This window comes from Micromonospora sp. A200, assembly GCF_029893845.1.
Taxonomy (GTDB): Bacteria; Actinomycetota; Actinomycetes; order Mycobacteriales; family Micromonosporaceae; genus Micromonospora; species Micromonospora purpureochromogenes.
Window position 1 is genome coordinate 111,914 of the sequence record NZ_JARXXY010000009.1, and the last position, 56,612, is coordinate 168,525.

55 protein-coding genes (2 of these 55 running past the window's edge) are annotated in these 56,612 nt (G+C 72.6%); 36 read left to right on the plus strand and 19 right to left on the minus strand.

What is annotated here, in order from left to right:
- A protein-coding gene (locus M2302_RS11290; RefSeq protein WP_280837868.1) for an acetoacetate--CoA ligase crosses the window boundary here: on the plus strand, positions 1–1,189 show its 3' portion. Its footprint begins 803 nt before the window's first position; the window shows 1,189 of its 1,992 coding nt (coding positions 804–1,992); the start codon falls outside the window, past its left edge; the stop codon is at positions 1,187–1,189.
- A gap of 39 nt (positions 1,190–1,228) precedes the next feature.
- On the opposite strand, the gene M2302_RS11295 is transcribed toward M2302_RS11290, so the two are convergent.
- Positions 1,229–1,918 (minus strand): TIGR03089 family protein, encoded by a 690-nt coding sequence (locus M2302_RS11295; RefSeq protein WP_280837869.1) that lies wholly within the window; start codon positions 1,916–1,918, stop codon positions 1,229–1,231.
- 151 nt (positions 1,919–2,069) lie between these two features.
- Here M2302_RS11295 and M2302_RS11300 point away from each other — a divergent pair, with 151 nt between their 5' ends.
- Both M2302_RS11300 and M2302_RS11305 read left to right on the plus strand, forming a co-directional pair.
- The gene (locus tag M2302_RS11300; RefSeq protein ID WP_280837870.1) at positions 2,070–3,215 is read left to right on the plus strand and encodes a glycosyltransferase family 1 protein; all 1,146 of its coding nucleotides are present in this window, start codon (positions 2,070–2,072) and stop codon (positions 3,213–3,215) included.
- 63 nt (positions 3,216–3,278) lie between these two features.
- Positions 3,279–4,370, plus strand: coding sequence for a sugar phosphate nucleotidyltransferase (locus M2302_RS11305; RefSeq protein ID WP_280837871.1), 1,092 nt, complete (start codon positions 3,279–3,281; stop codon positions 4,368–4,370).
- A gap of 24 nt (positions 4,371–4,394) precedes the next feature.
- Here the strand turns inward: M2302_RS11305 and M2302_RS11310 are convergent, their stop codons facing one another.
- Positions 4,395–5,000 (minus strand): NUDIX domain-containing protein, encoded by a 606-nt coding sequence (locus M2302_RS11310; protein WP_280837872.1) that lies wholly within the window; start codon positions 4,998–5,000, stop codon positions 4,395–4,397.
- 39 nt (positions 5,001–5,039) lie between these two features.
- Here M2302_RS11310 and M2302_RS11315 point away from each other — a divergent pair, with 39 nt between their 5' ends.
- A complete protein-coding gene (locus M2302_RS11315) occupies positions 5,040–6,080 on the plus strand; it encodes a hypothetical protein (protein ID WP_280837873.1) in 1,041 nt (346 codons plus the stop codon).
- Positions 6,081–6,357: 277 nt separating this feature from the next.
- On the plus strand, positions 6,358–7,362 hold the full coding sequence (locus M2302_RS11320) for a winged helix-turn-helix domain-containing protein (protein ID WP_280837874.1): 1,005 nt from the start codon (positions 6,358–6,360) through the stop codon (positions 7,360–7,362).
- Between the two features lie 76 nt (positions 7,363–7,438).
- On the opposite strand, the gene M2302_RS11325 is transcribed toward M2302_RS11320, so the two are convergent.
- Positions 7,439–8,527: a coenzyme F420-0:L-glutamate ligase gene (locus M2302_RS11325; protein ID WP_280837875.1), complete on the minus strand. Its 1,089-nt coding sequence runs from the start codon at positions 8,525–8,527 to the stop codon at positions 7,439–7,441.
- The gene (gene cofD, locus M2302_RS11330; protein ID WP_280837876.1) at positions 8,524–9,471 is read right to left on the minus strand and encodes a 2-phospho-L-lactate transferase; all 948 of its coding nucleotides are present in this window, start codon (positions 9,469–9,471) and stop codon (positions 8,524–8,526) included. The genes M2302_RS11325 and cofD overlap by 4 nt, the downstream gene beginning before the upstream one ends.
- Positions 9,472–9,568: 97 nt before the next feature.
- On the opposite strand from cofD, the gene M2302_RS11335 reads away from it, so the two are divergent.
- The 6 genes from M2302_RS11335 to M2302_RS11360 all read left to right on the plus strand — a co-directional run bounded on the left by M2302_RS11335 (position 9,569) and on the right by M2302_RS11360 (position 16,230).
- Positions 9,569–10,510, plus strand: coding sequence for a hypothetical protein (locus M2302_RS11335; protein ID WP_280837877.1), 942 nt, complete (start codon positions 9,569–9,571; stop codon positions 10,508–10,510).
- 212 nt (positions 10,511–10,722) lie between these two features.
- Positions 10,723–13,230: a bifunctional FO biosynthesis protein CofGH gene (locus M2302_RS11340; RefSeq protein ID WP_280837878.1), complete on the plus strand. Its 2,508-nt coding sequence runs from the start codon at positions 10,723–10,725 to the stop codon at positions 13,228–13,230.
- Positions 13,231–13,356: 126 nt separating this feature from the next.
- Positions 13,357–13,638, plus strand: coding sequence for a hypothetical protein (locus tag M2302_RS11345; protein WP_088963882.1), 282 nt, complete (start codon positions 13,357–13,359; stop codon positions 13,636–13,638).
- A gap of 105 nt (positions 13,639–13,743) precedes the next feature.
- Positions 13,744–15,141, plus strand: coding sequence for a DUF4331 domain-containing protein (locus tag M2302_RS11350; RefSeq protein ID WP_280837879.1), 1,398 nt, complete (start codon positions 13,744–13,746; stop codon positions 15,139–15,141).
- A 16-nt stretch (positions 15,142–15,157) separates the two neighbouring features.
- The gene (locus M2302_RS11355) at positions 15,158–15,502 is read left to right on the plus strand and encodes a phospholipase (protein ID WP_280837880.1); all 345 of its coding nucleotides are present in this window, start codon (positions 15,158–15,160) and stop codon (positions 15,500–15,502) included.
- A 470-nt stretch (positions 15,503–15,972) separates the two neighbouring features.
- Positions 15,973–16,230: a WhiB family transcriptional regulator gene (locus M2302_RS11360; protein ID WP_088980572.1), complete on the plus strand. Its 258-nt coding sequence runs from the start codon at positions 15,973–15,975 to the stop codon at positions 16,228–16,230.
- A gap of 85 nt (positions 16,231–16,315) precedes the next feature.
- Here the strand turns inward: M2302_RS11360 and M2302_RS11365 are convergent, their stop codons facing one another.
- Positions 16,316–16,765, minus strand: coding sequence for a metallopeptidase family protein (locus M2302_RS11365; RefSeq protein WP_088963879.1), 450 nt, complete (start codon positions 16,763–16,765; stop codon positions 16,316–16,318).
- A gap of 154 nt (positions 16,766–16,919) precedes the next feature.
- Here M2302_RS11365 and M2302_RS11370 point away from each other — a divergent pair, with 154 nt between their 5' ends.
- Entirely contained in the window at positions 16,920–17,288 is a 369-nt protein-coding gene (locus M2302_RS11370; protein WP_280837881.1) for a DUF3499 domain-containing protein, read from the plus strand.
- A 133-nt stretch (positions 17,289–17,421) separates the two neighbouring features.
- Here M2302_RS11370 and M2302_RS11375 read toward each other — a convergent pair whose 3' ends face one another.
- The 4 genes from M2302_RS11375 to M2302_RS11390 form a co-directional block, all read right to left on the minus strand.
- Positions 17,422–18,798, minus strand: coding sequence for an FAD-dependent oxidoreductase (locus M2302_RS11375; RefSeq protein ID WP_280837882.1), 1,377 nt, complete (start codon positions 18,796–18,798; stop codon positions 17,422–17,424).
- The gene (locus tag M2302_RS11380; RefSeq protein ID WP_280837954.1) at positions 18,798–19,352 is read right to left on the minus strand and encodes a pyridoxamine 5'-phosphate oxidase family protein; all 555 of its coding nucleotides are present in this window, start codon (positions 19,350–19,352) and stop codon (positions 18,798–18,800) included. Before M2302_RS11380 ends, M2302_RS11375 begins: the two co-directional genes overlap by 1 nt.
- Before the next feature lie 201 nt (positions 19,353–19,553).
- Positions 19,554–20,900, minus strand: coding sequence for an aspartate aminotransferase family protein (locus tag M2302_RS11385; RefSeq protein ID WP_280837883.1), 1,347 nt, complete (start codon positions 20,898–20,900; stop codon positions 19,554–19,556).
- Between the two features lie 186 nt (positions 20,901–21,086).
- A complete protein-coding gene (locus M2302_RS11390) occupies positions 21,087–21,530 on the minus strand; it encodes a MarR family winged helix-turn-helix transcriptional regulator (protein ID WP_280837884.1) in 444 nt (147 codons plus the stop codon).
- A gap of 186 nt (positions 21,531–21,716) precedes the next feature.
- On the opposite strand from M2302_RS11390, the gene M2302_RS11395 reads away from it, so the two are divergent.
- Positions 21,717–21,893 (plus strand): hypothetical protein, encoded by a 177-nt coding sequence (locus tag M2302_RS11395; protein WP_280837885.1) that lies wholly within the window; start codon positions 21,717–21,719, stop codon positions 21,891–21,893.
- Positions 21,894–22,137: 244 nt separating this feature from the next.
- Here the strand turns inward: M2302_RS11395 and M2302_RS11400 are convergent, their stop codons facing one another.
- Entirely contained in the window at positions 22,138–22,650 is a 513-nt protein-coding gene (locus M2302_RS11400) for an Lrp/AsnC family transcriptional regulator (protein WP_280837886.1), read from the minus strand.
- A gap of 209 nt (positions 22,651–22,859) precedes the next feature.
- Here M2302_RS11400 and M2302_RS11405 point away from each other — a divergent pair, with 209 nt between their 5' ends.
- From M2302_RS11405 to M2302_RS11440, 8 genes are all read left to right on the plus strand, one after another.
- Complete coding sequence (locus M2302_RS11405) at positions 22,860–24,044, plus strand: spermidine/putrescine ABC transporter substrate-binding protein (protein ID WP_280837887.1); 1,185 nt, start codon at positions 22,860–22,862, stop codon at positions 24,042–24,044.
- A gap of 5 nt (positions 24,045–24,049) precedes the next feature.
- Positions 24,050–25,201 (plus strand): ABC transporter ATP-binding protein, encoded by a 1,152-nt coding sequence (locus M2302_RS11410; protein WP_280837955.1) that lies wholly within the window; start codon positions 24,050–24,052, stop codon positions 25,199–25,201.
- A complete protein-coding gene (locus M2302_RS11415; protein WP_280837888.1) occupies positions 25,198–26,112 on the plus strand; it encodes an ABC transporter permease in 915 nt (304 codons plus the stop codon). Before M2302_RS11410 ends, M2302_RS11415 begins: the two co-directional genes overlap by 4 nt.
- The gene (locus tag M2302_RS11420; protein ID WP_280837889.1) at positions 26,113–26,955 is read left to right on the plus strand and encodes an ABC transporter permease; all 843 of its coding nucleotides are present in this window, start codon (positions 26,113–26,115) and stop codon (positions 26,953–26,955) included. It begins immediately after the preceding gene.
- The gene (locus M2302_RS11425) at positions 26,952–28,373 is read left to right on the plus strand and encodes an FAD-dependent oxidoreductase (protein WP_280837890.1); all 1,422 of its coding nucleotides are present in this window, start codon (positions 26,952–26,954) and stop codon (positions 28,371–28,373) included. Before M2302_RS11420 ends, M2302_RS11425 begins: the two co-directional genes overlap by 4 nt.
- Positions 28,373–29,575, plus strand: a complete 1,203-nt coding sequence (locus M2302_RS11430) for a saccharopine dehydrogenase C-terminal domain-containing protein (protein WP_280837891.1) — start codon at positions 28,373–28,375, stop codon at positions 29,573–29,575. Before M2302_RS11425 ends, M2302_RS11430 begins: the two co-directional genes overlap by 1 nt.
- Positions 29,572–30,585 carry an agmatinase gene (gene speB, locus M2302_RS11435; protein WP_280837892.1) on the plus strand — a complete coding sequence of 338 codons (1,014 nt, stop codon included), beginning with the start codon at positions 29,572–29,574 and terminating at the stop codon, positions 30,583–30,585. The genes M2302_RS11430 and speB overlap by 4 nt, the downstream gene beginning before the upstream one ends.
- A 242-nt stretch (positions 30,586–30,827) precedes the next feature.
- Positions 30,828–31,673: a DUF559 domain-containing protein gene (locus M2302_RS11440; RefSeq protein WP_280837893.1), complete on the plus strand. Its 846-nt coding sequence runs from the start codon at positions 30,828–30,830 to the stop codon at positions 31,671–31,673.
- A gap of 92 nt (positions 31,674–31,765) precedes the next feature.
- Here the strand turns inward: M2302_RS11440 and M2302_RS11445 are convergent, their stop codons facing one another.
- The 3 genes from M2302_RS11445 to M2302_RS11455 are packed head-to-tail and all read right to left on the minus strand — an operon-like array spanning position 31,766 to position 34,989.
- A complete protein-coding gene (locus tag M2302_RS11445) occupies positions 31,766–32,134 on the minus strand; it encodes a DUF779 domain-containing protein (protein ID WP_280837894.1) in 369 nt (122 codons plus the stop codon).
- A 23-nt stretch (positions 32,135–32,157) separates the two neighbouring features.
- Positions 32,158–33,663, minus strand: a complete 1,506-nt coding sequence (gene adh, locus M2302_RS11450) for an aldehyde dehydrogenase (protein WP_280837895.1) — start codon at positions 33,661–33,663, stop codon at positions 32,158–32,160.
- Positions 33,664–33,702: 39 nt separating this feature from the next.
- Complete coding sequence (locus M2302_RS11455) at positions 33,703–34,989, minus strand: GAF domain-containing protein (protein WP_280837896.1); 1,287 nt, start codon at positions 34,987–34,989, stop codon at positions 33,703–33,705.
- A gap of 231 nt (positions 34,990–35,220) precedes the next feature.
- Here M2302_RS11455 and M2302_RS11460 point away from each other — a divergent pair, with 231 nt between their 5' ends.
- Positions 35,221–35,901: a hypothetical protein gene (locus M2302_RS11460; RefSeq protein ID WP_280837897.1), complete on the plus strand. Its 681-nt coding sequence runs from the start codon at positions 35,221–35,223 to the stop codon at positions 35,899–35,901.
- Positions 35,902–36,005: 104 nt separating this feature from the next.
- On the opposite strand, the gene M2302_RS11465 is transcribed toward M2302_RS11460, so the two are convergent.
- The 5 genes from M2302_RS11465 to M2302_RS11485 all read right to left on the minus strand — a co-directional run bounded on the left by M2302_RS11465 (position 36,006) and on the right by M2302_RS11485 (position 41,146).
- Positions 36,006–36,995, minus strand: a complete 990-nt coding sequence (locus M2302_RS11465; protein WP_280837898.1) for a transporter — start codon at positions 36,993–36,995, stop codon at positions 36,006–36,008.
- Positions 36,992–37,882, minus strand: coding sequence for an ABC transporter ATP-binding protein (locus M2302_RS11470; protein ID WP_280837899.1), 891 nt, complete (start codon positions 37,880–37,882; stop codon positions 36,992–36,994). The genes M2302_RS11465 and M2302_RS11470 overlap by 4 nt, the downstream gene beginning before the upstream one ends.
- Before the next feature lie 11 nt (positions 37,883–37,893).
- Positions 37,894–38,310, minus strand: a complete 417-nt coding sequence (locus M2302_RS11475; protein ID WP_280837900.1) for a GntR family transcriptional regulator — start codon at positions 38,308–38,310, stop codon at positions 37,894–37,896.
- Positions 38,311–38,437: 127 nt separating this feature from the next.
- The gene (gene gabT / locus M2302_RS11480) at positions 38,438–39,706 is read right to left on the minus strand and encodes a 4-aminobutyrate--2-oxoglutarate transaminase (RefSeq protein ID WP_280837901.1); all 1,269 of its coding nucleotides are present in this window, start codon (positions 39,704–39,706) and stop codon (positions 38,438–38,440) included.
- Between the two features lie 3 nt (positions 39,707–39,709).
- Positions 39,710–41,146: a gamma-aminobutyraldehyde dehydrogenase gene (locus tag M2302_RS11485; RefSeq protein WP_280837902.1), complete on the minus strand. Its 1,437-nt coding sequence runs from the start codon at positions 41,144–41,146 to the stop codon at positions 39,710–39,712.
- A gap of 140 nt (positions 41,147–41,286) precedes the next feature.
- Between M2302_RS11485 and M2302_RS11490 the strand changes: the two genes are divergently transcribed.
- Entirely contained in the window at positions 41,287–42,726 is a 1,440-nt protein-coding gene (locus M2302_RS11490; protein WP_280837903.1) for an aldehyde dehydrogenase family protein, read from the plus strand.
- Positions 42,727–42,863: 137 nt separating this feature from the next.
- Here the strand turns inward: M2302_RS11490 and M2302_RS11495 are convergent, their stop codons facing one another.
- Complete coding sequence (locus M2302_RS11495; protein WP_280837904.1) at positions 42,864–44,087, minus strand: SUKH-3 domain-containing protein; 1,224 nt, start codon at positions 44,085–44,087, stop codon at positions 42,864–42,866.
- Positions 44,088–44,163: 76 nt separating this feature from the next.
- Between M2302_RS11495 and M2302_RS11500 the strand changes: the two genes are divergently transcribed.
- The 13 genes from M2302_RS11500 to M2302_RS11560 all read left to right on the plus strand — a co-directional run.
- Complete coding sequence (locus tag M2302_RS11500) at positions 44,164–44,595, plus strand: YbaB/EbfC family nucleoid-associated protein (RefSeq protein ID WP_280837905.1); 432 nt, start codon at positions 44,164–44,166, stop codon at positions 44,593–44,595.
- Complete coding sequence (locus M2302_RS11505) at positions 44,588–44,932, plus strand: hypothetical protein (RefSeq protein WP_280837906.1); 345 nt, start codon at positions 44,588–44,590, stop codon at positions 44,930–44,932. Before M2302_RS11500 ends, M2302_RS11505 begins: the two co-directional genes overlap by 8 nt.
- 18 nt (positions 44,933–44,950) lie before the next feature.
- Positions 44,951–48,088, plus strand: a complete 3,138-nt coding sequence (locus tag M2302_RS11510; RefSeq protein ID WP_280837907.1) for a toxin glutamine deamidase domain-containing protein — start codon at positions 44,951–44,953, stop codon at positions 48,086–48,088.
- A gap of 197 nt (positions 48,089–48,285) precedes the next feature.
- Positions 48,286–49,401 carry a hypothetical protein gene (locus M2302_RS11515; RefSeq protein ID WP_280837908.1) on the plus strand — a complete coding sequence of 372 codons (1,116 nt, stop codon included), beginning with the start codon at positions 48,286–48,288 and terminating at the stop codon, positions 49,399–49,401.
- The gene (locus M2302_RS11520) at positions 49,394–49,831 is read left to right on the plus strand and encodes a hypothetical protein (RefSeq protein WP_280837909.1); all 438 of its coding nucleotides are present in this window, start codon (positions 49,394–49,396) and stop codon (positions 49,829–49,831) included. The genes M2302_RS11515 and M2302_RS11520 overlap by 8 nt, the downstream gene beginning before the upstream one ends.
- Positions 49,832–49,909: 78 nt before the next feature.
- A complete protein-coding gene (locus M2302_RS11525; RefSeq protein WP_280837910.1) occupies positions 49,910–50,494 on the plus strand; it encodes a DinB family protein in 585 nt (194 codons plus the stop codon).
- Positions 50,495–50,567: 73 nt separating this feature from the next.
- Complete coding sequence (locus M2302_RS11530; RefSeq protein WP_280837911.1) at positions 50,568–50,759, plus strand: hypothetical protein; 192 nt, start codon at positions 50,568–50,570, stop codon at positions 50,757–50,759.
- 393 nt (positions 50,760–51,152) lie between these two features.
- Positions 51,153–51,788 (plus strand): deoxyribonuclease V, encoded by a 636-nt coding sequence (nfi, locus tag M2302_RS11535; RefSeq protein ID WP_280837956.1) that lies wholly within the window; start codon positions 51,153–51,155, stop codon positions 51,786–51,788.
- A 387-nt stretch (positions 51,789–52,175) separates the two neighbouring features.
- Positions 52,176–53,243: a hypothetical protein gene (locus M2302_RS11540; RefSeq protein ID WP_280837912.1), complete on the plus strand. Its 1,068-nt coding sequence runs from the start codon at positions 52,176–52,178 to the stop codon at positions 53,241–53,243.
- A 69-nt stretch (positions 53,244–53,312) separates the two neighbouring features.
- Positions 53,313–54,695 carry a phosphomannomutase/phosphoglucomutase gene (locus M2302_RS11545; protein ID WP_280837913.1) on the plus strand — a complete coding sequence of 461 codons (1,383 nt, stop codon included), beginning with the start codon at positions 53,313–53,315 and terminating at the stop codon, positions 54,693–54,695.
- A 62-nt stretch (positions 54,696–54,757) separates the two neighbouring features.
- Positions 54,758–54,943, plus strand: a complete 186-nt coding sequence (locus M2302_RS11550; RefSeq protein WP_088963849.1) for a Trm112 family protein — start codon at positions 54,758–54,760, stop codon at positions 54,941–54,943.
- Positions 54,940–56,136 carry an SIS domain-containing protein gene (locus M2302_RS11555; protein WP_280837914.1) on the plus strand — a complete coding sequence of 399 codons (1,197 nt, stop codon included), beginning with the start codon at positions 54,940–54,942 and terminating at the stop codon, positions 56,134–56,136. Before M2302_RS11550 ends, M2302_RS11555 begins: the two co-directional genes overlap by 4 nt.
- A gap of 73 nt (positions 56,137–56,209) precedes the next feature.
- Positions 56,210–56,612 carry the 5' portion of a cation diffusion facilitator family transporter gene (locus M2302_RS11560; protein ID WP_280837915.1) on the plus strand. It continues 605 nt past the right edge of the window, so the window shows 403 of its 1,008 coding nt (coding positions 1–403); it begins with the start codon at positions 56,210–56,212; its stop codon lies beyond the right edge, outside the window.

Below are 56,612 nucleotides of genomic sequence, written 5' to 3' on the forward strand. Positions count from 1 at the left end.
CTACTCCTCCGGCACCACGGGCCTGCCCAAGCCGATCGTGCACGGGCACGGGGGCATCCTGCTGGAGCACCTGAAGATGCTCGCCCTGCACCACGACCTGGGCCCGGCCGACCGGTTCTTCTGGTTCACCACCACCGGCTGGATGATGTGGAACTTCCTGGTCTCCGCCCCGGCGGTGGGCGCGACGATCGTGCTCTTCGACGGCAACCCGGGCCACCCCGACCTGGGTGCGCTCTGGCGGCTGGCCGAGGAGACCCGGACGACGTACTTCGGCACGTCGGCGCCGTTCCTGCTGGCCTGCCGCAAGGCCGGCCTGGTGCCCCGGGAGATCGCCGACCTCGCCGCGCTGCGCGGGGTCGGCTCGACCGGCGCGCCGCTGCCCGCCGAGGGCTTCACCTGGGTGTACGAGACGGTCGGCGAGCGCCTTCAGCTCCAGTCCCTCTCCGGCGGCACGGACGTCTGCACCGGGTTCGTCGGCGGGGTGCCGCTGCTGCCGGTGTACGCCGGTGAGATCACCTGCCGGGCCCTCGGCGCGCGGGTGGAGGCTCGCTCCGCCGACGGCACCCCGGTCATCGGCGAGCTGGGCGAGCTGGTGATCACCGCGCCGATGCCGAGCATGCCGGTGGGCTTCTGGAACGACCCGGACGGCCGCCGCTACCGGGAGGCGTACTTCGAGGTCTACCCCGGGGTGTGGCGGCACGGCGACTGGATCACGATCAACGACCGGGGCGGCTGCGTCATCACCGGTCGCTCGGACGCCACCCTGAACCGGGGCGGCGTGCGGCTCGGCACCGCCGAGTTCTACTCGGTGGTCGAGGGGCTGGACGAGGTCGTCGACTCGGTGGTCGTGCACCTGGAGGACGACGAGGGCGGCGCGGGCGAGCTGCTGCTCTTCGTGGTCCTCGCCGAGGGTCTGGAGCTGGACGACGCGCTGCGCCGGAAGATCTGCCGCGAGCTGCGCACCGCCCTGTCACCCCGGCACGTTCCGGACGAGATCCACCAGGTCCGCGCCGTGCCGCGCACGCTGTCGGCCAAGAAGCTGGAGGTGCCGGTCAAGAAGATCCTCACCGGCACCCCGGTGGACTCGGCCGCCGCCAAGGGCGCCCTGGTCAACCCCGAGTCGCTGACCGCCTTCGCCACCTTCGCCCAGCGCCGGGCCAGCGACCACGACACCCCCACCCCCGCCTGACCCGCTCCGTACCCGTCGGCGCGGGTCGCGGGGCCCGGCTCAGGCGAGGATCCGGGTCACCTTCTCGGACGCCACCCGGCCGTCGAGCCGGGTGGCGTCGAGGTTGCCGCAGAGGACGATGCTGGCGCCCCGCACCAGCGGGGCGAGCAGCCAGTCGACCGGGTCGGGGTGCTGGGCGGCGTCGACCAGGAGGCGGTCGCCGGGGGCGATGCACAGCTCCGTCGCGCGGTCGGCCGCCGGGCCCAGCAGCGCCGCGTCGCCCGGGCCACCCTGCGAGTACGGCGTGAAGTGGTCGCCGTGGGTGCGTACCTCGACCACGTAGTCGGCGAAACCGGCCGGCACCTCGCGCAGCGGGGCGGCGAACGGGGCGAGCGCCAGGGCGTACCGGTCCCCGGCCGACCAGGCGGCCGCCTCGGCGACCCGGTCGGCGGCGGCGAAGAGCACGTCCACGTCGCCCGGCGTGTCGGCCACCGTCACCCCCGCCGACCAGCAGCCCAGCAGCACCGCGGCGGTCTGCCAGTGCGGCGGGAGCAGCACCGCGGCGGCATCGCCGGGGGAGAGGGCGAGCTCGTCGACGAGCAGGTTGGCGGTCTTGGCCACCCAGTTCGCCAGGGTCGCGCCGGACAGTTCGGTGCGTTCGCCGGTGGCGTCGTCGTACCAGGTCAGCAGGGGGCGGGCGGGGTCGGTCGCGATCGCGTCGGCGAAGACCCGGGCAATGTTCTCGGCCATCGGCGCGAACGATACGCCGCCGAGACCCGTACTCGATGACGATGACAAGTCGGCGTACCGTCGGGTCGCAGTCAGCGTCCGGACCGGGCTCCGGCGTAGGCTTGCCCGGAGTGTTGTTCCCCACAGACCCGCCAGTTCAAGGAGTCGCCCCGTGACCGCCGGTCGCCCGCCCCGCGTGCTCATCGACGCCACGAGTGTCCCCGCCGACCGTGGCGGCGTCGGTAGATACGTCGACGGCCTCCTCGGCGCCCTCGGCACCGTGTGCGGTTCGGGGGTGGACCTGGTCGTGGTCAGCCTCCGCACCGACCTGGAGCGCTACACCCGGATGCTGCCGGGCGCGGAGGTCATCCCCGCCCCGGCGGCCGTCGCGCACCGGCCGGCCCGCCTCGCCTGGGAGCAGACCGGCCTGCCGCTGCTCGCCCAGCAGGTCGGCGCGGAGGTGCTGCACTCGCCCTTCTACACCTGCCCGCTGCGGGCCGGCTGCCCGGTCACCGTGACCGTGCACGACGCGACCTTCTTCACCGAGCCGGAGCACTACGACAAGTCCCGGCGGACGTTCTTCCGCAGCGCGATCAAGACCTCGCTGCGCCGGGCCAACCGGGTGATCGTGCCGAGCAAGGCCACCCGGGACGAGCTGATCCGGCTGCTCGACGCCGACCCCACCCGGATCGACGTCGCCTACCACGGCGTCGACCACGCGGCCTTCCACGCGCCCAGCGAGGAGGAGAAGGCCCGGGTCCGGGCCCGGCTGGGGCTGGGCAACAGCAGCTACGTCGCCTTCCTCGGCGCCAAGGAGCCGCGCAAGAACGTCCCCAACCTGATCCGCGGCTGGGCCCGCGCGGTGGGCGACCGGGACAACCCGCCGGCCCTGGTGGTGGCCGGCGGCCAGGGGCACGACGACGACATCGACCGCGCGGTGGCCGAGGTGCCGTCGCACCTGCGCCTGCTGCGCCCGGGCTACCTGCGCTACGCCGACCTGCCCGGCTTCCTCGGCGGCGCGCTGGTGGCCGCCTACCCGTCGTACGGCGAGGGGTTCGGGCTGCCGATCCTGGAGGCGATGGCGTGCGCGGCCCCGGTGCTCACCACCCCGCGCCTCTCGCTGCCCGAGGTGGGGGGCGACGCGGTCGCCTACACCAGCGAGGACCCGGACCAGATCGCCACCGACCTGGCCGCCCTCCTCGACGACGAGCAGCGCCGGCTCTCCCTGGCCAAGGCCGGTTTCGACCGGGCCAAGGAGTTCACCTGGGGCTCCAGCGCCGAGGTGCACATCGCGGCGTGGAGCCGGGCCCGGGCCTGAGCGTGCGACGACCCGGCGAACGACCCCTCGTCCGCCCCGAAACGGTTCGGGCATGATGTGCTGATGCTCTACGCCGTCATCCCGGCGGGAGGCAGCGGCACGAGACTGTGGCCGCTGTCCCGCGCGGGGCACCCCAAGTTCCTCCACCCCCTCACCGGCACCAGCGCCTCGCTGCTCCAGGCGACCGTCAACCGGCTGGCGCCGCTGACCACACCGGAGCACATCCTGGTCGTCACCGGCGCGGCGCACGCGGCGGCGGTGGCCCGGCAGCTCGCCGGAGTGCCCGAGGAGAACATCCTGGTGGAGCCCTCGCCGCGGGACTCCTGCGCGGCGATCGCGCTGGCCGCCGCGGTGATCGCGCAGCGGGACCCGGAGGCGGTGATGGGCTCCTTCGCGGCCGACCACCTGATCCGGGACGCCGACGCCTGGGTGGAGACGGTGCGCGCGGCGGTACGCGGCGCGGAGCGGGGTCTGCTGATGACGGTGGGCATCACCCCGACCCGTGCCGAGACCGGGTACGGCTACCTGGAGACCGGCGAGCCGACCGGCGACGGTCCACTGCGCCCGGTCACCGAGTTCAAGGAGAAGCCGGCCGCGCCGGTCGCCGAGGCGTACCTGCGCTCGGGGCGGCACCTCTGGAACGCCAGCATGTTCGTCTGGCGGGTGGACGTCTTCCTCGCCGAACTGGCCCGCCAGCAGCCGGCCCTGCACGCCGGGGTGAGCGCCATCGCCGCCGCCTGGGGCACCCCCGAGCAGGACGACATCCTGGGCACGGTCTGGCCGACGCTGCCGAAGATCTCCGTCGACTACGCGGTGATGGAGGGCGCGGCGACCGCCGGTCGGGTCGCGACGGTGCCCGGCGACTTCGGCTGGAACGACGTCGGCGACTTCCACACCCTCGGTGACGTGCTCCCCGCCGACCCGGCCGGCAACGTGGTGCTGGGCACCGACGCCAAGCCGGGAGTGCTGCTGCACGACTGCGCCGACCTGGTGGTGGTGCCGCAGTCCGGCCGGCTGGTCGCCGCGCTCGGGGTACGGGACCTGATCGTGGTGGACACCCCGGACGCGGTGCTGGTCTGCCCGCGCGACCGCGCCCAGGACGTCAAGGTGCTGGTCGACGCGCTCAAGGAGCGGGGCGAGGAGGGCCTGATCTGACCCGCCTCGCCGCCGGTCGCCTCCTCAGGCGCGGCGGCGCAGCGCGGCCAGGGCCGGCGCGACGAGCTGGACCGTCCCGCCGGCCAGCGGCTCGGGCAGCCGGTCCGGCGGGAACCAGCCCAGCGCCTCGGACTCGTCGCTGACCCGTTCCACCGCGCCGGGCGGCGCGAAGACCGCGAAGCGTACGTCGTGGTGCAGGGAGCCGCCCTGGCAGGCGACCGGGTGGATGTCCACGTCGATCGGCACCGGGTCGACGACCAGCCCGGCGATACCCGACTCCTCGGTCGCCTCGCGCAGCGCGGCCGCGGCGAGGGTACGGTCGGCCGGCTCGCAGTGCCCGCCGAGCTGCACCCACCGGCGGAACTTGCCGTGCAGGCAGAGCAGCACCCGGTCGCCGGTGGCGTCCAGCACCAGGGCGCTGGTGGTGACGTGCCCGGGTCGGTGACTGCGGCCCATCGCCACCGGCCCGGCGGTCAGCAGCTCCAGGGTGCGGTCCCGCGCCTCGGCGGCGGCGGGACTGGTCGCCGTCCACCCGCTCAGCAGCGCCACCGCGTCGGCGTGCAGCGCCGCCTCGCCGGCGGACGGGGACGGGGGGCGGGCGGGGTCGGTCGGGGTGGAGACGTCGGGCATCCCGACACTCTACGAGCGTCGGCTCCGTACCCTGGCCCGGTGACCCTGCGACTCGTCGAGTTCGTCGTGGCCGGCAACGAGGCCAGTGACCTGCTGCCGGTCCGTTCCCCGGCGCTGCTGCGCGCGCACGGCGCCCGGCGCGGGTTCTGGACGGTGCTGGACGAGGGCCCGGTGGAGCGCTGCCTGGCCCTGCTGCTGGAACGCTCCGACGGCGAGTGGGTCGCCCGGCACGTGCCCGCCGACGCCGGCGTCGAGAACGGGCGCACCGAGGACGGCGAGGCGCTGGCCCACCACGACGGCTGGGTGTACGTCTTCGGCTCGCACTTCGGCTCGAAGGCCGGCCCGCTGCGCCCGCGCCGGGCGTTCGTGGCCCGGTTCCGCGAGGACGACGCGGCGGCGGGGACCCTGCCGGTGCGGGTGGTGCGCAACCGGTTCCGGGTGCACCGGGTGGTCAACGACGCGTTGGCGAAGGCGCCCTTCACCCCGCTGCCGCCCGGCGAGCGGGTCCGCCGCCGGTTCATCGTCGAGACGCTGGCCCGGGGCACCGCCCGGGCGAAGAGCTGGGTGAGCCGGCTCGCCGAGGACGACCTGCCGCTGAACGTGGAGGCCGCGACATTCACTCCGGACGGCACCGTGCTGCTCGGCCTCCGGTTCCCGGTGACCGCCGCCGGTGAGCCGATCCTGGTCGAGCTGGCCGGGGTGCCGGAGATGTTCGCCGGGGACGGCGACTGGCCGGTGGCCGGCCGGGCGTACGCGCTGACCGGGGTGACGCCGCCGGGCGCGCTGGTCGGCTTCCGTGCGATCGCCCCGACCGCCGACGGCGGCTACGCGGCGGTGGTCGGCTCGATCGACGCGCTGGGCAAGGGCTCGGTGCTGCTGGACGACCATCCGATGGGGGGTGGGGTGACCTCCCGGCACGTCCGCTTCCGGTGGCGGCCGGGGGCCGAGGAGCATCTGGTCGCCGGGGAGCTGGTGGCCGACCTGGCGCCGTTCCACCACGTGGAGGGTCTGGCCGAGCTGGACGGGAGCTGCTTCTACGTCACCGACGAGGACCACCGGGTCGCGCTCTGGATCGGCTGACCGGCCCCTTCGGCGCGGAGCGCCCGGGGGACACCTCTGCGGACCAGGGCCGCAGACCCTCGTGGTGTCTCCCGGACGCGCCCACCGCCCCCAGGCGTCCCGGTCGGGTGGCTGGTGGACCCCTTCGCACGCCGGACCGGGCAGTAGGAGCATGCCAACCGGCGGTCGGGGGCGTCGAGGTTTTTCAGCTCACGCTTAAAAGTGGAGGTAAGTGCCGGGCGGGTAGAGTGCAGAGGGTCGGTGGGCAATCCCCCTGTCCGCCCTCAGGAGCGCTTCCATGCTGACGATCCACTTCTCTCAGGAGGACATTCTCCGGACCAGGGTGGCCCCCGCGGCCGACCCGATCTGGGAGCTGGTGCTGAGTCTGCACCTGCTGCAGGGCCGTACCCGGGACCCGCTGATGGCGCACTGGCGCCGGGGCGTCGCCCGCGAGCTGCGCCGCGACGTCACCTCCCACCAGCTCCGGTTGCTCTTCGCGCTGAACCCGCCGCGCGGCTACTTCCCCGACTTCCTCACCCCGTACCAGAGCGTGGCGGGGTTCGAGGCGGGGCTGGACGCGGTCCGGGCCACCCCGATCGACCTGCTGAACCGGGACCTGACCGTGCTGGCGGGGGCGAACTCGCTGCCCTCCTCCGCCGCCGCGCTGGCCCGCGGCGAGCCGGAGGTGCTGCAACTGCTCACCGACTCGATGACGCAGTACCGGTCGGTGGCGCTCGAGCCGTACTGGGGGCGGATCCAGGCGGCGGTGGAGGCCGACCGTAACCGGCGCGCCCGTGCCCTGCTCGACGGCGGGGCGGAGGGGCTGCTGGCCAGCCTGCGCCCCACCATGCGCTGGGACTCCGGGCGGTTGGAGGTGCTGGACTACCCGGACCGCCGGGAGCTGCACCTGGACGGGCGCGGGCTGCTGCTGGTGCCCTCGTTCTTCTGCGCGCGTACCCCGGTGGCCCTGCTCGACCCGGCGCTGCCCCCGGTGCTGGTCTATCCGGTGGACCGGCTGGGCGGTCTGGTCCCGGCGCCCGGCGAGGGCGCCGGCCCGAACCGCGAGGGGGCCGGGCGGGAGGCGCTCGCCGCGCTGCTCGGCCGGACCCGGGCCGCGGTGCTGGAGGTCAGCGACGACGGCTGCACCACCGGCGAGGTGGCCCGGCGGCTGCACATCTCGCCGGCCGCCGCCAGCCAGCACACCGCCGTGCTGCGCAACGCCGGGCTGCTGGTCAGCCAGCGGGACCGCAACACGGTGCTGCACACCCTGACCCCGCTGGGCCGGGCCATGCTGGACGCCTGACCCGGCGTCAGCGGGCCATGCTGGAGGCCTGACCCGGCGTCAGCGGGCCATGCTGGAGGCCTGACCCGGCCCGACGTCAGATCGCCAGGCAGGCGCTGGCCGTGCTGCCCGCCGGTGGCGGCAGCAGCGCCGAGGGCACCCCCTCGGCGGCCAGCGCGGCGCGCAGCCGGTGCAGGTCCGCGCCGAAGCGCACCAGGTCCGGCCGGTCGACCGGGGTGGGTGCCGCGCCGAGGATCAGCCCGGTGGCCCCCGCCGGCCAGCCCGGGACGGTGGCGACCAGGCCGGCGCGTACCTCCTGGTCGGTGACGTGGGTGAAGGCGGTGCCGGGCGCGACCACGTCGGCGACCGCGGCGACGGCCCGCCGGACCGCCTCCGGGTCGGCCGGCGTCGGACCGGTGCCGTCGGCGAGGGTCGCGGCGGACCGGAGGCCGGCCGCCCGCGCCTCGGCGGTGCCGAGGGAGAAGAGGTCCATCGTCGCGTCCCGGACCAGGACGCTCGCGCCCGCGCCGTCGTCGGTGCGGCCGGCACCCAGGTACCCGCGCACCACCGCGACCGGGACCTGGTCGCACTTACCCTTGATCAACTCGCCGGCGCCGGCCAGCTCGTCCACCACGGCCATCTGGGTCAGCTGCAGCTCGTTGCCGTACGGGTCGACCTCGCCCCGGTGGTCGCGGATGGCGGACATGCCGGCCACCCCGAGCGCCACGTCGGTGAGCCCGTTGCGCCAGGGCCGACCCATGGTGTCGCTGACGATCACCGCCACGTCGAGGCCGTACCGCTCGGCCAGGGCGGCGCGCAGCGCCCGGGCCGAGGCGTCCGGGTCCTTGGGCAGCAGCACCAGCCGGGTCTTGTCGACGTTGGAGGCGTCGATCCCGGCGGAGGCCAGCACGAAGCCGTGGTGGGTCTGGACGATCCGGGTCGCGCCACGGGTCGCCACCACCCGGGCGGTCTCGGCGGCCAGCACCTCGTCGCGCGCGGCGAGCCGTTCCGGCCCGTCCGCCGGCACGTCGACCAGCCGACCCTCCGCCTTCGAGACGATCTTGCTGGTGACCACCAGCACGTCCCCGTCGCGCAGCCACGGCGCGGCGGTCGCGATCAGCGCGGCCAGGTCGTCGCCCTCGGTCACGTCGCCGATGCCCAGCACCGGCAGGATCTCCAGTCTCACACCAGCTCCAACGCGGCCCGCACCAGCTGCGCGGTCGCCGCCTCGTCGGTCATCCACAGCGGCGCGGACCGGACCGCCACCCCCGGCACCGAGGTGCCCTCGTCCTCCGGCGCGACCAGCCAGCCGTCGAGCAGGCCGCCCTCGCTCCGCCCGCCGTAGAGCCGGCCCACCCCGGCGGCGCTGCACTCCACACCCAGCACCGACAGGCACCGGTCGGCCATGCCGCGCACCGGAGCGCCGCCGATGATCGGGGAGACCCCGACCACCCGGGCCGGACCCTGGGCGACCGCGTCGCGCAGCCCCGGCACGGCGAGCACCGGGGCGACGCTCACCACCGGGTTGCTCGGCGCGACCAGCACGGCGTCCGCGCCGGCGATCGCCTCCAGCACCCCCGGCGCCGGCTTGGCGCTCTCCGCGCCGACGAAGACGAACCGGTGGGTGGGGATGTCCGCCCGGTAGCGCACCCACCACTCCTGGAAGTGGATCGCCCGCTGCCCCTCCTCGCCGTCGACCACCACGTGGGTCTCCAGCCGGTCGTCGGTCGCCGGCAGCAGGCGTACGCCGGGCTGCCAGCGGCTGGCCAGCGCCTCGGTCACCGCGGAGAGCGGGTACCCGGCGTTGAGCATGGTGGTCCGCACCAGGTGGGTGGCGATGTCCTTGTCGCCGAGCCCGAACCAGGTCGGCTCCGCGCCGTACGCGGCCAGCTCCGCCTTGACCGTCCAGGTCTCGCCGACCCGTCCCCAGCCGCGTTCCGGGTCGGCCCCGCCGCCCAGGGTGTACATGACGCTGTCCAGGTCCGGGCAGACCTTGAGCCCGTGCAGGAGCAGGTCGTCGCCGACGTTGACCACGGCGGTCACCTCGGCGCCCACCTCGCGGGCGTACGCCCGGACGCCGAGCAGGAACCGAGCGCCCCCGATCCCGCCGGTCAGAACCACAATGCGCATGACGTCCATCCTGGCGTACGCGACGCCTGCGGTCCGTCGGTGACCCGGGAGACTAGGCTCACGTCGGCATCTGTCCGTTTCGCCCGAGGGAGAACTCGTGACCAGCCCCGCCGAGCCGGCGCCGAAAGACGCGACGCAGGCCCGCCAGCTCACCGGTCCACTGCGCGAACTCGCCGCGTTCGTGCTGCTCGGCGCGAACGCCGTGCTGCTCTTCGTCGGACTGATCCGGCTGCTCGCGCCGGCCTCGGAGTACAGCACCTTCTCGAGCCGGGCCGGCAGCACCTTCTTCTCGTTCGTCGGCATCGAGGCGACCGTCCTGCCGCTGCTGGCCGTGCTGCTCGCCACGCACGTCTCGCCGGTCCTGCCGCGGGCGAAGCAGATCACCCAGGTCGCGGTCGGCGAGTACGCCTTCGGCGTGCTCTTCGGCACGCTGACCTTCCTGATCTGGCTGGTCAACCGGCTCGCCGACGCGGAGGTGCTGGACGCCCTGCTCGGCCTGCTGACCCGGGCCGCCTGGTTCGCGCTCTTCGCCCTCGCCGCGTTCGTCGTCTACCGGGTCTGGCGGGCGTTCTACCACGTCCCCCGCCCCAAGCCGCAGCCCGGCGTGTACGGCCAGCCGCAGCCCGGTTGGCCGCAGCAGTCCGGCCAGGGCGGCTACCCCTCCGCGGGTTACCCGCCCCCGGGCCAGCCCGGCGGCCACCCCGGCACCGCCTACCCGCCCACCGGTCAGCCGCCCGCCGGTTACCCATCCGCCGGCCAGTACGGCCAGTACGGCCAGTACGGCCAGCCGGGCCCGTCCTCGGCCCCGCCGTTCGGCGCCGCTCCGCAGTCGGCGCCGCCGTTCGGCACGCCGCAGTCCGCGCCGCCGTTCGCCGGCCCGAACACCGCTCCGCCGTTCGGCCAGCCGCCGTCGGCCGACCCCACCCAGACCATCCCGCGCCAGCCCGGCGAGGTGGGCGGGCCGGCCGGGCCGCCCGGTGCCGAGGACGTCGACCGGACCCAGCGCTTCCACCGGGACGACCCGAACTCCCCACGCTGAGCCGAGCGGCCCTTCCGCTGTCGTCGGGGCGGGTCGGCTCAGCGAAGCACCACCGCGGTGAGCGTGATCCTCAGAGGTGACTCTGAGGTATCACGCTCGACGTGCTGCGCCCGGGACGCATCCGCCGGCAACCGACCGGCGCGGCACGGGGTTGATCTCACACCGTGTTCCGTGCCCGTCCGGCCGTCCGAGCCAGCGCATAGGCTGAGCGGATGGCTGACCGCACCGATCCCGCCCCGACCGAGGCGAGCGTGCAGCGCGCGCTGCGCCGGGCGGCCACCGGCCGCGCCCTGGACGTCGCGGAGGCGACCGCGCTGCTGGCGGCCCGGGGCGCCGAGCTCGACGAACTGCTCCGCATCGCCGGGGAGATCCGCGACGCCGGGCTGCGCGACGCCGGCCGGCCGGGCGTGGTGACGTACTCGAAGAAGGTCTTCATCCCGCTGACCCGGCTCTGCCGGGACCGCTGCCACTACTGCACCTTCGCCACGGTGCCGCACCGGCTGCCGGCCGCCTTCCTGGAGCAGGACGAGGTGCTGGCGATCGCCCGGCAGGGCGCGGCGCTGGGCTGCAAGGAGGCCCTGTTCACCCTCGGTGACCGGCCGGAGGAGCGCTGGCCGGCGGCCCGCGAGTGGTTGGACGAGCGCGGCTACGACTCCACCCTGGACTACCTGCGGGCCTGCGCGGTGGCGGTGCTGGAGGAGACCGGCCTGCTGCCCCACCTCAACCCGGGCGTGCTGTCCTGGTCGGAGCTGCAACGGCTCAAGCCGGTGGCGCCGAGCATGGGGATGATGCTGGAGACCACCGCGACCCGGCTCTGGTCCGAGCCGGGTGGCCCGCACTTCGGCTCGCCCGACAAGGAACCCGCGGTGCGGCTCCGGGTGCTCGACGACGCCGGCCGGGTCGGGGTGCCGTTCACCACCGGCATCCTGATCGGCATCGGCGAGACCCCGGCCGAGCGGGTCGACGCGATCTTCGCGATCCGCCGGGCGCACCGGGAGTACGGCCACCTCCAGGAGGTGATCGTGCAGAACTTCCGCGCCAAGCCGGACACCGCGATGCGCGGCATGCCCGACGCCGAGCTGCACGACCTGGCCGCCACGGTGGCGGTGGCCCGGCTGCTGCTCGGCCCCAAGGCCCGGATCCAGGCCCCGCCCAACCTGATCGAGGGCGAGTACGACCTGCTGCTGCGCGCCGGCATCGACGACTGGGGCGGGGTGTCGCCGCTGACCCCGGACCACGTCAACCCGGAGCGGCCCTGGCCGCAGCTCGACGAGCTGGCCCGGCACACCGAGAAGTCCGGCTTCACCCTGCGTGAGCGGCTGACCGTCTACCCCGAGTACGTCCGGGCCGGTGACCCCTGGCTCGACCACCGGCTGCTGCCGCACGTCAACGCGCTGGCCGACCCGGAGACGGGGCTCGCCGTCGAGTCCGCCCGGCCGGTGGGTCGGCCGTGGCAGGAGCCCGACGAGACGTACGGCGGGCGGACCGACCTGCACGTCACCATCGACACCGCCGGGCGTACCGGGGACCGGCGGGGCGACTTCGACAGCGTCTACGGCGACTGGTCGGAGGTCGCCGGCAAGGTGACCGCGGGGGCCGCCCCCGGCGGCGACGCCGACGTACGGGCCGGGCTGCGGCTGGCCGCCGACGACCCGGCGGCGCTGCTGGAGCCCCGGCACGCCGAGCTGGCGCTGGCCCTCTTCGGCGCGGACGGTCCGGCGCTGGACGAGCTGTGCCGGCTCGCCGACGACGTCCGGCGCGACGCCGTCGGCGACGACGTCACCTACGTGGTCAACCGCAACATCAACTTCAGCAACGTCTGCTACGTGGGCTGCCGGTTCTGCGCCTTCGCCCAGCGGGAACGGGACGCCGACGCGTTCCGGCTCTCGGTGGAGCAGGTCGCCGACCGGGCCGAGGAGGCCTGGGCGGCCGGGGCCACCGAGGTCTGCCTCCAGGGCGGGATCGACCCGAAGATGCCGGTGACCGGCTACGCCGACCTGGTCCGGGCGATCAAGGCACGGGTGCCGGGGATGCACGTGCACGCCTTCTCCCCGATGGAGATCGTCACCGCCGCCGCCAAGGCCGGCGTGCCGGTGCGGGAGTGGCTGACCCGGCTGCGCGAGGCCGGGCTGGACACCATCCCGGGCACCGCCGCGGAGATCCTCGACGACGACGTGCGCTGGGTGCTCACCAAGGGCAAGCTGCCGGCCGCCGCCTGGGTCGACGTGGTCAGCACGGCCCACGAGCTGGGCATCCGGTCCAGCTCCACGATGATGTACGGCCACGTGGACCACCCCGGGCAGTGGTTGGCGCACTTCCGGGTGCTGGCCGGGGTGCAGGACCGCACCGGCGGGTTCACCGAGTTCGTGGCGCTGCCGTTCGTGCACACCAACGCGCCGATCTACCTCGCCGGCATCGCCCGGCCGGGGCCCACCTGGCGGGAGAACCGGGCGGTGCACGCGATGGCCCGGCTGCTGCTGCACGGCCGGATCGACAACATCCAGTGCTCCTGGGTGAAGCTGGGCGACGCCGGCACGGTGGCCATGCTCCAGGGCGGCTGCAACGACCTGGGCGGCACGCTGATGGAGGAGACGATCTCCCGGATGGCCGGCTCCGGCAACGGTTCGGCGCGTACCGAGGAGCAGTTGCGGGCCATCGCGGCGGCCGCCGGTCGACCGGCGCGCAAGCGGACGACCGCGTACGGTCACCACCCCGCGTAGCGTCGAACCTTTCCCCGGCACCGGCCGTACCACTGGTCGCCGGCGGCGGTTGAGGCGAGGGCCGCCGTCGGCAGCCCCTCGCGAGCCATCGCGGGCGCGTACGCGCCGCCGGAGGAAAGGTTCCCCATGACGAGTGACGAGCGGAAGCGGCCCTGGCCGCGACTGACCCGCCGGCAGACGTTGACCGCCGCGGCGAGCGCCACGCTGGGCGCCGCCGCCCTCACCGTGCCGGGCCTGTCGGCCGCGCAGAACGCCCCGTCGGCCGCCGGCGCGAAGGACGACCCGATCGTGGTCCACCTGCGCGACGCCGCCACCGGGACGATGGACGTCTTCGTCGGCACGTCCCGGATCGAGGTACGCGACCGCGGGCTGGCGGACCGGTTGCGGCGCGCCGCCGGGCGGCGCTGACCCGCGGGCGTACCGCGCGCCCCGCCCTCCCCGCACGGCCCGGCGCGGGCTCTCGGCGCCCGGCCACCCTCATCTCACTCCTGATCCCGCAAAGGTTGGTCCGCCATGTCCTCCCATCGCGAAGCACCGGAGATAAGCAAGGACCCGGTCGCCGACAGCTCCGACCTGTACGCGTTCGTCAGCCCCGACCGGCCCGACTCGGTCACGCTGATCGCCAACTACGTGCCGTTGCAGCTCCCCTCCGGCGGACCGAACTTCTTCGAGTTCGGCGACGACGTGCGGTACGAGATTCACATCGACAACGACGGTGACGGCCGTCCCGACGTGACCTACCGGTTCGAATTCAGCACCGAGATCACGAATCCGAACAGCTTTCTCTACAACACCGGCCCGATCGAGTCGCTGGACAGCGAGAACTGGAATCGGCGCCAGTTCTACAAGCTGACCCGGGTGGCCGACGGCCGGGAGCACGTGCTCGCAAACAAGCTGCCCTGCCCGCCATGCAACGTCGGGCCGCTCTCCACCCCGAACTACGCCCAGCTGGCCCGCCAGGCGACGTACAGCCTCTCCACCGGGGAGCGGGTCTTCGCCGGGCAGCGCGCGGACGGCTTCTTCGTCGACCTCGGCGCCATCTTCGACCTGGGTACGCTGCGGCCGTTCCAGCAGTTGCACGTCGCCGGCAAGAAGCTCTTCAAGGCCGAGGGCGAGCCGGTCAACGCCGTGGACCGGATGAACGTGCACAGCATCGCGGTGCAGGTGCCGCTGAGCAAGGTGCGCCGCAAGGCCAACCGGTACGGCGCCGCCGACCGCGCCTCGGTGATCGGGGTGTGGACGTCGGCCTCGCGGCAGCAGGTGCGGGTGCTTGGTGACCGGGCCGCCGCGGACACCGCCACCGGCCCGTGGACCCAGGTGTCACGGCTGGGCAACCCGTTGTTCAACGAGGTCATCGTGCCGATGTCCAAGAAGGACCTGTGGAACACCCTGCCGCCGTCGGAGGACAAGCGGTTCGCCCGCTTCGTCGAGCAGCCGGAGCTGGCCGCCCTGCTGCCGGCCCTCTATCCGGGCGTCTTCCCCAAACTGGACGCGCTGAACAAGGCCAAGAAGCCCCGGGCGGACCTGGCGGCGATCCTGCTCACCGGCATCCCGGCCGGGCTGATCGACGGCTTCACCAACAACACCGGCGACGTGCAGGCCGACATGCTGCGGCTGAACACCGCGATCAAGCCGACCGCCAAGCCGGACCGGTTCGGCGTGCTCGGCGGCGACCTGGCCGGCTTCCCCAACGGTCGGCGGGTCGGCGACGACGTGGTGAGCATCGCGCTGCGGGCCATCGCCGGGGTCACCGTGCCGCTGGTGGACAAGGCATTCACCCCCGACGCGGCAGCCGGCGCGGTCACCCCGGGGCTGAGCGCCGCCGACGTGACCGCGCCCTTCCTGGCCGGCTTCCCCTTCCTCGGTACGCCGTACGACGGGTTCAACAATCCGCCGGTGGCGAAGTCCTGAGCGGAGGGAGGACGTCATGCACGGGCACGACCACCGGTACGGGCCGACGGAGAGCGGCACCGTCCTGCTCGATCTGGGCGCGGACACCGGCGCGCTGATCGTCCACACCGGCCGTCGGCTGCACGGGCGGGAGATCGAGATCAGCCGGGCCGACCGGCCCGACGGGCCGCGTACCCATTCGGCCGTGCGGGAGCGGGTCGTCCGGGACGGGGTGTTCCACAGCGCCGTGTACCCGGACCTGCCGGCCGGCCTCTATACCGTTTGGTGGGACGAGCGGACGCCCGCCGGCGCGATCTCCGTCACCGGCGGCGCCGTCGCCGAGTTCGTCTGGCCGAGCAGCGCTCCGCCGGGGGTGGGCTGATCACCGCTCCGCGTCCGAACCGTCGCGCCCCGTCCACATCGTGGACGGGGCGCTGTCGGCATTTTCTGCTCGACGGGCGGCCGTGGCCGAACCGCGTTAACCTGTGCCCCACCAAGAACTCGATCTTGATGGCTGGTCCACCGGAGCCTCCGCCGGCGTACCCCGGCGGCGTCCACGATGGGCACGCCACGGCAGAAATCTCGGGCAACTCGCCGGAGAGGGCGTTACTCGGCCGGGGTCTGAATCGATAGGGCAGGTTGCGAGGCGGGCGACCGAAGTGGTCGCTCGAACGGTGTCGGGAGGGCGACTCCATTATCAAGTTCAGCTTGACGGCGCACGCATTACACGCGTGTAATTTGAATGGGGTTGTTCGCACGGAACGCAACAAATGGGGACCGTACGGACAAGCACGCCTTTCGCGTGGGGGGTTGCAGCGGCGATGACGCCGGTGCGCGACAAGGAGGCATCTGATGGACGGCCAGCTTGAGGTGGCCGACCTGCTCGGAAACGCGCCGGAGTGGCAGGAGCGGGCGCTCTGCTCGCAGACCGATCCGGAAGCGTTCTTTCCCGAGAAGGGCGGCTCGACCCGCGAGGCGAAGCGGATCTGCTCGCGGTGCGAGGTCAAGACGGAATGCCTCGAATACGCTCTCGGTCACGACGAGCGGTTCGGGATCTGGGGTGGGCTCTCCGAGCGGGAGCGGCGCAAGCTCAAGCGGCGAGTCGCCTGAGCTGACGTGTGGGGCCGGGGCGGTGGGGGCCGCCCGGCTCACGCCTTGGGTCGGTGCCGCGGGGGCGGCCCGACCGAGAGGGGGGTCAGGCCAGCTCGTCCGGGTCGACCCCGAGCAGGTTCGCCACCTGCTCGATGATCACGTCGTGCACCAGATCGGCCAGGTCCTCGCGGTCCATCGCGCGGAACTCCAGCGGCCGGCGGTAGAGCACGATGCGGGGCGGCACCTCCTGCCGGCCGGGGCGCCCCGGCAGCAGCCGGGCCAGCGGCACCTCGCCGTCCTCGAGCACGTCCGAGTCGTATACGTTCAGGTCCGGCGGGACGTCCTCGACGGCGAACTCGACACCGGCCAGCTCCTTGGCGAAGCGGCGCTCCAGCGTCTCGACGGTGTCCAGCACCAGGTCGTCGAAGACCTCGGCCTTGGTGCGGGCCAGCGGGACGGTCGCCGGCACCAGCCGCCCCCGCAGGCCACGACCGTGGCGGTCGCGGTGGGTGCGCCGGCCGGAGCCGGGGCGGCGGTGTTCCGGGCTCGTCATGAGGCACAGGGTAGCTCCCGGGCCGGCCTGGCCTGCGGCAGCGCCGCACTCCTGGCGCGGCGGGGTCGAGCGGGCGCGAATTGTGATCACCGTGACGGGCGTGTCGCAACGCGAACCGGTGCGCCGGACCCGGTAATGGGGATACCCTGCCGCCGTGAGGTCACCACGGCGCTGCTCCCGTAACGGCTGCCCCCGGCAAGCGGTCGCCACATTGACCTATGTCTACAACGAGTCGACCGCGGTGGTGGGCCCGTTGGCAGCCTTCGCCGAGCCGCACACGTACGACCTCTGTGAGCCGCACGCCCGGAGCCTGACCGCTCCCCGGGGCTGGGACGTGGTCCGGCACGAGGGCGAGTTCGAGCCGCCGCCGCCCACCACCGACGACCTGGTGGCCCTGGCCGAGGCCGTCCGCGAGGCCGCCCGCCCCGTGACCCCCCGCCCTCCCGAGGACGACCAGACCGCTTACCCCTCCCCCCACACCGGCCGCCGAGGCCACCTCCGCGTAATCCCCCCCAACCACTAACCCCCACCCCCCTCCCGCCCGGCCCCCGGCGGCGCCCGCCTGCCCACGATGATCAAGAAGTTTGCGTCAGGATCAGGACCTTGGATGACGCAAACCTCTTGATCACCGAGCCGGGACGCGGGCCGGGGGAGGGTCAGTGGCCGAGGAGGCGGGAGAAGGCGGCGGCGCGGCGGGAGGGGCGGCCCTTGCGGGCCTCGGCGGCGTCCGCTGAGAACATCAGCTTGAGGCTGGCGTTGACCGCCAGCCAGCGTAGGGGCTCCGGTTCCCACTTCGGGGAGCGGTGGTTGACCCAGGGGAGCGTCGTCAGGTCGCTGTCCACGCCGCGGATCAGGTCGGCGAGGGTACGGCCGGCCAGGTTGCTGGTGCCGACCCCGTCGCCGACGTAGCCGCCGGCCCAGCCGAGACCCGTCGCGCGGTCCAGCCCCACCGAGGCGGACCAGTCCCGGGCCACCCCGAGCGGGCCGCCCCAGGTGTGGGTGACCGGCACCTCGGGGCCGAGCACGGGGAAGAGTTCGCCCAGCACCCGGCGCAGCGCGCGGAAGACCGCCGGCTCCCGGTCGTACGCGGGGGAGACCCGGGAGCCGAAGTGGTAGGGCGCGCCCCGCCCGCCGAAGGCCAACCGGTCGTCGGCGGTGCGCTGGCCGTAGATGATGACGTGCCGGTGGTCGGAGAACGTCTCCCGCTCGGCCAGCCCGATCCGGTCCCAGGTCTGCGCGGGCAGCGGCTCGGTGGCCACCATCAGCGAGTAGACCGGGGCGATGGCGCGCCGCTGCCCGGGCAGCCCCGGCGTGTACCCCTCGGTGGCCCGGACCACCACCGGCGCCCGGACCGTGCCGTACGGGGTGACCGCGGCGCCGGCCCGGATCGCGGTGACCGGGGTGCGTTCGTGCAGGCGTACCCCGTGGCGCTCGACCGCCCGGGCCAGCCCACGGACCAGCTTCGCCGGGTGCACCACCGCGCAGTGCGGGGTGTACGTCGCCCCGAGCACCCCCTCGGCCGCGCACCGGGCGGACGCCTCGGGGGCGTCGAGCAGCACCAGGTCGTCGGGGTCGAGACCGTGCTCGCGGGCCGTGGCCACCTCGGCCCGGGCCCGGCCGAGCTGGGCCTGCGACCGGGCCAGCACCACCGTCCCGCCCCGGTGCCAGTCGCAGTCGATGCCCTCGGCGGCGACCACCCGGCCGACCTCGCGCACGGTCTGCTGCATGGCCCGCTGCATGGCCAGCGCCCGGTCCCGGCCGTGCCGGCGGGCCAGCGCGGGCAGCGAGGTGGGGAAGAGCGCGGAGCACCAGCCGCCGTTGCGCCCCGAGGCGCCGTACCCGGCGATCTCGGCCTCCAGCACGGTGATCCGCAGCGACGGGTCGGCGGTCGCGAGGTGGTACGCCGTCCACAGCCCGGTGTAGCCGGCGCCGACGATCACCACGTCGGCGTCGGCGTCGCCGGGCAGCGACGGGCGCGGGTCCAGCGGCTCGTCCACCGTGGACAGCCAGTGGGACAGCTCCTGGTAGCGCATCACCACTCCGGTGGGGGCAGGTCGTGGCGCAGCCGTGGGTCGGGCTGTGGGGTGCCGAGCGTCTCCAGCACCGGCACCACCCCGGCCCAGACCGGCCGGTCGAGGTCGTCGTCGGGGTCGTCGGGCGGGCCGGCGCTGACCTTCACCGAGCACTCGTCCAGCCGCAGGGCGAGCACCAGCGTGGCGGCCAGCTCCTTCGCCGACGGCGACCGGATCGCCGCCCAGCGGCCGGGCAGCAGCTGCTCGGAGATGCGTTCCAGGGCGGCCAGCCGGTCGTCGCCGTCGACCACGCTCAGCTCGCCGAGCACCATCGCGCACCGGTAGTTCATCGAGGAGGCGAAGGCGCTGCGGGCCAGCACGAGACCGTCGAGCAGGGTCACCGTCAGGCAGGCCGGCGCGCCCGCCGCGAGGTGCCGGAACAGCCGGCTGCCGGTCGAGCCGTGCAGCAGCACCCGCTCGCCGTCGCGGGCGTAGGCCACCGGCAGCGCGTACGGCTGACGCCCGTCGGCGATGGCCAGGTGACCGACCCGGCCGGCGTCGAGGACGGCGTGCAGGGTGGCCCGGGTCGTGGACCGCGAGCTCGGGCAGCCGGCGTACCCGGGTGCGGTCGGTGCCGCCGACGGCCGCGCTGCTCCCGGTCCCGCCGCTGGCCGGTGCGGCCGCCTGGGTGCTCGCGGTGTCGGCGGTGGCCGGTGCGGTGCGGGGCCGGCTCCCGGTGTCCCGGGAACCGGCCCCGCCCAGCCCGGGCCCGCCGCTCAGAGGCGGTTCCATGCCTCGGTCAGCACGGCGCGCAGGATCTGCTCGATCTCGTCGAACTGCTGTTGATCGGCGATCAGCGGCGGGGCGAGCTGCACCACGGGATCGCCCCGGTCGTCGGCGCGGCAGTAGAGCCCGGCCTGGAAGAGCGCGGTGGAGAGGTAGCCCCGCAGCAGCCGCTCGGACTCTGCCTCGTCGAAGGTCTCCCGGGTCGCCTTGTCCTTGACCAGCTCGATGCCGTAGAAGTAGCCGTCGCCCCGGACGTCGCCGACGATGGGCAGGTCGTTGAGCTTCTCCAGGGTGGACCGGAAGGCGCCCTCGTTGGCCCGGACGTGCCCGATGAGGTCCTCGCGGGCGAAGACCTCCAGGTTGGCCAGGGCCACCGCGCAGGAGACCGGGTGGCCGCCGAAGGTCACCCCGTGGGCGAACATGCCGGTCTCGGTGAGGAACGGCTCCATCAGCCGCTCGCTGGCGATCATCGCGCCGAGCGGGGCGTACCCGGAGGTGATGCCCTTGGCGGTGGTGATGATGTCGGGCTGGTAGCCGTACCGGACGGCGCCGAAGTACTCGCCGAGCCGGCCCCACGAGCAGATCACCTCGTCGGAGACGAGCAGCACGTCGTACGCGTCGCAGATCTCCCGGACCCGCTCGAAGTAGCCGGGCGGCGGCGGGAAGCAGCCGCCGGAGTTCTGCACCGGCTCCAGGAAGACCGCGGCGACGGTGTCCGGCCCCTCGCGCTCGATGGCGCGGCGGATCTCCTCGGCGGCCCAGCGGCCGAACGCCTCGGGCGAGTCGCCGTGCTCCGGGGCGCGGTAGAAGTTGGTGTTCGGCACCTTGATGCCGCCGGGCACCAGCGGCTCGAAGTCACTCTTGATGCCGGGCAGGCCGGTGATCGACAGCGCGCCCATCGAGGTGCCGTGGTAGGCGATGTACCGGCTGACCACCTTGTGCTTGTTCGGCTGGCCGGTGCGCTTGAAGTACGCCCGGGCCAGCTTCCACGCCGCCTCGACGGCCTCGGAGCCGCCGGTGGTGAAGAAGACCCGGTTCAGGTCGCCCGGGGTGAGCGAGGCGATCTTCTCCGCCAGCTCGACGGCCTTCGGGTGGGCGTACGACCAGAGCGGGAAGTAGGCCAGCTCGCCGGCCTGCTTGGCGGCCGCCTCGGCCAGCTCGGTACGCCCGTGGCCGGCGTTGACGACGAAGAGCCCGGCGAGTCCGTCCAGGTACCGGCGGCCCTGGGAGTCCCAGACGTACGCGCCCTCGCCGCGGACGATGGTCGGCACCTCGCCGGCGGAGTAGCTGGCCATCCGGGTGAAGTGCATCCAGAGGTGGTCGGTGGCGTTGGCCATGTCAGCCCCATCGGGTCTCGGGCCGGTCAGGGGGTGACACCGGCCGCTCTGCCCACGGTTATCGCACAGCCGTCCCGGTAAAGGCAAGTGCTATCAGTGGCGTAGATGCGCTACAGCGACGGATTCAGCGCCCGTATGGCGAACGCGCAATGGATTCCGCACGAAGGGCGACCTGCCCGGCGAGGCTCACTCGGCCCAGGGCTGGAAGCCGGTGTCGAGGACGGCCCGGAGCGACGCGCGCAGTCGGGCCGCCTCGTCGACGCCGAATGTGTCCTCGAAGCGGGCTTGCGCGGCTCGCCAGAGCGGTAGGGCCGCGTCGACGCGGGCGAGGCCGTCCGGCGTGATCGAGACGACCCGTGCCCGGCGGTCGGCGGTCGATGGCTCGACGGTGACCAGGCCCTCCCGCACGAGCGGCTTGAGGTTGGTGGCCATCGTCGTCCGGTCCATGAAGATCTGCTCGGCGAGGCTGGTGATCGTCAGCTCGCCCTGAGCGTGGAGCGTCCGCAGGATGGAGAGCTGCGTCGCACGCAGACCGACCGGGCCGAGGGCCTTGTCGTAGGTCGCGGTGAGATACCGGGCCGCTTTGCGTAATGCGAGACAGTTGCAGGGATCGTCGAGGTCTGTCTGCATAGCGACCAATTTCTCCTCCCGGCTTCCCTTTCCCGGTAGGCGCGGCTGCGCCTTGCTGCGCGGCCGGTCACCGACGGGGCGCCGTCCTGGCGGCTCGGCAAATGCGAGCATATGCTCGTATCTGTCACCCTTCCACTCCGGGTGCTCCCGAGGAGAGTCTCACCAAGCCGCCGAGGAGGCGATGCGATGCGACCCGCGCAGGCCGGCCCCGACCGCGCAGCAGCGGTACGCAAGGCCCGGTTCGGCAAGCTCCCGGAGCGAATCCGCCCCGAGGACATGGTCGAGGAGCAGGCGACCACGGTGCCGGACCCGGCGAGAGGCAGCTACAACTCCGACGAATGGCTCATTCGGCACGCCGTCTGAGCTCGTCACCTACCGCACGGAGGATTCTGATGCGCCTTTCCAAGCCGTTCCTGACCGTGTCGGTGGCGGTGCTCTCCCTGGCCGTCGCCGTGGGCTGCTTCGCCCAGGTCTTCTGACCGCGGGTGGTCTCACTCGGGTCTTCGGGACCCTGGGTGGTTTCGCGCGGGTTGGCTGACCGCGCCACGGGCGATCGGGGCGTGGCGCGGCCACCGGCCGGCCACGCCACCGTGCCCACCGTTGGGGGTCAGGCGGTACCCCAGCTGTAGGTCTGCTTGCGCAGCTTGAGGTAGACGAACGCCTCGGTCGCCAGCACCCCGGGGACGGCGCGCAGCTTCTGCAGGATCTCCAGCAGGTGGGCGTCGTTGCGGCAGACCACCTCGGCCAGCAGGTCGAACGAGCCGGCGGTGATCACCACGTAGTCGATCTCCTCGAACTCGGCGAGCCGGTCGGCCACCGCCTCCAGGTCGCCGTCGGTACGCAGGCCGATCATGGCCTGGCGGGGGAACCCGAGCTGGAGCGGGTCGGTGACGGCGACGATCTGCATCACCCCGGCGTCGAGCAGCCGCTGCACCCGCTGCCGCACCGCCGCCTCGGAGAGCCCGACGGCCTTGCCGATGGTCGCGTACGGCCGGCGGCCGTCCTCCTGGAGTTGCTCGATGATCTGCTTCGCCACGTCGTCGAGCAGGGCGTGGCTGGCGCCGTCACGGACCGCCACCCGCCGCCCGCCGTTGCCGTTCTCCTGCTGCCGGTTCGTCATCGACCACTCCCCATGTCCGTTCCCCCGGGTGAGCCTAGTGCCATCGGGCAGTGTGGCGTATTTCGTCGTCCATTGCTATTCCCGCAACGGAATCCCTTGTGGGGTCGGTCACCTCATGTCAGGATCAGTCGTCCCAGGCACCTGACCCCTCCCGCCGGCGCGTCACCCCCGTCCCCGCCGCCGACGGACGACCCCCTAGGAGTCGTCACATGCGAACTCCCCTGAAGCCCTTCACCCGGCGTGGACTACTCACCGGCACCCTCTCCTCGGCCGCCCTGCTCGCCGCGGGCGGCGCGCTCGCCGGCTGCGGCACCAAGGCCGCGACCCAGACCGAGGAGGGCTGCAAGAGCGAGGACCTCTCCGCGACGGAGAAGAAGCTGGCCTTCGCCAACTGGCCGCAGTACATGGACGTGGACGAGAAGGACGAGTCGAAGCGGCCCAGCCTCGACGCGTTCGTCCAGAGGGCCGGCATCCAGGTCACCTACACCGAGGACATCAACGACAACAACGAGTTCTTCGGCAAGGTGCAGAACCAGCTGGCCAGCTGCCAGAGCACCGACCGGGACATCATCGTCCTCACCGACTGGATGGCCGCCCGGATGATCCGGCTCGGCTGGATCCAGAAGCTCGACCCGGCGAAGATCCCGAACGTGGCGGCCAACCTGCTGCCGTCGCTGATCAACCGGTCCTTCGACCCGGACAACCGGATCGCCATCCCGTGGCAGTCCGGCCTGGCCGGCCTGGCCTACAACGGCAACGTCACCAAGGAGCTCCGCACCGTCGACGAGCTGCTGACCCGCCCCGATCTGAAGGGCAAGGTGACCGCGCTGTCCGAGATGCGCGACACCATGGGTCTGCTGCTGCAGTCCAACGGGCACGACCCGGCCAACTTCACTGGGGCCCAGTTCGACGACGCGCTCAACAAGCTCAAGAAGGCCGTCGACTCCGGGCAGATCCGCAAGTTCACCGGCAACGACTACGCCCCGGACCTCGCCAAGGGCGACATCGCCGCCTGCATCGGCTGGTCCGGTGACGTCATCCAGCTCACCGGCGAGGACGAGAAGATCAAGTTCGTCTCGCCCGAGTCGGGCGTGATGCTGTTCAGCGACAACATGATGGTGCCGAACAAGGCCACCCACAAGGCGAACGCCGAAGCGCTGATCAACTACTACTACGAGCCGGCCGTCGCGGCGCAGCTCGCCGCGTACGTCAACTACATCTGCCCGGTCAAGGGCGCGCAGGCCGAGATGGAGAAGATCGACCCGGAGCTGGCGGCCAACCCGCTGATCTTCCCGGACGAGGCACTGCTGTCGAAGTCCAAGGTCTTCATGGCCTTGGACGAGAAGCAGGAGAAGGAGTACGAAACGAAGTTCCAGCAGGTCATCGGGGCGTGAAGACGATGGGACACGAGTCACCGGCCGGCGACCTGAGGCTGGCCAACCTCACCAAGCGGTTCGGCGTCTTCACCGCGGTGGACGACCTCAGCCTGACCATCCCGCAGGGCTCGTTCTTCGCCCTGCTCGGGGCGTCCGGCTGCGGCAAGACCACCACCCTGCGGATGATCGCCGGACTGGAGGAACCGACCAGCGGGCAGGTCCTGCTCGGCGACCGGGACATCGCCCGGTTGCGGCCGTACAAGCGGCCGGTGAACACCGTGTTCCAGAGCTACGCGCTCTTCCCGCACCTGAACATCTTCGAGAACGTGGCGTTCGGGCTGCGCCGGCGCGGCATCCGCTCGGTCGACGACGAGGTCATGCGGATGCTGTCGCTGGTGCAGCTCGACGACTACGGCAACCGGCGCCCCGCGCAGCTCTCCGGCGGGCAGCAGCAGCGGGTCGCCCTGGCCCGCGCGCTGATCAACCGCCCGCAGGTGCTGCTGCTCGACGAGCCGCTGGGCGCACTCGACCTGAAGCTGCGGCGGCAGATGCAGATCGAGCTGAAGCGGATCCAGACCGAGGTCGGGATCACCTTCGTGCACGTCACCCACGACCAGGAGGAGGCCATGACCATGGCCGACACGGTCGCGGTGATGAACGCCGGCCGGATCGAGCAGCTCGGCGCACCGGCCGACATCTACGAGTTCCCGGCCACCGCGTTCGTGGCGAACTTCCTCGGCCAGTCCAACCTGCTGGCCGCCGAGGCCGCGGGCACCGCCGGCACCGCGGTGCCGGTCACCGCCCACGGCTCCCGCTTCTCGGTGCCCGCCGATCGCGCCCGCGCCGACCGGGGCGCGGTCTACCTGGGGGTACGCCCGGAGAAGCTGCACCTGGTCGGCTCCGCCGACCAGGTGCCCGACGGGCACCAGCACCTCGAGGGTGTGGTCACCGACGCCTCCTACGTGGGGGTCAGCACCCAGTACCTCGTCCGCACCGGCTGGGGGAGCGAGATCTCCGCGTTCGCGGCGAACAGCGGCGCCGGCGGCCAGCTGCCGGTCGGCACCCGGGTGGTGGCGCACTGGCACCCCCGGCACGCCTTCCTGCTGCCCCGCGAGCCCGGCCAGGACGACAGCACCACCCCACTGCTCGACGAGCCGGTGGGTGCGGCCTCATGACCGCGCTGGCCCACGTTCCGACCCCGTCGGGGCCGGCGGCCGCCGCGCCGCCACCGCCCCGGCGGGGCCGGCACCGGCTGCTGCCGTACCTGCTGCTGCTGCCCGGCGCGGCCTGGCTGTTCGTCTTCTTCGGCCTGCCGCTGCTGCAACTGGCCGCGGCCAGCCTCTACGACCCCAGCGGCTCGCTCTCCACCGGGTACGCGCTGACCTGGGCGTTCGGCAACTACCCGGACGCATTGCAGGCGTACTGGCCGCAGTTCGCCCGCTCCTTCGGCTACGCCGGGATCGCGCTGGTGCTGGCCCTGCTGATGGGCTACCCGCTGGCGTACGCGATCGCGCAGAAGGCCGGCCGGTGGAAGAACCTGCTGCTGGTCTGCGTGGTCGCCCCGATGTTCACCAGTTTCCTGGTGCGCACCCTGGCCTGGAAGACCATCCTGTCGGACAACGGCGCGCTGGTGGGCCTGCTGCGCGACCTGCACCTGCTCGCGCCCGACGGCCGGCTGCTCGCCACCCCGGTCGCGGTGATCCTCGGCCTGACCTACAACTTCCTGCCGTTCCTGGTGCTGCCGCTGTACGCCAGCCTGGAGCGGCTGGACCACCGGCTGCTGGAGGCGGCGAGCGACCTGTACGCCAGCCCGGTGCAGGCGTTCCGCCGGGTCACCCTGCCGCTGTCGATGCCCGGCCTGATCGCCGGCACGCTGCTCTTCTTCATCCCGGCCACCGGTGACTACATCAACGCGGAACTGCTCGGCACCCCGAACGAATACATGATCGGCAACGTCATCGACTCGGCGTTCCTGGTCCGGCTGGACTACCCGCAGGGCGCGGCGCTGTCGTTCCTGCTGATGGCGGCGATCCTCGCGGTGGTCTTCGTCTACCTGCGCCGCGCCGGCACGGACGAGGTGGTGTAAATGAGGCTGTCCCGTTGGCTGGCCGACCGCTGGGTGATGGGCGTGGCCCTGCTGGTGCTCGGCTACCTCTCCCTGCCGATCCTGGTGGTGGCCGGCCTCTCCTTCAACCGCCCGTCCAGCCGGCTGTCGTACGACTTCCACGAGTTCACCCTGGACAACTGGCGGCAGCCCTGCGCCACCTCCGAGATGTGCGATGCGGTGATCCGCAGCGTGCAGATCGGCTTCATCGCCACCGTCGTCGCCACCGTGATCGGCACCCTGATGGCGTTCGCCCTGGTCCGGCACCGGTTCCGCGGCCGGACCGGGATCAACCTGCTGATCTTCCTGCCGATGGCCACCCCGGAGCTGGTGATGGGCACCTCGCTGCTCGCCCTCTTCGTCTCCGCCGGCGTGCCGCAGGGCTTCTGGACCATCGTCATCGCGCACGTCATGTTCTGCGTGTCGTTCGTGGTGGTGACGGTCAAGGCGCGGCTGGCCGGGATGGACCGGCGGCTGGAGGAGGCCGCGATGGACCTCTACGCCAGCGAGTGGCAGACGTTCCGGCGGATCACCCTGCCGCTGGTGCTGCCCGGCATCGTGGCCGCCGCGCTGCTCGCCTTCTCGCTCAGCTTCGACGACTTCATCATCACGAACTTCAACGCCGGCACCACGGTCACCTTCCCGATGTACGTCTGGGGCGCCGCCCAGCGCGGCATCCCGCCGCAGGTCAACGTGATCGGCACGGCGATGTTCGTGATCGCGCTGCTGCTGGTCGGGGCCAGCTCGCTGCGCGGACGAAAGGCCAGGCGCAGCCACCTCGCGGCCGCCCCGGCGGCCGGCCGGCGGGCGAAGAGCCCGTCATGATCCTCCCGCATACCGGCCGGGCGCTCGCCGAGGCGGCGTCCGTGCCCTACTGGCTCGACCGCCCGGAACGACCCGACCCGCTGCCGCCGCTGGACGGTACGCACACCGCCGACCTGCTGGTCGTCGGCGGCGGCTACAGCGGCCTGTGGGCGGCACTGCTCGCCAAGCGCGACGACCCTGCCCGGGACGTGCTGCTGGTCGAGGCGGGCACCTGCGGCTGGGCGGCGTCCGGGCGCAACGGCGGGTTCTGCGCCGCTTCGCTGACCCACGGGTTGGCCAACGGCGTGGACCGCTTCCCCGGCGAGATCGACGAGCTGGAGCGGCTCGGCCGGGAGAACCTGGCCGCGATCGCGGCGACCGTCGAGGCGTACGGGATCGACTGCGAGTTCGAGCGCACCGGCGAGCTGGCGGTGGCGGTCGAGCCGTACCAGCTCGCCGGGCTGGCCGAGGACGCCGAACTGGCCCGCCGGTACGGCCACGACGTGCGGCTGCTCGACCGCGACGAGGTGCGGGCCGAGGTGGACTCGCCGACGTACCTCGGTGGGCTGTGGGACCGCGACCGGGTGGCCGTGCTGGACCCGGCGAAGCTGGCCTGGGGCCTGCGCCGCGCCTGCCTCGACGAGGGGGTGCGGATCCACGAGCACACCCGGGTGACCGGGCTGCGCCGCGACGGCGCGGCGCTGCGGGCGGCGATCGCCGGCGGGCCGGGCGCGGCGCCGGGGGCGGTGCGGGCCCGGCAGGTGGTGCTCGCCACCAACGCCTTCCCGCCACTGCTGCGCCGGCTGCGCGCCTGGCTGGTGCCGGTCTACGACTACGCCCTGATGACCGAGCCACTGACCACCGCGCAGCGGGACGCGATCGGCTGGCGCAACCGGCAGGGGCTGGCGGACACCGGCAACCAGTTCCACTACTACCGGATCACCGGCGATCAGCGGATCCTCTTCGGCGGCTACGACGCGGTCTACCACTACGGCAACCGGGTCGCCCCGGAGCTGGAGCAGCGGCCGGCCACCTTCACCGCCCTCGCCGACCACTTCTTCACCACGTTCCCGCAGCTGGAGGGCTTGCGCTTCAGCCACCGCTGGGGCGGGGTGATCGACACCTGCACCCGGTTCTGCCCGTTCTTCGGCACCGCCTACGACGGCCGGCTGGCGTACGCGGCCGGCTACACCGGGCTCGGCGTCGGCGCCACCCGGTTCGGCGCGCGGGTGATGCTCGACCTGCTGAGCGGCGAGGAAACCCCGCTGACCCGGCTCGACCTGGTCCGCAGCACGCCGCTGCCGTTCCCGCCGGAGCCCGTCCGGGCCGCCGGCATCAACCTCACCCGCTGGTCGCTCGCCCGCGCCGACGCGCGCGAGGGTCGGCGCAACGTCTGGCTCCGTACTCTCGATCGTCTTGGTTTGGGGTTTGATTCCTGATGCGCATCCTGCTCGTCGGCGCCGGTGGCGTCGGCTCCGCCGCTGTCGCCATCGCCGCCCGCCGTTCCTTCTTCGAGACCATGGTCGTCGCCGACTACGACCTCGGCCGCGCCGAGCGTGCCGTGGCCGGGCACGGTGACCGGTTCGTCGCCGCCAAGGTGGACGCCTCCGCCGCCGACGCGGTCGCCGCGCTCTGCCGGGAGCACCGGATCACCCACGTGCTCAACGCGGTCGACCCGCGCTTCGTCATGCCGATCTTCGACGGCGCCTTCGCCGCCGGGGCCGACTACCTCGACATGGCCATGTCGCTGTCCCACCCGCACCCGTCCCGCCCCTATGCCGAGACCGGGGTGAAGCTCGGCGACGACCAGTTCGCCGTCGCCGACCGGTGGGCGGCGGCCGGCCGGCTGGCGCTCTGCGGCATCGGCATCGAGCCGGGCCTGTCGGACGTCTTCGCCCGGTACGCCGCCGACGAGCTGTTCGACGAGATCGACGAGATCGGCGTCCGCGACGGCGCGAACCTCACCGTCGACGGCTACGACTTCGCGCCGTCGTTCTCCATCTGGACCACCATCGAGGAGTGCCTGAACCCGCCGGTGATCTGGGAGGCCGGCCGGGGCTGGTACACCACCGAGCCGTTCAGCGAGCCGGAGGTCTTCGACTTCCCGGAGGGGATCGGCCCGGTCGAGTGCGTCAACGTCGAGCACGAGGAGGTGCTGCTCATCCCGCGCTGGGTGAAGGCGAAGCGGGTCACCTTCAAGTACGGCCTGGGCGACGAGTTCATCGAGGTGCTGAAGGCCCTGCACAAGGTCGGCCTCGACTCGACCGCTCCGGTCTCCGTCCGGGGTGTCGAGGTGTCGCCCCGGGACGTGGTGGCCGCCAGCCTGCCCGACCCGGCCACCCTGGGCGACCGGATGCGCGGCAAGACCTGCGCCGGCACCTGGGTCACCGGCACCGGCAAGGACGGGCGGCCGCGTGAGGTCTACCTCTACCACGTGGTCGACAACGAGTGGTCCATGCGGGAGTACGGCCACCAGGCCGTCGTCTGGCAGACCGCGGTGAACCCGGTGGTGGCCCTGGAACTGCTCGCCACCGGCGCGTGGTCGGGGACCGGGGTGATCGGCCCCGAGGCGCTGCCGCCCCGCCCCTTCCTCGACCTGCTCACCGGGTACGGCTCGCCGTGGGGGATCCAGGAGCGATGAACCGCTACGGCCCGATGTACGGCCCCGACGTCACCTTCCTCGGGGTGGACCGCTGCACCCTGGACGACCCCGCGTCGTACGCCGACGCCGACGTCGTCATCGTCGGTGCGCCCTTCGACGGCGGCACCTCGCACCGGCCCGGCACCCGCTTCGGCCCGTCCGCCATCCGGCAGGCCTGCTACCTGCCGCACGACGGCTCCCGCCCGTCCCTGGCGATGCGCGTCGACGGGCTGCGCGACCTGCGCGTCTACGACGCCGGCGACGTGGAGATGTTCGCCGGCGACATCGAGCGGTCGCTGGCGTCGCTGGAGGCCGCCGTGTACGCCGTCGCCGCCGCCGGGGCGATCCCGATCGTCCTCGGCGGTGACCACTCCATCGCCCTGCCCGACGCCACCGGGGTCGCCCGGCAGCACGGGCTCGGCCGGGTGTCGCTGGTGCACTTCGACGCGCACGCAGACACCGGACACATCGAGTTCGGCTCGCTGCACGGGCACGGCCAGCCGATGCGCCGGCTCATCGAGTCCGGCGCGGTACGCGGCGACCGGTTCCTCCAGATCGGCCTGCGCGGCTACTGGCCCGACCCGCCCACCCTGGCGTGGATGGCCGCCCAGCGGATGCGCTCCTACGAGATGACCGAGCTGGTGTCGCGCGGCCTCGACACCTGCCTGTCGGAGGCCTTCACGATCGCGACCGACGAGTGCGAGGGGGTGTTCCTCTCCGTCGACGTGGACGTGGTCGACCCGGGCATGGCACCGGGCACCGGCACCCCCGAGCCGGGCGGCCTCACCTCGCGGCAACTGCTCGACGCCGTCCGCCGGGTCTGCTACGAACTGCCCGTGGTCGGGGTGGACGTGGTCGAGGTCGCCCCGCCGTACGACCACGCCGACATCACCGCGTACCTGGGCAACCGGGTGGTCCTGGAGGCGTTGTCGGCCATCGCCCGACGCCGCCGGGACGCGGCCGGCGGACCGCCCTGGGATCCGCGACAGCCGCTGCTGGACGACCGCTGACCGGCGCCCACCCCACCCCCCCGCCCCCGCCCCCGCCCCACCCCGCCCGCGATCTTGCACTTTCTGCCCTGACTTTTCGGTCATAAGGCGCACATCGAGGGCCATAAGTGCAAGATCGCGGGAGGGGTGGGGCGGGGCGAGGGCGGGAGAGGAGGGGAGGGGTTTTCCACAGGGGGGTTGGTTGTCCACAGGGTGGGGTTTGGGGTGGGCGGGGAGGGGCGGGGTTGGGGGATTCTGCCCGCATGGGGGTTCAACTGTGGCGCGTGGAGTCGTTGACTCGTCAGATCACCGTCAAGCGGCTTCGGACGCGGGTCGGCAGGGAGGAACTGCGCCGGGTGCGGCGAGGCGTCTACGCCGACCAGCCGTGCGATGACGAGGACGAGCTGCGGGCGCTCATGCTGTGCCTGCCCGAGGAGGCCATGCTGGCGCGGCAGACCGCGGCGCGGCGGCACGGGTTCGGAGTGCTGCGAGAAGATCAGGTTCACGTCCAGCTTCCCGCCGCGGTGCCCAAACCGCGACTCCCTGGGCTGGTCGTGCACCACTCGGTACTTCCGGTCGAGCCCGTTCTCGTCGGTGATCTGCCGTGCGTCCCGCCGGTCCGATGTGCCGTGGACCTCGCGCGCACCGTCCGCCGGATGGGCGCCCTGCCGGTGCTAGACGCTGCCGTTCGCTCCGGAACGGTGACCCGGGACGAGCTGTTGGCCGAGGTTGCGGCTCATCGGGCCCTGCGCGGTGTCCGCCAGGCCCGGGAGTTGGTGCCGCTCGCCGACGGCCGGCCGGAGTGTCGGCAGGAGAGCCAACTACGATTGGTGCTGATCGACAGCCGGCTGCCGGCGCCCGAACCTCAGCTGTGGGTGTTGGACCGGGACGGCATCCCTCGGTACCGACTGGACCTGGGCTACCGCCAGCGCCGCGTGGGCATCGAATACGACGGACTATCCCACCTGGACCGCGACCGGATGCGGTACGACCGCGACCGCCTCAATTGGCTCGACGCCAACGGCTGGCGCATGCGCTACTTCACCGACCGCGACCTCTACCGCCGCCCCGCCCACATAGTCGCCACCATCCGCGCCGCCCTCTCGTGATCCTCCTCTGCGCGATCTTGCACTTTGTGCCCACAGGCTGTCTTCTATGTCCGGGATGCCGGGGCGCAAAGTGCAAGATCGCGGCTGCTGCGTCAGGCGGCGAGCCGGGAGCGGATGAGGAAGCGGACGCCGTCCGGCGCCTCCAGGGAGAACCCGCTGCCCCGGCCGGGCACCACGTCGACCGTCAACCGGGTGTGTTTCCACAGCTCCCACTGGGACGTCGACATCCAGAACTCGACCGGTTCGGGCACGCCGTCCACCTCGAGTGCCGCCAGCAGGACGTCCGAGCCGCCGGTGCGGAACTCGCCGGCCGGGTAGCACATCGGGGCGCTGCCGTCGCAGCAGCCGCCGGACTGGTGGAACATCAGGGCCCCGTGCCGCTCTCGCAGCGACCGGATCAGCTCGGCCGCCGCGGGAGTGACGGTAACGGGCGGCGCCGTGGCGCCCGGGGGACCGGGCACCACAGCGTCTCCACGGGCGGCCATCAGAAGAAGCCGAGTTTCTTGGTGGAGTAGCTGACCAGCAGGTTCTTGGTCTGCTGGTAGTGCTCCAGCATCATCTTGTGGTTCTCCCGCCCGATGCCGGACTGCTTGTACCCGCCGAACGCGGCGTGTGCCGGGTACGCGTGGTAGCAGTTCGTCCAGACCCGCCCGGCCTGGATCGACCGCCCGGCCCGGTACGCGGTGTTCATGTCCCGGGTCCAGACGCCCGCGCCCAGCCCGTACAGGGTGTCGTTGGCGATCTTCACGGCGTCGTCCAGGTCGGCGAAGGAGGTCACCGAGACCACCGGGCCGAAGATCTCCTCCTGGAAGATCCGCATCGAGTTGTCGCCCTCGAAGATCGTCGGCTGGACGTAGTACCCGCCCGACAGCTCCCCGCCCAGATCCGCCCGGGCGCCGCCGGTCAGGACGCGAGCGCCCTCCTGGCGGCCGATGTCCAGGTAGGACAGGATCTTCTCCAGTTGGTCGTTGGAGGCCTGCGCGCCGACCATCGTGTCGGTGTCCAGCGGGTGGCCCTGCACGATCCGGCCGGTCCGCTCGACCGCCGCGGCCAGGAAGTCCGAGTAGTGGCCCTGCTGGATCAGCGCCCGGGACGGGCAGGTGCAGACCTCGCCCTGGTTGAGGGCGAACATGGTGAAGCCCTCGAGCGCCTTGTCGTGGAAGTCGTCGTGGGCGGCGCTGACGTCGTCGAAGAAGATGTTCGGGCTCTTGCCGCCCAGTTCCAGGGTGACGGGTTTGATGTTCTCGCTGGCGTACTGCATGATCAGCCGCCCGGTGGTGGTCTCGCCGGTGAACGCCACCTTCGCCACCCGGGGCGAGGACGCCAGCGGCTTGCCCGCCTCGACGCCGAAGCCGTTGACGATGTTGAGCACGCCCGGCGGGAGCAGGTCGGCGACGAGCGAGAGCCAGTAGTGGATGGACGCCGGGGTCTGCTCGGCCGGCTTGAGCACCACCGCGTTGCCGGCGGCCAGCGCCGGGGCCAGCTTCCAGGTCGCCATCAGGATCGGGAAGTTCCACGGGATGATCTGCCCGACCACGCCGAGCGGCTCGTGGAAGTGGTACGCCACGGTGTCGTCGTCGATCTCGCCGAGGCTGCCCTCCTGGGCGCGGATCGCGCCGGCGAAGTAGCGGAAGTGGTCGATCGCCAGCGGGATGTCGGCGGCCAGCGTCTCCCGTACCGGCTTGCCGTTCTCCCAGGTCTCGGCGATGGCGAGGGATTCCAGGTTCTCCTGCATCCGGTCGGCGATCCGGTTGAGGATCAGCGACCGTTCGGCGACCGAGGTGCGTCCCCAGGCGTCGGCGGCGCCGTGCGCGGCGTCGAGCGCCTTCTCGACGTCCTCGGCGGTGCCCCGGGCCACCTCGCAGAAGGTCTGACCGGTGACCGGGGTGGGGTTCTCGAAGTACTGCCCGCCGTGCGGCTTGACGTACTCGCCGCCGATGAAGTGGTCGTAGCGGGACTGCCAGTGGGTGGGGGCGTCGTAGCGCGTCATCGGGTTCCTCCGCCGTCCGTCAGGGGTGATGGCGGGACGCTAGTTTCCGCGACGTTGCAGCGACGTTGCGCGCTGAAGGTCGTACTCGGCGCAGAGCTGGCCGATGCGGGCCAGAGCGAGCGGCCGGCGCGGCGCGCCCGGCGGCAACGCCCGTGCCAGGGCCTGCCAGGCGGTGAGGTCGTCGGCGCCGGCGGGCGTCGCGGTCCAGGCCGCGAGGAGCGCCGGGTCGCCGGCGGCCAGCACGGCCGCGCGCAGCTGCCCGTCGACCAGCCGGCGCAGCCGGGCCACTCCCGGCGCGTCCGAGGCGGGCAGCAGCGACCCCGGGTACGCCCGGAGCGCGCCCGCCGCGTCGCCGCGTTCCAGCAGCTCGCCGACGGTACGGAAGTCGGCGCGCACGGTGCCGCGCAGCCGGTACGGGCGGGAGTCGAGCAGTTCGGGGCCGAGCGCCCGGCGCAGCCGGGACAGCTCGGCGCGCAGCGTGACCGGGTGCAGCCGGTCGTCGCCGTAGAGGTCGAGGCCGAGCTGTTCGCCGGTGCGCCCCTCCGGGTGGTCGAGCAGCAGCACCAGCAGTTCGCTGTGTCGGCGGCCGAGCCGGACGCGCCGCCCGCCGACGCGCAGCTCGGCCTCGTCCCGGCCGAGGGCGGCCACCGAGATGACGTCGGGTTCGGCCGGCGCGGCGCTGGCCAGGAACGCCTCGGCGGCCCGCGCGGTGGCCCGGACCAGGGCGAGGCTCTGCGGGGTGGCGAGGTGGTCGCCACCGGTGATGTCGATGGCGCCGAGCAGCCGCCCGGTGGGGTCGTGGATGGGTGCCGCGGCGCAGGTCCAGCGCTGCACCGGGCGGACGAAGTGCTCGGTGGCGAAGATCTGCACGCTGTGGTCGACGGCGAGGGCGGTGCCGGGGGCGTTGGTGCCGGCGTGTGCCTCGTCCCAGCGGGCGCCGGGGACGAAGTTCATCCGTTCGGCGTGCCGGAGCACCCCCGGATGCCCCTCCACCCAGAGCAGCCGCCCGCCCGCGTCGCAGACCGCCATCAGGTGCGCACCGTCGTCGGCGATGCCGCCGAGCAGGTCGCGGAAGAGCGGCAGCACCCGGGCGAGGGCGTGGCCGGCGCGGTAGCTCTCCAGCGCGTCGTCGGCGAGGTCGACCGGGGCGGTGGCCTCCGGGTCGAGCAGTGCGCCGGCCGACCGCCGCCAGGACTCGGCGACCACGTCGCGGACCCGGGGCGGCAGGTCACCGGCGGTGAGGAACGCTTCGTGGGCGGCACCGACCTGCGCGATCCGCTCGGCCGGATCGGCACCGAATTCCAGGGCGAGCCACGGGTCGGCCATCGGCGACCTCCTCGCGCCCATCGTGACGCAGCCCACCCCTGTTCGCCAATACCGGTTGCCCAGGCCCCTCTCCGCAGAACGACGGCTTCATGACCGTCGGTGTCGGTGCCGGTGGCACCGCGTCACCGAATCGCCCTTCCGGAAACTCTCCTGCCAGAACCGCTGAACCGCGCAGCGCTCCCACGCCGTACCAGGCGGCGTACGGAGATCACCGGACGACGGGAGACAAAGGTGCAGCGCAAGCACGTGTTGGCGGCAGGGGTGGCGGTGGTCGCCGCGGCGGTGGTGGCGGTCGGGACCGGGTTCGGCTTCGCCGACACCACCCCCGCCCGGCAGAGCGCCTGCCAGGGCTCGGTGACGTTCTCGGCCGAGGGCGGGGCACCCGCCGCGACCAGCGGGCAGTTCCCGGTGGGCACCCGGCTGCGGGTGACCAACCTGGACAACAACAAGGCGGCGACCGTGACGGTGACCGGCCCGTCCGGAAGTTGCGTCCTGCTCAACGCCGCCGCGATGGAGCTGGTCCGGGAACCGGGCAAGAACGTGATCCGGCGCAACCTGGTGGAGCGCCTGGACGGGGCCGCCGCGCAGCCCGGGGGAGCGGCCCAGCCCGGCGGTCAGACCCAGCCGGGCAGCGCGCAGCCCCCGGCGCAGCCGGGTGGCGCGCCTGCGGCGAGCGTCTGTGCCGGTGCGATCACCTTCTCGGCCGAGGGCGGGGCGCCCGCCGCGACCAGCGGCCAGTTCCCGGTGGGTACCCGGCTGCGGGTGACCAACCTGGACAACAGCAAGGTGGTGACGGTGACGGTGACCGGCCCGTCGGGCAGTTGCGTGCTGCTCAACGCCGCGGCGATGGATGCGATCCGGGAGCCCGGCAAGAACCTGGTCCGCCGCAACACGGTCGAACTGCTCCGCTGACCCGCCGGCCCGCTGGTGCGAAGCGGGCCGGATGAGTGGAACACCATGGGTGTCACGCGGAAGGTGCGACACCCATGGTGTTCCACCGGGAGCCCGGGCGGCGGTCAGGCGATGCGGCGGAGGCGGCGTACCGCGAGGTAGAGCAGGAGCGCGGCGAGGGCGACGAAGATGCCGGTCTCGATGCCCTGGAACAGCCAGAACCGGTCCGCCGGCTGGTACAGCTGCCAGTTGTACGCGCCCGGCTGGAGGCCCAGCTCGGCACCGCACGCCCGGCCCTTCGCCTCCGCGGCGCCGGGCGGGCACATGATCCGGGTGTCCTCCGCCATCATCGTCCCGTCGGGGTTGCGGATGCCCTGGCTGAGGATCCAGTCGCCGCGGGCCATGGCGGCCTCCGTGGCCCCCTCGATCGGGAAGGTGAGGGTGCGGGCGGGCTGGTAGTGCGGGCGGGCCAGGACCGCCACCGCCGCCCGTACGCCGATGAACCCGGCCAGCGTGATGCCCATGGCGGGCAGCATCCGCTTCCACACGGTGCCGGCGAAGATGCCCAGCGCCACGGCGAAGAGGGTGTATCCGATCGGGGCGATGCCCTGCAGGTCGAACACGATCACGCCGAGCCGACCCTCGTACGCGGCCTGGGTGAGCGGTTCGACCCACCACGACATGCCCAGCCCGTAGCAGACCGCGAGGACCACCACGGCCGCGCCGACCAGCCCGAACTTCACCAGCGCCCAGCGGGTCCGGCCGACGCCCTGGGTCCAGACGAACCGGTGCGTGCCGTGCTCCACCTCGCGGGCGACCAGCGGGGCGCCCCAGAACAGGCCGACCAGCACCGGCAGGGTGAGCAGCAGCACGGCCACCAGGTTCAGGCTGCCGTACCGGTTGGTGAAGCGGCGGAAGCCCGCGTCGCAGGTCTCCCGGGTCGCCGCCGCCACGTCGGTGCCGGCGAGCTGGCGTGCGCAGTCCGCCAGCCCGAGGTCGGCGAAGGTGTGCCGCATCGACAGGCCGATCGGCACCATCAGGGCGGCGAGCGCCGCGAACCCCAGCAGGGTGAAGAACGCCTGCTTGCGGTGTTGCCGCCAGGTCAGCCAGATCATGCCGGCACTCCCCACTCGCTGTGACTGGTCTGCGCGGCGCCGTCGGCGAGGTAGGCCAGGACGACGTCCTCCAGGCCGACCTCGCGTACCGTCCAGGCAGGATCGGTGACCGGACCGTCGGTGCGGACCAGCAGCGTGGACTGCCGGTCGGTGTGACTGGCCCGGACCACCTCGGCGACGCCGCCGATCGGCCCGTCGTCGTACCGTGGGCCGACCAGCTGCCGGTGCGCGGCCACCAGGTCGTCGACCGAGTCGGCGAGCTGCACCTGGGCGGCGTTGAGCACGATCAGGTAGTCGCAGACCCGTTCCAGGTCGGCCAGCAGGTGCGAGGAGAGCAGCACGGTGGTCTCCGACTCGGCGACGCTGCCCATCAGCGACTGGAGGAACCCGCGTCGGGCCAGCGGGTCGAGGCTGGCGACCGGCTCGTCGAGCAGCAGCAGCCGGGGCCGTTTCGCCAGCGCGAGCGCCAGCGCGACCTGCGCGCGTTGCCCGCCGGAGAGCTTGCCGACCCGCAGGTCGGGCGGGATGCCGAGCTGGGCCAGCCGGTTGCGGGCCAGCGCGGCGTCCCAACGCCGGTTCAGCCGGCCACCGAGGTCGACCAGCTCGGCGGCGGTGAAGTCGCGGTAGAGCGGGGTGTCCTGGGCGACGAACCCCATCTCGGGCAGCTGCTCCGGGTTGTCGTACGGCGACTCGCCGAAGATCCGTACGGCGCCGGCGTCGGGTCGGAGCAGCCCCACCGCCAGGTGCAGCAGGGTGCTCTTGCCGGCGCCGTTGGGCCCGACGAGGGCGGCGATCCGCCCGGCCGGCAGGTGCAGCGAGCAGTCCCGCAGCGCCCAGGTCTTCCCGTAGCGTTTGCCCAACCCCTGGGCCTCCAGGGCGATCTCCATCTGGTGTCCTCTCATCGTGCCGGGGCGGTCTTCGTGCCTTCGGGGTCAGCGGTGAGGGCGGCCCGCATGGTGGTCTCGACGAGGGCGGTCACGTCCTCGGGGGTCAGTCCGGCCGCGCGGGCGCGGTGCAGCCACGCCACCAGCTCCTCGCGCAGCTCGGCCTGGTTGGGCAGGGACGTGCCGGCGAGCGTGCGCCGGACGAAGGTGCCCACCCCCGGGCGACCCTCGACCAGGCCCTCGATCTCCAGCTCCCGGTACGCCTTCAGCACCGTGTTCGGGTTGATGGCCAGGGACTGGGCGACGTCGCGGACCTTCGGCAGCTGGTCACCGGGCGTCAGCAGGCCCACCCGCAGGGACTGTTTGACCTGCTGGACCAGCTGCACGTACGTGTTCACCTTGGACCTGCCGTCCAGCACGAACTCGATCACCCAGTCGCCCTTCCATTGTCCTACGACAGTAGGACTATAGGACAGGATTGGGCGTCCGGTGGACCCGTGACACGAAAAAGCGCCACGGGTGTCGTCGACACCCGTGGCGCTTTCTGACCGACGGGGCTCAGCCGAAGGCGGCGTCCAGGATGTCCAGACCCCGGGCCAGCTCGTCGTCGGAGATGACCAGCGGCGGCAGGAAGCGCAGCACGTTGCCGTACGTGCCGCAGGTCAGGGTGAGCAGCCCGGCGGCGTGGCAGGCCGCCGAGATCGCCGCCGTGGCGGCCGGGTCCGGGACCAGGGTGCCCGGCTGCACCAGCTCCACGGCGAGCATCGCGCCCCGGCCGCGTACCTCGGCGATGCGCGGGTCACGCTCGGCGATGGTGCGCAGCCGCGCCGCCAGCACCGTCTCGATCCGCTGCGCCGCGCAGGTCAGGTCCAGCTCCCGCATGGTCTCGATGCTGGCCAGCGCCGCCGCGCAGGCGATCGGGTTGCCGCCGTAGGTGCCGCCGAGGCCACCCACGTGCACCGCGTCCATCAGCTCCGCCCGGCCGGTCACCGCCGCCAGCGGCAGCCCGCCGGCGATGCCCTTGGCCAGGGTGATCAGATCCGGCACGACCTCCTCGTGCTCGCAGGCGAACCACTGCCCCGTCCGGCAGAACCCGGTCTGGATCTCGTCGGCGACGAAGACCACCCCGGCCGCCGTCGCCCACTCGCGCAGCGCCGGCAGGAACCCCGCCGCGGGTACGACGAAACCGCCCTCGCCCTGGATCGGCTCGATCAGCAGCGCGGCCACGTTCTCCGCGCCGACCTGCTTCTCCACCAGCTCGATGGCCCGGGCCGCCGCCTCGGCGCCGGAGAGACCCCCGTCGCGCAGCGGGTACGACATCGGCACCCGGTAGATCTCCCCGGCGAACGGCCCGAACCGGTGCTTGTACGGCATGTTCTTCGCGGTCAGCGCCATGGTCAGGTTGGTCCGACCGTGGTACGCGTGGTCGAAGACCACCACCGCCGGCCGCCCGGTCGCGTGCCGGGCGATCTTCACGGCGTTCTCCACCGCCTCGGCGCCGGAGTTGAACAGCGCCGAGCGCTTCTCGAAGTCCCCCGGGGTGATCGCGTTGAGTTGCTCGCAGACCGCCACGTACGACTCGTACGGCGCGACCATGAAGCAGGTGTGGGTGAAGCGCTCGACCTGCGCCTTCACCGCCTCGACCACGCGGGGCGCGGAGTTGCCCACGTTGGCGACCGCGATGCCCGCCGCGAAGTCGATCCACTGCCGGCCCTCGACGTCGGTGATGGTGCCGCCGCCGGCGTGGTCCACGTAGGACGAGATGGTGCTGCCGACGCCCCGGGCCACCGCCGCGCCGCGCCGCTTGTGCAGTTCCTCGGACGACATTGGTCAGCCCTCGATGTTGTGCATGACGTGCTTGATCCGGGTGTAGTCCTCCAGGCTGTAGACCGAGAGGTCCTTGCCGTGCCCGGAGTGCTTGAAGCCGCCGTGCGGCATCTCCGAGACGAACGGGATGTGGGTGTTCACCCAGACGCAGCCGAAGTCGAGCCGGCGGGTCATCCGCATCGCCCGGCCGTGGTCCTTCGTCCAGACCGAGGCGGACAGGCCGTAGTCGACGCCGTTGGCCCAGCGCACCGCCTCGTCCTCGTCGGAGAAGCGCTGCACGGTGATGACCGGGCCGAACACCTCGTCCTGGATGATCTCGTCGGCCTGCCGTACCCCGGAGACGACGGTCGGGGCGTAGAAGTAGCCGCGCTCGCCGAGCCGGGAGCCGCCGGTCTCCACGCTGGCGTGGTCCGGCAGCCGGTCGACGAAGCCGCTGACCCGGGCCAGCTGGTTGGCGTTGTTCAGCGGGCCGTAGAGCACGTCCTCGTCGTCCGGCGCGCCGGTCTTCGTGTTGCGGGCCTGCTCGGCCAGCGCCGCGACGAAGTCGTCGTACACGCGGGGGCCGGCGAGCACCCGGGTGGCGGCGGTGCAGTCCTGGCCGGCGTTGAAGTAACCGCCGACCGCGATCGCCTCGGCCGCCGCCGCGACGTCCGCGTCGTCGAAGAGCACCACCGGGGCCTTGCCGCCCAGCTCCAGGTGGGTCCGCTTGAGGTCCGGCGCGGCGGCGGAGGCGACCTCCATGCCCGCGCGGGTCGAGCCGGTGATCGACACCAGCTGCGGGGTCGGGTGCGAGACGAGGGTACGACCGGTGTCCCGGTCGCCGCAGACCACGTTGAACACGCCCGGCGGGAAGAACTCCGCGGCGATCTCGGCCAGCAGCAGCGTCGACACCGGCGTGGTGTCGGAGGGCTTGAGCACCACCGTGTTGCCGGCGGCGAGCGCCGGGGCGATCTTCCAGACCGCCATCATCAGCGGGTAGTTCCAGGGGGTCACCTGGGCGCAGACGCCGATCGGCTCACGCCGCACGTACGAGGTGTGCCCGGCCATGTACTCGCCGGCCGAGCGGCCTTCGAGCAGGCGGGCGGCGCCGGCGAAGAAGCGGAACTGGTCCACCGCCGGCGGCAGTTCCTCGTCGGCGGTGAGCTGGCGCGGCTTGCCGGTGTTGCGCACCTCGGCGTCGACCAGCTCGGCGGCGCGAGCCTCGACGGCGTCGGCGAGCTTGAGCATCGCCTTCTGCCGCTCGCCGGGGGTGGTGTCCCGCCAGCTCTCGAAGGCGGTGGCGGCGGCCTTCATCGCCGCGTCCACGTCCGCCGCGCCGGAGACGGGGGCCTGGGCGAAGACTTCACCGGTGCACGGGTCGATCAGGTCGGCGTATCCGCCGTCCGCCGGTTCGACGTACTGGCCGTTGACGAAGTTGCGCAGCTGCTGCTGGTCGCTCATGAGGATGTCTCTCCAGGGGTGGCCGGGAGTCTGTCGCGGAGGTAATCGGAATCTCGTTGCCATCTTCGCTACTGAATTCGCGGCAGACAAGGCCCGTGGCGACTGTTTCCGTGTGGGCGGTCGTCGTCTACGCTGCCGACGTGGAGCCGAGAGCCTTCTATGTCGCCGGTCGCCCCGTTCACGGTGAGGGCGAGCTGACCGTCACCCACCCGTACGACGGCCGGACGGTGGGGCGTACCACGCTCGCCACGGCTGACCAGGTCGAGGCCGCCGTCGCGGCGGCGGCCGGCGTGGCGGCGCAGGCCGCGGCCCTGCCCGCGCACGTGCGGGCGGCGGCCCTGGACCACGTCTCCCGGCGGCTGGCGGAGCGGGCCGAGGAGGTCGCGGCGCTGATCACCGCCGAGAACGGCAAGCCGGTCAAGTGGGCGCGGGCCGAGGTGGGGCGCGCGGTGTCGACGTTCCGCTGGGCGGCGGAGGAGGCGCGGCGCTTCTCCGGCGAGTTGCAGCGCCTGGACACCGACCCGGCGGCGACCGGGAGGATCGCCCTGGTACGCCGGGTGCCGCGTGGCCCGGTGCTGGGGATCGCGCCGTTCAACTTCCCGCTGAACCTGGTGGCGCACAAGGTCGCCCCGGCGATCGCGGTGGGCGCGCCGATCATCGTGAAGCCGGCCCCGGCGACGCCGCTGTCGGCGCTGCTGCTGGGGGAGATCCTGGCCGAGACCGAGCTGCCTGAGGGCATGTTCTCGGTGCTGCCGCTGCCCAACGAGCGGGCCGCCGAGCTGGTGGCCGACCCGCGGCTGCCGGTGGTGTCGTTCACCGGCTCCGGCCCGGTGGGCGCGGCGATCCGCCGGTCTGTGCCGGAGAAGCACGTGACGCTGGAGCTGGGCGGCAACGCGGCGGCGGTGATCTGCGAGGACTGGGCCGCCGACGAGGACCTGACGTTCGCGGCGCACCGGATCGCCATGTTCTCCAACTACCAGGCCGGGCAGTCGTGCATCGCCGTGCAGCGGGTCTTCGTGCACGAGTGGCTCTACGACGGCTTCCTGCCCCGGCTGGTCGCGTCGGTGCAGGAACTGCGGGTGGGCGATCCTGCCTCCGGGTTGACCGACGTCGGGCCGCTGGTATCTGAGGAGGCGGCGCAGCGGGTCGAGGCGTGGGTGGACGAGGCGGTCATGGCCGGCGCCACCATCGAGGTGGGCGGCCGGCGCGACGGCGCCACCTACCCGCCCACCGTCCTCTCCGGGGTTCCGTCCTCCGCGAAGGTCTGCACGGAGGAGGTCTTCGGGCCGGTCCTGGTGGTCGCGCGGGTCACCGACGACCGCGCCGCGTTCGCCGCCGTCAACGATTCCGCGTACGGGTTGCAGGCGGGGGTGTTCACCCACCGCCTGGACGTGGCGTTCGAGGCGGCGCGGGTGCTGGAGGTCGGCGGGGTGATCGTCGGGGACGTGCCGTCGTATCGCGCGGACCAGATGCCCTACGGGGGCGTCAAGGGGAGTGGCGTGGGGCGCGAGGGGCTGCGCAGCGCGATGGAGGACTACACCGAGCCGAGGGTGATGGTGCTGACCGGCATGGCGTTGTAGCCGGTGTCAGCCGGCGTGGCTGGTGCGGTGCTGGCCGGGCGTGTCGGCGTGGGGGGCGGTCACCTCGTTGCGCGGTATGCCTGTCAGGCATATTTATGCCCCTCAGGTATATCGCTCAGGCGGCATAGAACCGCCGCTCACCAGGTGCCGTCGTCGCGGACCCGGGCCGGGGCCAGCCCGAGCAGGAGCGTGGTGAGCGCGGCGTCGATGTCGTCGCCGAGGAACCACTCACCGGCCTGGTCCAGGGCGAAGATCCGGCCGTGCTCGTCCACCGCGAGGATGCTGTCCTGCCGTTCGGAGCCGATCGGGAACAAGCGCACGCCGAGGACCGTACCGAAGTCGGCGAGGGTGTCGGCGGTGTGCGCCGCATGGAGTGGATCGATGCCGAACCAGGAAATCCACACCTCCCGTCCCGGGCCGCGACGGCCGGACGTCATGCCCGGAAACCGCGTGAGCGCTTCCTGAGCAGCCGGAAGGTCCGGATGGCCACTGACTCGCTCCTGGGTCTCGAGGATCGCGATCCGGGCGATGTCCGCGTCGCCGCGGCCGGGCCGCCAACCGCCATCCACAAGTGCACTCGCCACCTCAGCTGGGAAGCGGCCCGGCTCCGGTGAGGTACGAGTCTCCGGTCGCAACTCCCGGGTGTACGCCAGATCCGACCACCCGATCACCGCGAAGTGCACCAGAAAGTTCAGGCAGGAATCGCATGCGCGTTCGGCCGGACCGGCGGCCGGGTCTCCCGGTTCCCTTACGCGGAAAATCTGGAACGGGGATTCGAAGAGAAGCAGCTCCGCCTCCCGCATCGTCAGCGGGGCCTCGCCCGCGGCGGCGCGGCGGTGGTCGTACTCGTGGAGGACGTCGGAGACGACGATCAGCTCGGCGTGGCGGTCGCCGCCCCGTACCAGGTGCCCGGCCGGCAGGTCGTCCAGGTACGCGCGGACCAGCGGGTGGTGGTGCAGCTCGACGTCTCCCTTGACGCCGTGGCCGAGGTACGTGCGGCCCTCGACGGTGAGGTGGGCGACCGTGGCCGGCGTCGGCAGCCGCCGGATCTCGCGGAGCAGCTGGCTGGCCGGGTCGACCGTACGCGGCGCCGGGCCGCCGGCGGGGCGACTGCGGCGGTACATCTGCTCGACGGCGGCGACCGGCACCCGCGGCCAGGTGGAGACCTCGCCGGTCTCCTTGTCCACCACCGTCGTGGGCAGGTCACCCGGCACGGTGTCGACGTCGGGGGTAACGACGGAACGGATCACGTACCCCAGGTCGAACTCGTCGATCCTCGGACGGCACTCGTGACCCAGGCGCTGTGAGTCGCGGCGGGCCCATACCATGGCGAGCTGCTCGGCCTGCTGGCGATCGATCACGAGCTGAAAACTACCGGACCCCCACGACTTCGTGGCACCCGGTATGGTTCGCCTGACTGAACGTGACCGGGGGAGGGTGGCGTTGGCCGAAAGTGTCGACCGGGAGGCCAATCGCGCGCTCCGGGCGCGGTTCGACGAGGTGTACGGGCAGTACCGGCGGCTACGGTCCGGTTTGGACGAACTGCAGACCAGGCTGGCGGAGCTGCGGATCACCGAACGCTCCGACGACGGCCAGGTGACCGCCACCGTGGGAGCCCGGGGCGAGTTGATCGCCGTGGAGCTGAGTCCGGCCGTCTACCAGGCCCGGGACGCGAGAGCGCTGAGCCGGAAGATCACCACGACGGTCCACCGGGCCACCGCTGCCGCCGTCGCCGCCACCCAGGAACTGGTTGCCGGCTACCTGCCGGCGGGATCCGGCTCGGTGGACTTCCTCCGCAGCGGCGACTTCGGCGCGCTGCTCGGCCGGGCCGACGCGGCGTTCGGGGGCGAAGGGGAACGGCGTGGCTGAAGGGCAGCTCTGGCTCGACCCGGACCGGGCCCGGCGCGGCGGGACCGACCTCCACCTCGCCGGCGAGGCGGTCGGCGCCCGATGTGAGCAGGTCGGCGGTCGCATCGCGGCGGCGAGCGCGCAGCGTCCGTGGGGTCGCGACGACATCGGCGCCGCGTTCGAGAAGAGCTACCGCGGCTACGAGCAGACGCTGCTGCGTGCCTGGGAGGGAGTCGGCCAGGCGCTGGCCGGGCTCGGTGCCGACGTCGTGTCGTCCGTAGAGGCCACAGTGGAGACCGACGCCGCCAGCGGCCGGCGACTCGACGGAGTGTCCGGCCAGCACGACTACCGGCGCTGACCTGCGGAGGACCGAGCCGTGAGCCTGCTGCCCAGCCCGATCCCGCACCCACTCGACTACAGCCCCTGGGACCTGCCGGGCTGGGTCTACGAGGCACTCGACTGGGTCATCGGGGTGGAGTGGCCCGAGGGGGACGAACGCGCCGTCTGGCACGTCGCCGACCAGTGGTACGGCGTCGCCGCGGCGCTCGCCGGGCCACGCGACGACGCGATCGCCGCCGCGGCCGAGGTGCGCAGCGGGTACGGCGGCATCGGCCTGGTGGCCGAAGCGTTCGACACCGCCTGGCGGCGGGTTGCCGAAGGCGACGAGGCGCCCCTGCTCGTCCTGCTCGCGGTCAGCAACGACCTCGGCCGGCTGGTCGAGGAGTGCGGCTGCGACATCGAGGGCGCCAAGCTCGAGGTCTGGATCGAGTTGGGCATCCTCGTCGTCGAGCTGCTGGCGATCGCCGTGGCCAGCGTGGTGACCGCCGGTGCCGCGTCACCCGCCGTGGGGGCGGCGACCACCGCCAGCCGACTGGTGATCCAGCAGATCTTCAAGCGGCTGCTGGCCCAACTCGCGAAGAAGGAACTGAAGCAGGGCCTCAAGGAGGCCGGGGAGCGGGCCGCCAAGGAGGTGGCCCGGGGCGGCATGCGCGGGCTGGGCAAGCGCGCGGCCAGGGGCGGGCTGGAGGAGGCGGCGGAGGAGTCCGGGATCAGCCTCGCCACGCAGGCGTACCAGAACTCCACCGGACGTCGCGACGGCGTGGACCTAGCCGATCTCGGCGCGTCGGCGGTCGGTGGGCTCGCCGGCGGCGCGGTGGCGCCGCTGGCGGGGCTCGGCCGGCAGGCCCACGGTCGCGGGGCGCGGATCGTCGAACACTTCGGCCGGGAGATGACCGGCGAGACCCTCGCCGAGGGCGCGGCGGGTCTGGCCACCGGGCAGGGCGTCATGTCGCTGGAGGACGCCGCGCGGGCGGCCGTCTCCGGCGCCACCGGTTCGGCCACCGGCCAGGTCGACGCGGCGGTGCGCGCCCGCGTCGACGGGCAGTTGAGTGCGCTCGCCGCGCCGCTCCCGCCCATGGAGCTGCCCCTCGGGTCGCCGGCGGTGGCTGCGGGCGACCTCCCCTCGCCCCGCGACGGATCGTCTTCCGAGGCGGGCGCTTCGGCGTTGTCCGGCGGCTCCGGAACGGGCGCCACGCTCGCCGCCTCGCTCGCGGATGCCGCTCCGCCCGCACCGCAGCCGGACCGGGGGCCAGCGGCGGTCGGCAAGGGGGACGCAGTCCCGGCTGTGGAGGTCGGATCGGCACCGGATCGCGGGGCGTCAGCGGCCGTCACCGTGGACGCCGCCGCATCGACTCAGGCGGGGCACGGGCCGTCGTCGGGCAGCCCCACGCTCTCGTCGGTCACCGCCGAACGTCCGCTCTCGCCACAGGTTGGCGAGGTGCCTGCCACCGCGGCTCACTCCACCACCACACCGACGGCTGCCAACCCGGCGACGTCCGCCCCTGTGACCACCGGCCCCGTGACGACTTCCGCCACGATGACGTCGCCCGCGACCGTGACGACGTCCGGCACCGTGACGACACCCAGCACTGTGACGACGTCCGCCACCGTGACCTCGTCCGGCACCATGACGTCGACCGGCGCCGGGGCGGTCGGCAGCGCGGCGACCAGCGTCCCTCCGGCCAATGCGAACGGGTCTGCGTCGGCGCCCCCGCCGGTGGCCGCCGCCCACGGCAGCCCTCCGGCCGTCACCGCGCCGCCCGTGCAGCGGCCCACCCCGGCGGGTGCGGAAGCGCCGCCTCGGCAGGGTCCCGGGACACCGGAGCAGGACGGTGACGTCGCCACCCCGAACCGGTTCGCGTCGCTGGAGGCGCTGGCCCCGGCGACCTCACCACTTCCCGAGGCGCAACCCTCGCCCGTTCCACCGGCACCGTCCACCGAACGGCCGCGTCCGAGGACGCCCGAGTGGTACGCCGCGAAGTGGGCGGCCGAGCGGGAAGCCCTTGAGCGACGCCGCTACCAGGGCTATTTCGAGTCGCAGCGAGCCTGGTACGAGGACAAGCGGCGGTTCGACGCGGCCAGCCGCCGAAAGGATGTGGCTCGAACCCACGAGGAACGGGCACGCCGGTCCGCCCGTCGTGCGATCGAGCTGCAGCGCGAGGGCCGCGTCGAAACGGCGGACTGGTTCCAGCGGCTAGCGAACCAGGACCAGCGTGACGCGTTCGACGAGCAGGATCTGGCCGATGACATCCTGGCCGGCAGGGTCGTGCCGGACGAGGTGTTCATCGACAACCCGGCCGACTTCCAGCGGATCAACGATGATGTCGCCGATCTGGCCCTCGGTGCGGTCGAGACGAGCGACCGGTCGGCGCTGACCGGTGCCTACGACGACCCGCCGCCGATCGACCGTTCCCGCCGGTACGGGCAGTGGGGTGGGCTGCGCCCGCCGCTGGCACTGCACCAGACCGACCTCGAACGGCAGATGCCCCGCCACTCCGACGGCAGCGCCGTGCGGACCCCCGATCCCCGGCAGGGCGGGTGGTTCGCGCTCGCCAACGACGGCGGGCCGCAGGCCGACCCCACGCGCGGCATCAACTGCCTCGACTGCACGCTGTCGCTCTTCGAGACCTGGGTACACGGCCGGCCGCGGGTTTCCGCGCCGCGTACCTTCGACGGCTACGCCGCGGGTGACATCCAGTGTCCGATCATGGGCGAGAAGAATGGCCCGCGGCGGGTGGAGCAGGTCACCGGCGGGCGTTTCCAGAAGCTGGTGGGCCGTCGGGAAGCGGCGACGGACAGTTCGACCCTGCGCGACGCGGTCGACCGTGGCTTCGACAACCTGCAGGTCCAGCTGAAGATCGGCCACGGCAGCTACGCGTTCCTCATCACCGAGTGGGAGAACGGCGGGTCGCACGCCTGGGTCGCCCTCAACCAGAACGGCACCATCCTCTACCTCGACCCGCAGAGCGGCGCGGTCCACGACCAACCCCTCTACCGCCACGGAGGTGTCGCCGACCCGGACAACGTCATCAGCGTCGACGCCCTCGTGCTCGGCGGTGACGGCCGGCCGATGCCGTTGGGTGGGCTGGCCCGGGGACGATTCAGGTCCTCCCCGATCTGCCTGACTATCCGTCGACGCCCGAGGACGAGGCCGGGTACGGCGACCCGTACCTGAACCGCCTCCACCTGCTCGACGGCCCGGGCGCAGCTTCCCCCGGAAACGTTCCTCCGGCAAACGGCGGGACACCTGCCGCGCCCGACCCTCCGTCGGAGGCCGATGAGCCGCCCGGCGAAGCGGAAGAACTGCGGCGAGCACGTCAACTGGCGTACCGCGAGCGCCAGGCTGCCGGGCTGCCGGCTGGTGACGTCGTCGTGGCGAGCGCCGATCTCGACGCGGTGTTCGAAGCGGGCGTCACCCCTGCCGAGGTCGCCGCCCAGTTCGACGGTCCGACGCTCCGGCGGCTGGCGCCGCACCTCGACGAGTCGGCGGCCCACGACGTGGCACGGTTGCTCGCCGATCCGCGGGTTGCTCGCATGCTCGACGAAACCTGGCAGACACCCCCGTACGGCGAGCCGATGCTCGCCGAGACGCTGGTCAGACAGTTGATGCAGCATCCCGACCTGGCACGGATGATCCTGACCACGCCGGAGCTCGCGAACTCGCTGACGGCGCGTCCGCTGACGCTGCATCACCTCGCAGCCCATCACCAGGCCATCGACGTCCTGGGGTCAGTGCTCGACGACATTGCCGAGCGCGGTGCCGGGGTGTTTGCCGCCGACGACGGGTCGGTCGAAGCCACTCCGTTGACGGAGGAGCAGCGCGACATAAGTGACTCCTTCACCGGCATCGACGACCTGGCAGTCCAACCAGGGTTCGATCTCAGTCGGAAGTCGGATCCCCTGTACCGTCAGCGCTACCTCGATTGGTTGTATCAAGAGGCGGTTGTGGCCCAGGCTGAGGTGACGGCTCTCGCTGAACGCCTTGCTAGCCGTGCGGGCGAAGGCGCGACAGCGAAACCACGGCCAGGTCCGAAGGACAGGCAGCGCGCTGAGGACAAGGTGATCAAGTATGGGTCGGATGTTTCTCTGTTGACGGACCTGGCCGCTGCCAAGGTTGTATTCACCCGCCTGCAGGACCTGTACCAGGCACTGCGCCAACTGCAATCAGAACCCGGAGTCAGAGTCGTTGAGTTCGAGGACCGATTCATCAGTCCCCAGGCCAGCGGGTACCGAGACGTGCAGATGATGCTGCGCACGGCGAATGGGCATGTGGCAGAGTTCCGGTTGCATCTTGCTGCCTTGGACGAGGTAGCCACGTGGGAGCACGCACTCTACAAGGTAAGGCGGGACTTGAAGGGCATAGCTGATCAAGATGGACGTGGCATGTCCTCGATGGAGTCCGCGCTTCGTAACGGGATCCTCAAGCAAGAGCGGCAGCACTTCTGGGTGGCGCTGCGGAGGACTTTGGGGCGGGTGAAGGATGAATAGGGCGCCCGGGCTGAACCTCCCCGCCTACTTCAGTTATTACAAATCGCCGGTCAAGCTTGTGCCGACGCCTGAAGGCGGGCTGGCGGCATGGCGGCTGTCAACCGACACCGGCGGTTGGGAGCCGGCGATTGACATAGTTGACGAGATCCTTTTCGCTCGTGGTGGCGAGATCAGCAGTCTCACTGCCGACCAATTCGTGCAACGGACCGAAAGTCTCCGAGCTCGGTATCTGAGCGGCACAGGACCAATCTTCGCTCTATACGAGACGGTTCAGGCGATCCAGGAAGCGGCTGGCGCCGAAGGGCGGCGTCTGGCGGCGACTGAGATCGCATTGATCACGGGCATCAGACGGAAAACCTTTATCATGTTCGAAGAGCAACTCCGAAGCGCCGGTGACCCAGCCGCTGACCCGTCGTTAGCTGCTGCTTGAACAACTTCCGGCGGCGAGACTGAAAAGGTCGACGAGAAATCCGTTGCGGTCGTTCGCTGGCTAGGTCAGGGTCGCGAGATGACGGACCCGCACGCCGACATCCCCGCTGACCTCCCCACCCGCTCCTTCGGCTGGTCGGACATGTTCCTCAAGCCCGAGGACGACCCCCGCTCCGACGGTGGCTTCGACGACGAGCGGAGTCTCCTGGTCGGCTATCTGCGTGACCACCGGCTGACCCTGGAACTCAAGTGCGCCGACCTCGACGCCGAGGCGCTGGCCCGGCGCAGTGTGCCGCCGTCGACGATGTCGCTGCTCGGCCTGGTCCGGCACATGGCCGAGGTGGAGCGGGGCTGGTTCCGCCGCACCATGGCTGGCGAGGACGCGCCGCGGATCTGGTGCACCGAGGAGGAGCCCGACGCCGACTTCGACGGCGCGGTCGCCGACCCGAAGGTGGTCGAGGAGGCGTGGGCGGCCTGGCGTGCGGAGGTCGCGTACGCCGAGCGGTTCGTCGACGAGGCTGCCGACCTGGGCGTCAAGGGGCACCGGGGAGACCTGACCATCTCGCTGCGCGAGCTGCTGGTGCACATGATCGAGGAGTACGCCCGCCACAACGGTCACGCCGACTTCCTCCGCGAGCGCATCGACGGTCGCGTCGGCCAGTGACCTGGACGAGCGGTGCGGGGGGTCCGCTGGGTGGGCACGGTAGCGGTTTGTGAGATCCACATAGGCTCGGGCCATGACGAACTCCGGCATGTCCAAGCGGCAGTCGACGGCATGGGCGAGCGGCCTCCTGCTGGGCCTCGTCATCGGCCTGGCCCTCTTCCCGGATACTGGCGGGGTGGCCTTCGGCGTCGCGATCGGTGTCGCCTTCGCGGTCGCCTTCGGCGGCACGGATGAGCGGCCGGGCAAGGCCGCCAGCGGCGAATAGCGACGTCGCCAGCTCCCGCCACGCGGCGGGAGTGTCGATGATCCACACCATCTGCGCGATGTTGCGGTGTCCGTCGCTCGGGAACACCGCAACATTGCTCAAACGGAGTCGATCAAGCCCGAGCATGAGTGAGCCGGACGCCGCCGAAGGTCTACGGCGGCGGGATGGAGCGACACGGAGCCGAGCAGGCCGAGAGCGGAAGACGGCAGGGCCGGTAAGCGGCGACGACCGACGGTGCAGTCCTCGATCCCGGCGCGGCCGAGAACGGCTGATCCGGCTGCGGGCCCTGACCGAGGGTCGGATCGCGATGCCCAGCGGGGACGGAGAGACGCCCAGCGGGGACGGAGAGGGGCGCCGGTGCAGGTGCACACGCCGGAGACGGTCGCCGAGGCGGTGGCCGTACAGGATCGGTTGCGGCCGCTCGCGGACCTGGTCGGGCCCGGTCCGCGCCGGCCCGCGACGGTGGCCGGGCTCGACGTCGCGTACGCGGAGAGCGGTGACCTGCTCGCGGCGGCCGTCACGGTGCTGGACGCCGCGACCCTGACGGTGGTGGACCGGGCGGTGAGCGTGGGGCGGCCGGCGTTCGAGTACGTGCCGGGGCTGTTCGCCTTCCGGGAGCTGCCGGCGTTGCTGGCCGCCCTCGACGGGCTGACGGTGCAGCCGGAGCTGCTGGTCTGCGACGGGCACGGGCTGGCCCACCCACGCCGGTTCGGGCTGGCCTGTCACCTGGGAGTGGTGACCGGGCTGCCGGCGATCGGGGTGGGCAAGACGCGGCTGGTCGGCGAGTCGGCGGAGCCGGGGCGGCGGCGCGGTGACAGCACGCCGCTGGTCGACGGGGGCGAGACCGTGGGGCGGGTGCTGCGGACCAGGGACGGCGTGAAGCCGGTCTTCGTCAGCGTCGGGCACCGGATGAGCCTGGACAACGCCGTCGACCAGGTTCTCGCGCTCACCCCGCGCTACCGGCTGCCGGAGACCACCCGCACCGCCGACCGGCTCTGCCGCGACGCCCTGGCCGCCGCCTCCACCTGACTCCTTACTGGTCCGGAGCGGGGAACCCCAGTGGATGCCCGCCGTGCTTCCGCTGTCGCCCCCACCCGCCGCGAGGCGACCCGCATGGCGGCTCCCACCGGCTATGTCCGTCACCGTCATCGCCCATCCCAGCGGCGATTCCGACGACCTACGCCCCGGATCGCCGTCGCCCGCACCCAACGCGACGACCTCTCGCGACGCCGTGCCCAGGCACCGCTGAAGCCCCACCCGCAACCTCACAGAAAGGGCGGCCGGCGTGATCCAGGAAACGGCCAGCAGGGTAATGCGGCACACATCTGGAGCGCTCAATGGCGATAGGCCCCCCTGGCCCGGTAGTAACCTGACGCCGGACTCCAGCGGGGGAGAGACGGTGAGGTGGAGATGTCCGTGCGTCGGCAGGTCGTACGGCTGGTGACGGCTGCTGCGCTGCTCGGCGGCCTGCTCGTCGTCGGCGTCGCCCCCGCGTACGCCGACTCCGACCGGGTCGGGGTGCGTGCGGCGAGCAGCTTCAGCGCGGGCGGTTCCCCGGGCGGCGTCTCGATGGAGGTGCGCAAGCGTACGGAGGGCTGCGTGCTGCTGCGCAGTTCGCTCGGGTTGCGGCTCACCGGGTTGAATCCGGACCAGGTGCGGGTACAGGTGAACATCGGCGGTCGCTGGTTCCCGGTACCGGTCTCCGGCGCCGGTGGCAGCGTCGCCACCGGCCGTACCTCGCCGGCGAATGCCACGTTGTGCAAGGGGAAGAGCATCACCGTTCGCTACCGGGTCGCGTTCGTCGCGGGCGCGCCGGCGGGCAGGTTGGAGGTGGTCGGCGAGGCGACGACCGCCGTCGGCCGGTTGATCGGCCGGGGCGCCGACACCTCCCGGGTCGGTGGGCGCCTCGCCGCGAGTCCGTCGCCGACCCGCAAGCCCACCCCGACGCCCACTCCGAGCGCGACCGAGACCCCGGCCGCCGTCACGGACGAGCCGACCCAGGCCGCCCTCGCCGCTCCGAACACCGGCCAGGCCACCGCCGCTGCCGAAGAGTCCTCCGGAGGATCCATGATCATGTGGTTCGGCATCGCCCTGGTAGCCATCGGCGCCGGGTTGATCGCCCTGCTCATCCGCAACAACCGTAAGGACCACGGGCCCGCCGGCGAGTACCCGGCTGTCCCGCTGCCGCGCAACCCCGGTCCGACCACCTACCGCTCCGGCGGTGGGGTGCCGGGCGCGACCCCCGCGCCAACCCCCCAGGGGTACGGCCAGCAGCCCGCCCCCGCGCGCCCCAGCGGCCTGTACGGCGGCGCCGGCGCGTACCCGACCGTCGCGCCCACCCCCCGCCCGTCCGGCGGGGTGTACGGCGCGCCGACCTCGGCCCCGCCCGCCGCCACGCCGCCCGCGCCGCAGCGACCCGCCACGCCGCCGGCCGCCCCGCCCGACGGTGAGGCGACCACCTTCATGCCCCGCCTCCCCGGCTAGGACGGGGCGGACCCGGCCGCTCCGTTAGGCTCAGGTTCGTTGAGGACCTGCTGTCGAGGAGTGAACCCGGTGTCTGACCTGTCCCAGATCGTGAAGGCGTACGACGTCCGGGGGACGGTGCCGGACCAGTGGGACGAGCGCACCGCCGAGGCGCTCGGAGCCGCCTTCACGCAGGTGCTCAACGACACCGCCGAGCCGGGCGACGCCGTGCTGATCGCGCACGACATGCGGGCCACCGGCCCCGCCCTGGCCAGCGCCTTCGCCACCGGCGTGCGCGCCGAGGGCCGTACGGTGATCGAGCTGGGGCTGGGCTCCACCGACATGCTCTACTACGCCTCCGGCGCGCTGGGCCTGCCGGGCGCGATGTTCACCGCCAGCCACAACCCGGCGCAGTACAACGGCATCAAGATGTGCCGCTCCGGCGCCCGCCCGATCGGCCAGGACAGCGGCCTGGCCGACATCAGGGACCGGGCGCAGGCGCTGCTCGCCGCCGGTGAGCGGGTGGCCGGCGAGCCGCCCGCGCCCGCCCAGCGGCGCGACCTGCTGCCGGACTACGCCGCGCACCTGCGCAAGCTGGTCGACCTGTCGAGCATCCGGCCGCTGAAGGTGGTCGTCGACGCGGGTAACGGGATGGGCGGTTACACCGTGCCCACCGTGCTCGGCGAGGCCGCCCTGCCGGCCCTGCCGCTGGAGATCGTGCCGCTCTACTTCGAGCTGGACGGCACCTTCCCCAACCACGAGGCGAACCCGCTCGACCCGAAGAACCTGGTCGACCTCCAGCGCGCGGTGGTGGCGCACACTGCCGACATCGGGCTCGCCTTCGACGGCGACGCCGACCGCTGCTTCGTGATCGACGAGCGCGGCGAGCCGGTCTCCCCGTCCGCGATCACCGCCCTGGTGGCGGCCCGGGAGCTGGCCAAGCACCCCGGCTCCACGGTGATCCACAACCTGATCACCTCCCGCGCGGTGCCGGAGATCATCCGCGAGCACGGCGGCCAGCCGGTGGTGGCCCGGGTCGGCCACTCGTTCATCAAGGCCGAGATGGCCCGCACCAACGCCGTCTTCGGCGGCGAGCACTCCGCGCACTACTACTTCCGGGACTTCTGGTTCGCCGACACCGGCATGCTCGCCGCCATGCACACGCTGGCCGCCCTCGGCGAGCAGTCCCAGCCGCTGTCGATCCTGGCCAGCATCTACGAGCGGTACGCCGCCTCCGGTGAGATCAACTCCACGGTGGCCGACCAGGCGGCGAAAATCGCCGAGGTGCGCGCCGCGTACCCGGAGGCGGAGGTCGACGAGCTGGACGGCCTCACCCTGCGCTTCCCGGACGGGGCCTGGTTCAACCTGCGCCCCTCCAACACCGAGCCGCTGCTGCGGCTCAACGTGGAGGGCCCGACCGAGGAGCGGATGATCTCGCTGCGCGACGAGGTGCTGGAGCGCGTTCGCCGATAAGATCGCCTGCGCCGGTCGGCACCGCCGACCGGCGAGACCGCACACGTGGAAGGAGCCGCACCGTGGCCCTGGACCCGCAGTTGCTCGAGATCCTCGCCTGCCCGGACACACACCACGCCCCGCTGGACTACGACGCGCAGGCGCAGACCCTCACCTGCACCGAGTGCGGTCGCGTCTTCGAGGTACGCGACGACGTACCGGTGCTGCTGCTGGACGAGGCGCGCGGCGGCCCGGAGGCGCAGCGGTGATGGACGGTTCGGCCGGGGTCAGCGGCCGGCGGGTGGCCGACGAGTCGGTGCTGGACAACCCGGACACCTTCGCCGAGCAGGACCCGGGCGGCATGCTCCGCTTCACCGCCTCGGCCGGCGCCCAGGTGCGCGAGTCGGCCGCCCTGGCCGCCGAGGCCAACCTGTCGCTGCTGGAGGACGACCTTCGCCCCCGGGCGGTCGTCATCGCCGGCATCGGCACCGCCGGGCGTACCGGTGACGTGCTCGCCACGGTCGCCGGGCCGCGCTGCCCGGTGCCGGTCATCCCGCACCGCAGCGCCGGCGTGCCCGGCTGGGTCGGCGCGGCCGACGTGGTGATCGCGGTCAGCGCCTCCGGTCGCAGCCCCGAGGCGCTCGGCGCCGCCGAGGCCGCGCACCGCCGGGGTGCCCGGCTGGTCGCTGTCGGGGCGCCCGACTCGCAGCTCCAGTCGGTCGCCGAGCGGGCCCGTGCCCCGTTCATCCCGGTGCCCCGGCGCGCCCCGGCCCGGGCCAGTCTCTGGGCGCTTACCGTGCCGGTTCTGCTCGCCGCCCGTACGCTCGGCCTCGTGAAGGTCAACGAGGCGGATCTGGCGGAGACCGCGGCCCGGCTGGACGCCGACGCCGACCGGTGCCGTCCCACCGCCGAGTCCTTCGTCAACCCGGCGAAGTCGCTGGCCCTCGGGCTGGCCGGGTCGATCCCGATCGTCTGGGGGTCCTCCCCGCTGGCCACCGTCGCGGCCCGGCGCTTCGGCGACACGCTGTCGGCCAACGCCCGCTACCCGGTGGTGACCGGGGCGCTCGGCGAGGCCGGCCGCGGGCGCGTCGGCCTGCTCGACGGCGTCTTCGGCGGCCTGGTCGAGTCGGCGCGGGACATCTTCGCCGACCGGGACGAGGCCGAGGGCGACCCGACCCGGCTGCGGCTGGTGCTGCTGCGCGACGGCGGGCTCAACGCCGAGGACGACACCGACGAGCCGCTCGCCGTCGAGGAGCGCCGCGCCGAGGCCGTGCAGACCCTCGCCGAGCGGCGCGGGGTGCGCTGCGACGTGGTGACCGCCGAGGGCGGCTCCGCGCTGGAGCGGCTCGCCTCGCTGGTGGCCGTACCCGACTTCGCCTCGGTCTACCTGGCCCTGGCCCACGGCCTGGACCCGATGGCGGTCCCGGCGATCACGGAGATGAAGGAGCTGTCGAACCAGTGAGCGAACGCAAGGGGCGAACGGTCCTGCTCAGCGGCGCGGCGACCGGTGTCGCGCGGCGGAACGGAGCGGGAGCGTGAGCGCGAACGGCGGGACGAGGGCGATCGTCGCCGCCCTGCTGGCCAACGTGGGCATCGCCGTCACCAAGTTCATCGCGTTCCTCCTGACGGGTTCCTCGTCGATGCTGGCGGAGTCGATCCACTCCGTCGCCGACTCCGGCAACCAGGGCCTGCTGCTGCTCGGCGGCAAGCGGGCCAAGCGCGAGGCCACCCCGCAGCACCCCTTCGGGTACGGCCGGGAGCGCTACATCTACGCGTTCATCGTGTCGATCGTGCTGTTCAGCGTCGGTGGCCTCTTCGCGCTCTACGAGGCGTACCACAAGTGGCACGAGGGGGGTGGCATCGAGGAGTACAAGGCGGTGCCGGTCGTCGTGCTGGTGGTCGCGATCATCATGGAGTCGTTCTCCTTCCGGACCGCGA

Coding starts and splice junctions, on each gene's coding strand:
- M2302_RS11295 (WP_280837869.1), bottom strand. CDS start 1,918: ATGGCCGAGAACATTGCCCGGGTCTTCGCCGACGCGATCGCGACCGAC.
- M2302_RS11305 (WP_280837871.1), top strand. CDS start 3,279: ATGCTCTACGCCGTCATCCCGGCGGGAGGCAGCGGCACGAGACTGTGG.
- M2302_RS11310 (WP_280837872.1), bottom strand. CDS start 5,000: ATGCCCGACGTCTCCACCCCGACCGACCCCGCCCGCCCCCCGTCCCCG.
- M2302_RS11320 (WP_280837874.1), top strand. CDS start 6,358: ATGCTGACGATCCACTTCTCTCAGGAGGACATTCTCCGGACCAGGGTG.
- cofD (WP_280837876.1), bottom strand. CDS start 9,471: ATGCGCATTGTGGTTCTGACCGGCGGGATCGGGGGCGCTCGGTTCCTG.
- M2302_RS11340 (WP_280837878.1), top strand. CDS start 10,723: ATGGCTGACCGCACCGATCCCGCCCCGACCGAGGCGAGCGTGCAGCGC.
- M2302_RS11345 (WP_088963882.1), top strand. CDS start 13,357: ATGACGAGTGACGAGCGGAAGCGGCCCTGGCCGCGACTGACCCGCCGG.
- M2302_RS11350 (WP_280837879.1), top strand. CDS start 13,744: ATGTCCTCCCATCGCGAAGCACCGGAGATAAGCAAGGACCCGGTCGCC.
- M2302_RS11355 (WP_280837880.1), top strand. CDS start 15,158: ATGCACGGGCACGACCACCGGTACGGGCCGACGGAGAGCGGCACCGTC.
- M2302_RS11360 (WP_088980572.1), top strand. CDS start 15,973: ATGGACGGCCAGCTTGAGGTGGCCGACCTGCTCGGAAACGCGCCGGAG.
- M2302_RS11365 (WP_088963879.1), bottom strand. CDS start 16,765: ATGACGAGCCCGGAACACCGCCGCCCCGGCTCCGGCCGGCGCACCCAC.
- M2302_RS11375 (WP_280837882.1), bottom strand. CDS start 18,798: ATGCGCTACCAGGAGCTGTCCCACTGGCTGTCCACGGTGGACGAGCCG.
- M2302_RS11385 (WP_280837883.1), bottom strand. CDS start 20,900: ATGGCCAACGCCACCGACCACCTCTGGATGCACTTCACCCGGATGGCC.
- M2302_RS11390 (WP_280837884.1), bottom strand. CDS start 21,530: ATGCAGACAGACCTCGACGATCCCTGCAACTGTCTCGCATTACGCAAA.
- M2302_RS11395 (WP_280837885.1), top strand. CDS start 21,717: ATGCGACCCGCGCAGGCCGGCCCCGACCGCGCAGCAGCGGTACGCAAG.
- M2302_RS11400 (WP_280837886.1), bottom strand. CDS start 22,650: ATGACGAACCGGCAGCAGGAGAACGGCAACGGCGGGCGGCGGGTGGCG.
- M2302_RS11405 (WP_280837887.1), top strand. CDS start 22,860: ATGCGAACTCCCCTGAAGCCCTTCACCCGGCGTGGACTACTCACCGGC.
- M2302_RS11410 (WP_280837955.1), top strand. CDS start 24,050: ATGGGACACGAGTCACCGGCCGGCGACCTGAGGCTGGCCAACCTCACC.
- M2302_RS11415 (WP_280837888.1), top strand. CDS start 25,198: ATGACCGCGCTGGCCCACGTTCCGACCCCGTCGGGGCCGGCGGCCGCC.
- M2302_RS11420 (WP_280837889.1), top strand. CDS start 26,113: ATGAGGCTGTCCCGTTGGCTGGCCGACCGCTGGGTGATGGGCGTGGCC.
- M2302_RS11425 (WP_280837890.1), top strand. CDS start 26,952: ATGATCCTCCCGCATACCGGCCGGGCGCTCGCCGAGGCGGCGTCCGTG.
- M2302_RS11430 (WP_280837891.1), top strand. CDS start 28,373: ATGCGCATCCTGCTCGTCGGCGCCGGTGGCGTCGGCTCCGCCGCTGTC.
- speB (WP_280837892.1), top strand. CDS start 29,572: ATGAACCGCTACGGCCCGATGTACGGCCCCGACGTCACCTTCCTCGGG.
- M2302_RS11440 (WP_280837893.1), top strand. CDS start 30,828: ATGGGGGTTCAACTGTGGCGCGTGGAGTCGTTGACTCGTCAGATCACC.
- adh (WP_280837895.1), bottom strand. CDS start 33,663: ATGACGCGCTACGACGCCCCCACCCACTGGCAGTCCCGCTACGACCAC.
- M2302_RS11455 (WP_280837896.1), bottom strand. CDS start 34,989: ATGGCCGACCCGTGGCTCGCCCTGGAATTCGGTGCCGATCCGGCCGAG.
- M2302_RS11465 (WP_280837898.1), bottom strand. CDS start 36,995: ATGATCTGGCTGACCTGGCGGCAACACCGCAAGCAGGCGTTCTTCACC.
- M2302_RS11470 (WP_280837899.1), bottom strand. CDS start 37,882: ATGGAGATCGCCCTGGAGGCCCAGGGGTTGGGCAAACGCTACGGGAAG.
- gabT (WP_280837901.1), bottom strand. CDS start 39,706: ATGTCGTCCGAGGAACTGCACAAGCGGCGCGGCGCGGCGGTGGCCCGG.
- M2302_RS11485 (WP_280837902.1), bottom strand. CDS start 41,146: ATGAGCGACCAGCAGCAGCTGCGCAACTTCGTCAACGGCCAGTACGTC.
- M2302_RS11520 (WP_280837909.1), top strand. CDS start 49,394: ATGAATAGGGCGCCCGGGCTGAACCTCCCCGCCTACTTCAGTTATTAC.
- M2302_RS11525 (WP_280837910.1), top strand. CDS start 49,910: ATGACGGACCCGCACGCCGACATCCCCGCTGACCTCCCCACCCGCTCC.
- M2302_RS11530 (WP_280837911.1), top strand. CDS start 50,568: ATGACGAACTCCGGCATGTCCAAGCGGCAGTCGACGGCATGGGCGAGC.